General features: G+C 57.9%; 52 protein-coding genes, 1 tRNA gene and 1 riboswitch (1 of these 54 only partly in view). Of the genes, 29 read left to right on the top strand and 24 right to left on the bottom strand.

The window, feature by feature from the left end:
- The 7 genes from atzF to ACQR3R_RS13685 all read right to left on the bottom strand — a co-directional run.
- On the bottom strand, positions 1-755 hold the 5' end (the start) of the coding sequence (atzF, locus tag ACQR3R_RS13715) for an allophanate hydrolase (protein WP_428272839.1). 1,024 nt of this gene lie to the left of the window's left edge; only the first 755 of its 1,779 coding nucleotides appear in the window; it begins with the start codon at positions 753-755; its stop codon lies off the left edge, out of view.
- A 25-nt stretch (positions 756-780) separates the two neighbouring features.
- Positions 781-4,425, bottom strand: a complete 3,645-nt coding sequence (gene uca / locus ACQR3R_RS13710; RefSeq protein WP_428272838.1) for an urea carboxylase — start codon at positions 4,423-4,425, stop codon at positions 781-783.
- Positions 4,426-4,750: 325 nt separating this feature from the next.
- Entirely contained in the window at positions 4,751-5,404 is a 654-nt protein-coding gene (locus ACQR3R_RS13705; protein WP_428272837.1) for an urea amidolyase associated protein UAAP2, read from the bottom strand.
- Positions 5,405-5,414: 10 nt separating this feature from the next.
- Positions 5,415-6,140 carry an urea amidolyase associated protein UAAP1 gene (locus tag ACQR3R_RS13700; protein WP_428272836.1) on the bottom strand — a complete coding sequence of 242 codons (726 nt, stop codon included), beginning with the start codon at positions 6,138-6,140 and terminating at the stop codon, positions 5,415-5,417.
- Positions 6,141-6,152: 12 nt separating this feature from the next.
- Positions 6,153-6,941 carry an ATP-binding cassette domain-containing protein gene (locus ACQR3R_RS13695; RefSeq protein ID WP_428272835.1) on the bottom strand — a complete coding sequence of 263 codons (789 nt, stop codon included), beginning with the start codon at positions 6,939-6,941 and terminating at the stop codon, positions 6,153-6,155.
- Entirely contained in the window at positions 6,938-7,753 is an 816-nt protein-coding gene (locus ACQR3R_RS13690) for an ABC transporter permease subunit (RefSeq protein ID WP_428272834.1), read from the bottom strand. The genes ACQR3R_RS13695 and ACQR3R_RS13690 overlap by 4 nt, the downstream gene beginning before the upstream one ends.
- Before the next feature lie 16 nt (positions 7,754-7,769).
- Positions 7,770-8,837: a putative urea ABC transporter substrate-binding protein gene (locus tag ACQR3R_RS13685; RefSeq protein ID WP_428272833.1), complete on the bottom strand. Its 1,068-nt coding sequence runs from the start codon at positions 8,835-8,837 to the stop codon at positions 7,770-7,772.
- A 61-nt stretch (positions 8,838-8,898) separates the two neighbouring features.
- Positions 8,899-8,999: riboswitch (guanidine-I (ykkC/yxkD leader) on the bottom strand.
- Positions 9,000-9,282: 283 nt separating this feature from the next.
- Between ACQR3R_RS13685 and ACQR3R_RS13680 the strand changes: the two genes are divergently transcribed.
- Both ACQR3R_RS13680 and ACQR3R_RS13675 read left to right on the top strand, forming a co-directional pair.
- Positions 9,283-9,570, top strand: coding sequence for a hypothetical protein (locus ACQR3R_RS13680; protein WP_428272832.1), 288 nt, complete (start codon positions 9,283-9,285; stop codon positions 9,568-9,570).
- A 211-nt stretch (positions 9,571-9,781) separates the two neighbouring features.
- The gene (locus tag ACQR3R_RS13675) at positions 9,782-10,243 is read left to right on the top strand and encodes a hypothetical protein (protein WP_428272831.1); all 462 of its coding nucleotides are present in this window, start codon (positions 9,782-9,784) and stop codon (positions 10,241-10,243) included.
- Between the two features lie 64 nt (positions 10,244-10,307).
- Here ACQR3R_RS13675 and ACQR3R_RS13670 read toward each other — a convergent pair whose 3' ends face one another.
- Positions 10,308-11,420 (bottom strand): 3-hydroxyisobutyryl-CoA hydrolase, encoded by a 1,113-nt coding sequence (locus ACQR3R_RS13670; protein WP_428272830.1) that lies wholly within the window; start codon positions 11,418-11,420, stop codon positions 10,308-10,310.
- 132 nt (positions 11,421-11,552) lie between these two features.
- Here ACQR3R_RS13670 and ung point away from each other — a divergent pair, with 132 nt between their 5' ends.
- A complete protein-coding gene (gene ung, locus ACQR3R_RS13665; protein WP_428272829.1) occupies positions 11,553-12,245 on the top strand; it encodes a uracil-DNA glycosylase in 693 nt (230 codons plus the stop codon).
- Positions 12,246-12,338: 93 nt separating this feature from the next.
- Here ung and ACQR3R_RS13660 read toward each other — a convergent pair whose 3' ends face one another.
- From ACQR3R_RS13660 to ACQR3R_RS13640, 5 genes are read right to left on the bottom strand one after another with little or no spacing between them, the layout of a single operon-like run.
- Positions 12,339-13,370 carry an AbrB family transcriptional regulator gene (locus ACQR3R_RS13660; protein ID WP_428272828.1) on the bottom strand — a complete coding sequence of 344 codons (1,032 nt, stop codon included), beginning with the start codon at positions 13,368-13,370 and terminating at the stop codon, positions 12,339-12,341.
- The gene (locus ACQR3R_RS13655) at positions 13,363-14,877 is read right to left on the bottom strand and encodes a tripartite tricarboxylate transporter permease (RefSeq protein WP_428272827.1); all 1,515 of its coding nucleotides are present in this window, start codon (positions 14,875-14,877) and stop codon (positions 13,363-13,365) included. The genes ACQR3R_RS13660 and ACQR3R_RS13655 overlap by 8 nt, the downstream gene beginning before the upstream one ends.
- Before the next feature lies 1 nt (position 14,878).
- The gene (locus ACQR3R_RS13650) at positions 14,879-15,337 is read right to left on the bottom strand and encodes a tripartite tricarboxylate transporter TctB family protein (RefSeq protein WP_428272826.1); all 459 of its coding nucleotides are present in this window, start codon (positions 15,335-15,337) and stop codon (positions 14,879-14,881) included.
- A 60-nt stretch (positions 15,338-15,397) separates the two neighbouring features.
- Positions 15,398-16,375, bottom strand: a complete 978-nt coding sequence (locus ACQR3R_RS13645; RefSeq protein WP_428272825.1) for a tripartite tricarboxylate transporter substrate-binding protein — start codon at positions 16,373-16,375, stop codon at positions 15,398-15,400.
- 39 nt (positions 16,376-16,414) lie between these two features.
- Positions 16,415-17,707 (bottom strand): OprD family outer membrane porin, encoded by a 1,293-nt coding sequence (locus tag ACQR3R_RS13640; protein WP_428272824.1) that lies wholly within the window; start codon positions 17,705-17,707, stop codon positions 16,415-16,417.
- Between the two features lie 238 nt (positions 17,708-17,945).
- Between ACQR3R_RS13640 and ACQR3R_RS13635 the strand changes: the two genes are divergently transcribed.
- Together ACQR3R_RS13635 and ACQR3R_RS13630 are read left to right on the top strand one after the other, a co-directional pair.
- On the top strand, positions 17,946-18,617 hold the full coding sequence (locus ACQR3R_RS13635; RefSeq protein WP_428272823.1) for a response regulator: 672 nt from the start codon (positions 17,946-17,948) through the stop codon (positions 18,615-18,617).
- A complete protein-coding gene (locus ACQR3R_RS13630; protein WP_428272822.1) occupies positions 18,610-19,998 on the top strand; it encodes a sensor histidine kinase N-terminal domain-containing protein in 1,389 nt (462 codons plus the stop codon). The genes ACQR3R_RS13635 and ACQR3R_RS13630 overlap by 8 nt, the downstream gene beginning before the upstream one ends.
- 9 nt (positions 19,999-20,007) lie before the next feature.
- Here the strand turns inward: ACQR3R_RS13630 and ACQR3R_RS13625 are convergent, their stop codons facing one another.
- Both ACQR3R_RS13625 and ACQR3R_RS13620 read right to left on the bottom strand, forming a co-directional pair.
- Positions 20,008-20,829, bottom strand: a complete 822-nt coding sequence (locus ACQR3R_RS13625) for an HDOD domain-containing protein (protein ID WP_428272821.1) — start codon at positions 20,827-20,829, stop codon at positions 20,008-20,010.
- Between the two features lie 35 nt (positions 20,830-20,864).
- Positions 20,865-21,806 carry a CAF17-like 4Fe-4S cluster assembly/insertion protein YgfZ gene (locus ACQR3R_RS13620; protein WP_428272820.1) on the bottom strand — a complete coding sequence of 314 codons (942 nt, stop codon included), beginning with the start codon at positions 21,804-21,806 and terminating at the stop codon, positions 20,865-20,867.
- A gap of 149 nt (positions 21,807-21,955) precedes the next feature.
- Here ACQR3R_RS13620 and ACQR3R_RS13615 point away from each other — a divergent pair, with 149 nt between their 5' ends.
- The gene (locus tag ACQR3R_RS13615) at positions 21,956-22,210 is read left to right on the top strand and encodes an FAD assembly factor SdhE (RefSeq protein ID WP_007944081.1); all 255 of its coding nucleotides are present in this window, start codon (positions 21,956-21,958) and stop codon (positions 22,208-22,210) included.
- Complete coding sequence (locus ACQR3R_RS13610) at positions 22,194-22,646, top strand: protein YgfX (RefSeq protein WP_428272819.1); 453 nt, start codon at positions 22,194-22,196, stop codon at positions 22,644-22,646. The genes ACQR3R_RS13615 and ACQR3R_RS13610 overlap by 17 nt, the downstream gene beginning before the upstream one ends.
- Here ACQR3R_RS13610 and nadB read toward each other — a convergent pair.
- Complete coding sequence (gene nadB, locus ACQR3R_RS13605) at positions 22,615-24,231, bottom strand: L-aspartate oxidase (RefSeq protein WP_428272818.1); 1,617 nt, start codon at positions 24,229-24,231, stop codon at positions 22,615-22,617. The two genes, ACQR3R_RS13610 and nadB, sit on opposite strands and share 32 nt — an antisense overlap.
- A gap of 560 nt (positions 24,232-24,791) precedes the next feature.
- Here nadB and rpoE point away from each other — a divergent pair.
- The 4 genes from rpoE (at position 24,792) to ACQR3R_RS13585 (ending at position 28,562) form a co-directional block, all read left to right on the top strand.
- Positions 24,792-25,373, top strand: a complete 582-nt coding sequence (gene rpoE, locus ACQR3R_RS13600; protein ID WP_003172477.1) for an RNA polymerase sigma factor RpoE/AlgU — start codon at positions 24,792-24,794, stop codon at positions 25,371-25,373.
- A gap of 30 nt (positions 25,374-25,403) precedes the next feature.
- Entirely contained in the window at positions 25,404-25,991 is a 588-nt protein-coding gene (locus tag ACQR3R_RS13595) for an anti sigma-E factor RseA C-terminal domain-containing protein (protein ID WP_428272817.1), read from the top strand.
- A gap of 8 nt (positions 25,992-25,999) precedes the next feature.
- Positions 26,000-26,956: a MucB/RseB C-terminal domain-containing protein gene (locus tag ACQR3R_RS13590; RefSeq protein WP_428272816.1), complete on the top strand. Its 957-nt coding sequence runs from the start codon at positions 26,000-26,002 to the stop codon at positions 26,954-26,956.
- A gap of 181 nt (positions 26,957-27,137) precedes the next feature.
- Positions 27,138-28,562 (top strand): Do family serine endopeptidase, encoded by a 1,425-nt coding sequence (locus ACQR3R_RS13585; protein ID WP_428272815.1) that lies wholly within the window; start codon positions 27,138-27,140, stop codon positions 28,560-28,562.
- A 67-nt stretch (positions 28,563-28,629) separates the two neighbouring features.
- Here the strand turns inward: ACQR3R_RS13585 and ACQR3R_RS13580 are convergent, their stop codons facing one another.
- Positions 28,630-30,063 (bottom strand): M48 family metalloprotease, encoded by a 1,434-nt coding sequence (locus ACQR3R_RS13580; protein ID WP_428272814.1) that lies wholly within the window; start codon positions 30,061-30,063, stop codon positions 28,630-28,632.
- Positions 30,064-30,161: 98 nt separating this feature from the next.
- Between ACQR3R_RS13580 and ACQR3R_RS13575 the strand changes: the two genes are divergently transcribed.
- Positions 30,162-30,401 (top strand): sulfurtransferase TusA family protein, encoded by a 240-nt coding sequence (locus tag ACQR3R_RS13575; protein WP_428272813.1) that lies wholly within the window; start codon positions 30,162-30,164, stop codon positions 30,399-30,401.
- 31 nt (positions 30,402-30,432) lie between these two features.
- On the top strand, positions 30,433-31,503 hold the full coding sequence (locus tag ACQR3R_RS13570; protein ID WP_428272812.1) for an AI-2E family transporter: 1,071 nt from the start codon (positions 30,433-30,435) through the stop codon (positions 31,501-31,503).
- Positions 31,504-31,646: 143 nt separating this feature from the next.
- Here the strand turns inward: ACQR3R_RS13570 and ACQR3R_RS13565 are convergent, their stop codons facing one another.
- Positions 31,647-32,120 (bottom strand): redoxin domain-containing protein, encoded by a 474-nt coding sequence (locus tag ACQR3R_RS13565; protein WP_428272811.1) that lies wholly within the window; start codon positions 32,118-32,120, stop codon positions 31,647-31,649.
- A gap of 10 nt (positions 32,121-32,130) precedes the next feature.
- On the bottom strand, positions 32,131-32,691 hold the full coding sequence (locus tag ACQR3R_RS13560) for an ACT domain-containing protein (protein WP_428272810.1): 561 nt from the start codon (positions 32,689-32,691) through the stop codon (positions 32,131-32,133).
- Between the two features lie 327 nt (positions 32,692-33,018).
- On the opposite strand from ACQR3R_RS13560, the gene dapA reads away from it, so the two are divergent.
- From dapA to ACQR3R_RS13535, 5 genes are all read left to right on the top strand, one after another.
- Positions 33,019-33,897: a 4-hydroxy-tetrahydrodipicolinate synthase gene (gene dapA, locus ACQR3R_RS13555; RefSeq protein WP_428272809.1), complete on the top strand. Its 879-nt coding sequence runs from the start codon at positions 33,019-33,021 to the stop codon at positions 33,895-33,897.
- 17 nt (positions 33,898-33,914) lie between these two features.
- Positions 33,915-35,030, top strand: coding sequence for an NlpB/DapX family lipoprotein (gene bamC, locus ACQR3R_RS13550; RefSeq protein WP_428272808.1), 1,116 nt, complete (start codon positions 33,915-33,917; stop codon positions 35,028-35,030).
- 4 nt (positions 35,031-35,034) lie between these two features.
- Positions 35,035-35,793, top strand: coding sequence for an MBL fold metallo-hydrolase (locus ACQR3R_RS13545; RefSeq protein ID WP_428272807.1), 759 nt, complete (start codon positions 35,035-35,037; stop codon positions 35,791-35,793).
- 28 nt (positions 35,794-35,821) lie between these two features.
- Positions 35,822-36,535, top strand: coding sequence for a phosphoribosylaminoimidazolesuccinocarboxamide synthase (gene purC / locus ACQR3R_RS13540; RefSeq protein ID WP_427636696.1), 714 nt, complete (start codon positions 35,822-35,824; stop codon positions 36,533-36,535).
- 83 nt (positions 36,536-36,618) lie between these two features.
- A tRNA-Ser gene (locus ACQR3R_RS13535) sits at positions 36,619-36,708 on the top strand.
- Between the two features lie 96 nt (positions 36,709-36,804).
- On the opposite strand, the gene ACQR3R_RS13530 is transcribed toward ACQR3R_RS13535, so the two are convergent.
- Entirely contained in the window at positions 36,805-37,407 is a 603-nt protein-coding gene (locus ACQR3R_RS13530) for a LuxR C-terminal-related transcriptional regulator (RefSeq protein ID WP_428272806.1), read from the bottom strand.
- Between the two features lie 115 nt (positions 37,408-37,522).
- Here ACQR3R_RS13530 and ACQR3R_RS13525 point away from each other — a divergent pair, with 115 nt between their 5' ends.
- Positions 37,523-39,151 carry an ATP-binding protein gene (locus ACQR3R_RS13525; protein ID WP_428272805.1) on the top strand — a complete coding sequence of 543 codons (1,629 nt, stop codon included), beginning with the start codon at positions 37,523-37,525 and terminating at the stop codon, positions 39,149-39,151.
- Between the two features lie 38 nt (positions 39,152-39,189).
- Here ACQR3R_RS13525 and ACQR3R_RS13520 read toward each other — a convergent pair whose 3' ends face one another.
- Both ACQR3R_RS13520 and ACQR3R_RS13515 read right to left on the bottom strand, forming a co-directional pair.
- On the bottom strand, positions 39,190-39,624 hold the full coding sequence (locus ACQR3R_RS13520; protein WP_428272804.1) for a hypothetical protein: 435 nt from the start codon (positions 39,622-39,624) through the stop codon (positions 39,190-39,192).
- 93 nt (positions 39,625-39,717) lie between these two features.
- A complete protein-coding gene (locus tag ACQR3R_RS13515) occupies positions 39,718-40,278 on the bottom strand; it encodes a hypothetical protein (RefSeq protein WP_428272803.1) in 561 nt (186 codons plus the stop codon).
- A gap of 278 nt (positions 40,279-40,556) precedes the next feature.
- On the opposite strand from ACQR3R_RS13515, the gene ACQR3R_RS13510 reads away from it, so the two are divergent.
- Positions 40,557-40,922 (top strand): hypothetical protein, encoded by a 366-nt coding sequence (locus tag ACQR3R_RS13510; protein WP_428272802.1) that lies wholly within the window; start codon positions 40,557-40,559, stop codon positions 40,920-40,922.
- Positions 40,923-41,025: 103 nt separating this feature from the next.
- Here the strand turns inward: ACQR3R_RS13510 and ACQR3R_RS13505 are convergent, their stop codons facing one another.
- Positions 41,026-41,643, bottom strand: coding sequence for a cupin domain-containing protein (locus ACQR3R_RS13505; RefSeq protein WP_428272801.1), 618 nt, complete (start codon positions 41,641-41,643; stop codon positions 41,026-41,028).
- A 49-nt stretch (positions 41,644-41,692) separates the two neighbouring features.
- A complete protein-coding gene (locus ACQR3R_RS13500) occupies positions 41,693-43,654 on the bottom strand; it encodes an oxidoreductase (RefSeq protein WP_428272800.1) in 1,962 nt (653 codons plus the stop codon).
- 211 nt (positions 43,655-43,865) lie between these two features.
- On the opposite strand from ACQR3R_RS13500, the gene ACQR3R_RS13495 reads away from it, so the two are divergent.
- From ACQR3R_RS13495 to ACQR3R_RS13455, 9 genes are all read left to right on the top strand, one after another.
- Complete coding sequence (locus ACQR3R_RS13495) at positions 43,866-44,915, top strand: extracellular solute-binding protein (RefSeq protein WP_428272799.1); 1,050 nt, start codon at positions 43,866-43,868, stop codon at positions 44,913-44,915.
- 82 nt (positions 44,916-44,997) lie between these two features.
- The gene (locus ACQR3R_RS13490; protein WP_428273425.1) at positions 44,998-45,783 is read left to right on the top strand and encodes a class II aldolase/adducin family protein; all 786 of its coding nucleotides are present in this window, start codon (positions 44,998-45,000) and stop codon (positions 45,781-45,783) included.
- A gap of 1,139 nt (positions 45,784-46,922) precedes the next feature.
- The gene (locus ACQR3R_RS13485; RefSeq protein WP_428272798.1) at positions 46,923-48,203 is read left to right on the top strand and encodes an OprD family outer membrane porin; all 1,281 of its coding nucleotides are present in this window, start codon (positions 46,923-46,925) and stop codon (positions 48,201-48,203) included.
- A 27-nt stretch (positions 48,204-48,230) separates the two neighbouring features.
- A complete protein-coding gene (locus tag ACQR3R_RS13480) occupies positions 48,231-49,538 on the top strand; it encodes a Xaa-Pro dipeptidase (protein WP_428272797.1) in 1,308 nt (435 codons plus the stop codon).
- Between the two features lie 112 nt (positions 49,539-49,650).
- Positions 49,651-50,298 (top strand): TetR family transcriptional regulator C-terminal domain-containing protein, encoded by a 648-nt coding sequence (locus ACQR3R_RS13475; RefSeq protein ID WP_428272796.1) that lies wholly within the window; start codon positions 49,651-49,653, stop codon positions 50,296-50,298.
- Between the two features lie 91 nt (positions 50,299-50,389).
- Complete coding sequence (locus ACQR3R_RS13470; protein WP_428272795.1) at positions 50,390-51,106, top strand: response regulator; 717 nt, start codon at positions 50,390-50,392, stop codon at positions 51,104-51,106.
- 5 nt (positions 51,107-51,111) lie between these two features.
- Positions 51,112-51,882 carry a transporter substrate-binding domain-containing protein gene (locus ACQR3R_RS13465; protein ID WP_428272794.1) on the top strand — a complete coding sequence of 257 codons (771 nt, stop codon included), beginning with the start codon at positions 51,112-51,114 and terminating at the stop codon, positions 51,880-51,882.
- Positions 51,879-54,140, top strand: a complete 2,262-nt coding sequence (locus tag ACQR3R_RS13460; RefSeq protein ID WP_428272793.1) for an ATP-binding protein — start codon at positions 51,879-51,881, stop codon at positions 54,138-54,140. Before ACQR3R_RS13465 ends, ACQR3R_RS13460 begins: the two co-directional genes overlap by 4 nt.
- A gap of 207 nt (positions 54,141-54,347) precedes the next feature.
- Positions 54,348-55,760, top strand: a complete 1,413-nt coding sequence (locus tag ACQR3R_RS13455) for an amino acid permease (RefSeq protein ID WP_428272792.1) — start codon at positions 54,348-54,350, stop codon at positions 55,758-55,760.
- Positions 55,761-55,925: the final 165 nt, after the last annotated feature.

The following is a 55,925-nucleotide window of genomic DNA, read 5'->3' as shown; positions in this document are numbered from 1 at the left end:
CGAGGTGCGCCAAATGCCGAGCCGTCATTCCACAGCGGGTTGCTGCGGCTGTACTCGTCCCGAGGATCAAGCTGCGCGGTCAGCGCCAAGAGCTGGCTGGCTTCCCGAGCGGTCGCCGTGAAGGTGGTGACGCAATCGAGTGTGCGGCAGGCCGGTACGACGCCAGCGGTGGAGATCAATCCTTTACTGGCTTTCAGGCCGACCAGATTGTTCAGTGCAGCCGGTACGCGTCCCGAGCCTGCCGTGTCGGTGCCCAGGGAAAAGCTCGCGACACCAAGTGCCACGGCCAGCGAAGAACCGGCGCTGGAGCCGCCCGATGGATACTCCGGCAACACGCTATTGGGGCACGCGCCGTAGGGTGATCGACTGCCATTGAGGCCGGTAGCGAACTGGTCGAGATTGGTCTTGCCCAACGGGATCGCCCCCAGCGCCAGCAACTGCTCGACGATGGTCGCCGAGCGTTCTGGCACATAGGCAAATGCCGGGCACGCCGCGGTGGTGGGAATGCCTGCCAAATCGATGTTGTCCTTGATCGCGAACGGCACGCCGAACAGCGGGAGGCTATCGATATTTTGCTCATCGAGGGCGGCCAAATAGGGTTCCAGTTCTTCGACACTGAGCAAGTGAATGAACAGGTGATAGTCCGGGTTCAGCGCTGCGGCTTTATCGCGCAGCGCCAGCAGCAGTTGCCGAGGTGTCAGGCTGCCTTCGCGATAGGCACTGCGCAGAGCGTCGAGTTGCAGGTTGATGTTCATGGCGTTAATCCTTTTTCAAATGGTTTCAGTCGAGTTCCAGCACCACGACGCGCTGTCCGGCGCGTACCGCCGAACCCGGTTGCACACGAATCTCGCGCACCACGCCGGCCATCGGCGCCAGCAGCGGAATTTCCATCTTCATCGACTCCAGAATCACCAGCGCATCGCCAGCGGCAACCCGGTTACCGACCTGCACCTGAACCTGCCAGAGGTTGCCGGCAATGTGGCTGTCGACACTCATTTCACCGCTGGCGAGCGGTGCGTCTTCGGCTACTTCCGGGACCTGATCTTCGCTGTCGAAATGCGCCTGGCCGCTGGCATTCCAGCGCTCGCGTTCAGCGTTGAAGGCGCTTTTTTGCTGATCGCGAAAGGCCGTGATGGTCTCGGCTTCCTTCGCCAGGAACGCCTGGTAATCCGCGAGGTTCAGTTGGCTGTGCTCGATGTTCAGATCAAAGCGTCCGAGCGGAAAGTCGCGGCGGATGCGCAGCAGTTCCTCGGCGCTCACCGGGTAAAAACGTATCTGATCAAAGAAGCGCAACAACCACGGTTTGCCATCGAACGCTGCCACTTCGCGATAGCGATTCCACATCTGCAACGTGCGCCCAACGAACTGATAACCGCCGGGACCTTCCATGCCATAGACGCACATGTAAGCGCCACCGATGCCCACCGAGTTTTCGGCGGTCCAAGTGCGGGCGGGGTTGTATTTGGTGGTCACCAGCCGATGCCGTGGGTCGAGCGGGGTGGCGACCGGAGCACCCAGGTAGACGTCGCCCAGCCCCATCACCAGGTAGCTGGCGTCGAACACCGTGCGTTGTACTTCATCGAGGTTTGGCAGGTCGTTGATGCGCCGAATGAACTCCAAGTTGCTCGGGCACCACGGTGCATCCTTGCGCACCGTGGTCATGTATTTTTCGATTGCCAACTGACACGCCGGGTCATCCCAGGACAAGGGCAGATGGACGATGCGCGAGGGCACCTCAAGATTTTTGGCGGCGCACACGGCGTCCCATTCACCGGCGACGATACCCAGCAGATCAGCCAGTGGCAGTTGCTCGGGTTGGTAGTGCACCTGCAGCGAGCGGATGCCGGGTGTCAGGTCGATCACACCGAACAGGTGTTTATTTTCCAGCGCCTGCATCAAGGCGTGAGCACGAAAGCGCAAAACCAGATCAAGTTCCGGTGCGCCGATTTCCAGCAGCAGGTGAGTGTCCCCCGACAACCTTGCAACCAGCCGGGTATCGTCCTGACCCAACTCCAAAACAACAGGCGACACAAGCCCCTGCAGGAGCGGGCTTGCTCGTGAAGGCGTGGTTTCAGTCGGTATTGATGTGCCTGACAAACCGCTTTCGCGAGCAAGCTCGCTCCCGCATTGATCCCATTTCAGGGCAAGGTGTCGGGCGGTTTCAACGGACACCGGCGAGAACTGCACCTTATCCCCAGCCTTGAGTTGCCCGAGTTGCCAAAGGTCGGCTTCGATCACCGTCACCGGGCACACAAAGCCGCCGAGGCTTGGGCCATCCGGGCCGAGGATAACCGGCATGTCCCCGGTGAAATCCACCGCGCCAATCGCGTACGGATTGTCATGAATATTGGATGGATGCAGGCCGGCTTCACCGCCGTCGGCGCGTACCCATTCCGGCTTCGGCCCGATCAACCGCACGCCGGTACGGCTGGAATTGAAATGCACTTCCCAATGGGTGTCGAAGAAGGTGCCGATGTAGTTTTCGGTGAAGTATTCCGGTGCGCCATGTGGACCGTAGATCACTCGAATGTGCCGCACGCCAGGCAACGGGGTGACCTGGTTTTCCGCTAGCTGAGCGCCGCTGTTGCGATCGGTCAGTGCCGGTACATGCAACACGTCGCCGCTACGCAATGCGCGGCCGCCATGGCCGCCGAACTGGCCGAGGGTGAAGGTACTTTTGCTGCCCAGGTAATCCGGCACTTGCACACCGCCGCGCAGACTCAGGTAGCTGCGAGCCCCTGCACCGGCAATGGTGCCCAGGCTTAGCGTGGCCCCGGCGCGAATCAGCAGCGCCGTGTTCATCGGGACCGCATCACCGTTGAGCAGCAGCGGAATCACTGCACCGGTGACCGCGACCACAGCCTCGCAATTGAAGCGCAGCAGCGGTCCGCTCATGGTGATTTCCAGCGCAGCGGCGCCTTCTTCGTTACCGAGCAGGCGATTGCCCAAGCGCAGTGCTCGACTGTCCATCGGCCCCGACGGCGGCACACCCACGGCCCAATAGCCGAGGCGCCCAGGGTAGTCCTGCACACTGGTTTGAGTGCCTGCGCTGAGCACCTCGAAGGTGTTCGCTTGATAAACTAGACCTTCCAGGCAACGCGTCCATGGCTGGCCATTGGCGAATGGCGCATCGAGCAACATCTGGCGCAGGTAATCGCGGTTGGTTTCTACGCCGTACAGCAGGCTTTCGCCCAATGCCTGATGCAGGTCGGTGCGTGCTTCTTCACGGGTGGGCGCCCAACTGATGACCTTGGCAATCATCGGGTCGAAGTACGGTGGTATCTCACAACCGGCCTCGACCCAGGTGTCGATGCGCAATTTTTTGCCATCGGCAGCCGGGAAATTCACCGCCGTCAGCAAACCAGGGCTTGGCTGGAAATCACGGCCCGGGTCTTCGGCATATAGCCGTGCCTGGATCGCATGGCCGCAGGCGTGCAAACCTTGGCTCAACTCGCCAAGCGGTGGCAGATCACCGGCCGCCAGTTGCACCATCCAACGCACCAGATCGACACCCCAGACCTGTTCGGTAACGCCGTGCTCCACCTGCAAACGGGTGTTTACTTCCAGAAAGTAGAAGCGCTGATCTTCGCTGTCGAAGACAAACTCTACGGTTCCGGCGCTGCGGTAATTGACGGCTTTCGCCAGTTTGATGGCCGCTGCACATAGCGCGTCGGCCATGCCTTCTGGCAGGTTCGGTGCAGGGGTTTCTTCGAGAACTTTCTGGTTGCGCCGTTGCACCGAGCAATCGCGCACGCCGAGTGCAATCACATCACCCAAGCCGTCGCCGAACACCTGCACTTCCAGGTGACGGGCACGCTGGATGTACTTCTCGATGAACACGCCGGCATCACTGAAATTGTTCTGGCCGAGGCGTTTTACGGCGTCGAACGATTCACTCAACTCGGCAGCGTTGCGGCATACGCGCATGCCGATGCCGCCACCGCCAGCCGTGCTCTTGAGCATCACCGGGTAGCCGACCTGTTCACCCGCCAGCAACGCTGCCTGGAGGCTGTCGAGCAGTTCTGTCCCTTCGAGCATTGGCACGCCGTGTTGCTTGGCCAAGGCACGCGCGGTGTGTTTGATACCAAACACGCGCAATTGCTCTGGGGTCGGGCCGATGAAGGCAATGTCGGCCGCTTCGCAGGCTTCGGCAAACGCGGCGTTTTCTGAAAGGAAGCCGTAGCCAGGATGGATCGCCGTGGCGCCAGTACTTTTAGCGATAGCGAGGATTTTATCCACCGCCAGATAGGTGCCGCCCGCGGCTCCCTCACCGAGGCTGCAGGCTTCATCGGCTTGCAGAATGTGCAGGCTCGCGGCATCAGCTTCGCTGTACACGGCGACGCCTTTTACCTTTAGCTCACGCAGGGTTCGCAGGATGCGGCAGGCGATGGCACCCCGGTTGGCAATCAGGACTTTCTCGAACATGGCATAACCCCCGGAAGCTGATAGCGCATCAGCCTCGACCTGGGATGCGGGCCGTCCCGCAGTTTTTCGAAGTGCATCCGGGCCGTCCCGGATGAAAAAAACTCACGCTTTTTGTGGCGAGGGAGCTTGCTCTCGATCGGCTGCGAAGCAGTCGAAACCCGTCGCTGCGGTGGATCAACTACAGCCGCGTTGCCGGGTTCAGGGCCGCTTCACGACCCATCGCGAGCAGGCTCCCACAGGGTTCAGAGGTGTTTTGGAGGTTTGAGGCACTGCCCGGAACGCGCCTGGCACAGGGCGAACAACCATTTGCGCAGTCGCGCCAGTTTCAGTTCCATACCAATAGCTCCGCAGGCGTTGGGTTGTAGGCGTTGCAGGGATTGTTCAGTTGCGGGCAGTTGGAAATCAGCACGATCACGTCCATTTCGGCCCGCAAGTCGACGTGCTTGCCGGGGGCCGAGATGCCGTCGGCGAAGGTCAGCCCGCCGTCCGCCGTCACCGGCACGTTCATGAAGAAATTGATGTTCGGTCCGATGTCGCTTTTGCCCAGCCGCCCGTCGTGGACGCAGGCGCGCAAGTAGTTGTCGCGGCAACTGTGCATGTAGCGCTTCTCCAACGCGTAGCGCACGGTGTTGCTCTCTTGCGCACAGGCACCGCCGAGCGTGTCGTGACGCCCACAGGTGTCGGCGACGATGGTCAGCATCGGCTTGCCGAGGTTGGAATAGAGCACGCTGCCGGTACCGAGGTAGACGCTGTTCTGGCGACGCAACGTGCGTTGCACGTCGTAGCGCTCCTTGGGATTGGCGACGCTGTAGAACAGAGTGTCGACCGCTTGATTGCCCTCCAGGTCAAGAATACGCAGGGTCTGGCCAGCCTTGACCTCCATCAGCCACGGTTCACCGGCCGGAATGGTGGCACGGTAGACCGCCGTTTCTGGCTGCCTGCTGGTGTTGACTGCGGCGGGTGCGATTGCGAGTGACATGGCAGTTTCCTCAGGCAAACAAACGGTCGGTATTGATGAAGCCACGCTCGTTTTCCGGGCGTGAAGTACGGCAGTGTTCGGCGACGCTGGCGTCGGCGTTCATCCAGCTGAGCTTCAATGGTTTGGGGGCATAGGTTGGCGATGGGTCCATCGGGTGTTGCAGCGCGGTGAGCACCACCAAGGTGTCCATCGGTGCGTAGAGTTCGATGTAGTCACCGGCGTTTGAGTTGCCTTCGACGAAGTGAAAATGCCCGGCCTCATCGACGTTCACGCGGCTGAACAGGTTGAGCGTCATCAGCAGGTCCGAGAGGCCCAAACCCCATTTCCCCAGCTCCACCAACAAGTTGTCGGTGCCATTGCGGAAGAAGCCGTTGCGCAATTCCTGATAGCGGCCGGTGCCGTATTTTTCGGCAACCTCTTCGGCGCAAAGTACGCCGCCGAGGCTATCGCTCCAGCCGCAGGTGTCGGCAGTTATAGCGGCCAATACCCGGCCCATGTCCGAATACAGGCAGTGGCCCGTGGTGAGCTTGGCGGTGTGTTGGCACTTAAGGCTGTCGGGCAGGTTCAGGCGTTCGGTTTTTTCATTGGCGTTGAGCAGTGTCAGGCTAACGTTGGCGCCGCCGCGCAGGTCGGTCAGGCGCAGCAACTGGCCGCGTTTCAGGACGAACGAGCGATGCCCGCCGCCGGGCAATGTTTCTTCGGCGAAGGGCGGGAACAGTTGAGTCGAATCAGTCATTTCAAAATTCCTCTAAGCGATACGAAGCGTGCCTGCCAGCGGTGCCGGCAGGGCGTCGACGGCGGCGCGCTGAACGCGGCGGTCGCTGTTCAAAGGGATGTCGTAAGTGATGCGTGCGCCATAGGCGCCGGGTGCATGCGGGTCTGTGCGAACCTTGTCGAACACCAGCAGGCGCGTGCCGAGGCTGAAGCCTTCGCTCAGGTCATGAGTGACCATGAACACGGTCAGTCGAGTTTCGCGCCACAGTTCCAGCAGCAAGCCGTGCATGTCTTTGCGAATGCCCGGGTCGAGTGCGCCGAACGGTTCGTCGAGTAGCAGCACGCGGGGCTTCATGATCAGTGCCTGGGCAATTGCCAGCCGTTGCTGCATGCCACCGGACAGCTGCGCCGGGTACTTGTCCAGCGAGTGGCTCAGGCCGACTTTGTGCAACAGGTTTGAGGCGAGTTCGCGGGCCTCTTTTTTCGAATTGCCGAACAAGCGCCCCAACAGTGGCGAGCGAGGCAGTTCCAAGCCGAGCGCAACGTTGTCCAGCACGCTCAGGTGCGGGAACACCGAGTAGCGCTGGAATACCACACCACGGCTTGAGTCCGGTTCACCGGCCAACGCTTGGCCATCGAGCAGAATCTCGCCGCGACTGGCGCGCTCCTGGCCGAGCAACAGCCGCAGGAAGGTTGATTTTCCGCACCCGGAAGCACCGACCAAGGTGCAGAACTCACCTTCGTTGACGTTCAGGTTCAGCCCTTCGAGCACCACTTGATCGCCATATTGCTGCCAGACGTTTTTGACGGTGATGAAACTCATGCGCGGGCTCCTTCATACCAGGGGAACGCGCGTTGGGTCAGGCGTTTCAGGCCCCAATCCATTAGCCAGGCGAGCAGGGTGATCCACACCACGTACGGCAAAATCACGTCCATTGCCAAGTAACGACGCACCAGGAAAATCCGGTAGCCGAGGCCGTCAGTCGAGGCGATGGCTTCAGCGGCAATCAGGAACAACCACGCAGAACCGAGCATCAGCCGCAGCGAAATCAGCAAGCGTGGCAGCAGTTGCGGTAGCACCACGCGCAGCATCAATGTCCAGGTGGAGGCGCCGAGTGTTTGCGCCTTGATCAACAACTCGACGGGAATTTCCCGGGCGCGCTGCTCCAGATCACGCGCCAGGCACGGAGTGATACCGATCACGATCAGCATCACTTTAGACAATTCCCCCAGCCCGAAAACGATGAATAGAATCGGCAGGATCGCCAGCGGCGGTACCATCGACAGCACCGTCAGCAGCGGTGACAACGGCGCGCCGAACAGCGGCAAGGTGCCGGCCGCGATGCCCAGGCACAGCCCGGCCAGCGCGCTGATACCGAGGCCGATAGCCAGGCGTTGCAGGCTGGCGGCAGTGTCTTGCCACAGCACGTACTCGCCGGTGCGGGTGTCCGCCACGAAGGCCAGGCGTTTCACCGCATCGGTCATCTGCACCGCGCTCGGCAACAGTTTGTCGTTGGGGTTGTTTGTCAGCCGCTCGGCCGAGCCCATGAAATAGGCGAACAGCACCAGGGCAAATGGCAGGATCACCAGCAACAGGCGACTCGGGCGATCCGGGTGGCGATTGATCAGGCGCATGGCCAGGTCCTCTTGATTACAGCTTGGCGTCGGCGGCCATCTGCACGTAACTCGGGTCGAAGCGCAGCTTGAGGTTGGTTTTGTCGCCGCTGGTCACGCCGTTGGCGAACGCCATGCCCACCGCGCTGGTGTCCTTGGCGCCTTCACCGAGCAAACCGTGCTGGAACGAGAACTCGGCCACTTTGCGCATGGTGTCCGGCAGTTGCTTGCTGGTGGAAAAAGCCAGGGCTTCCTGCGGGGTGGCGAACAATTTGGTGGTGTCGAGTTGCGACTGGAAGCCAGCCAGATCAGTCCCGGAAGCTTTGGCCATGTGTTCTAAAGCGGCTTTGCTGGCAGCGTTTTTCGCGTTTATCAACTCGACCACTTCGAACCAGGCGCCGGTCAACGCTTTGCCTAGGGCCGGGTTGTCTTTGAGGGTGGCGCTGTTGACGACCATCATGTCCATGATTTCGCCGGGGATCTGGCTGGAGTTGAAGACTTCGGTCACGCCAGGCTTGGCCTTGATGTCCGAGAGCATCGGGTTCCAAGTGGTTACGGCTTTGACTTGATCGGTGTTGAAAGCAGCGGATATGTCGGCATCGGACGTGTTCACCACTTTCAGGTCTTTCTCGGTCAGGTCCACCGAGTCCAGCGCGCGGGCCAGCAAGTAGTGCGACACCGACAGTTCCACCAGGTTGACGTCCATGCCTTTCAGGTCGGTGACTTTCTTGCCTTCGCCCTTGAGTACGATGCCGTCGTTGCCGTTGGAAAAGTCGCTGACGATCAGCGCGGTGCTGTCAACGCCACCGGCTGCCGGAATAGTCAGCGCGTCCATGTTGGTCATGGTGCAACCGTCGAATTGGCCAGCGGTGTATTGGTTGATGGATTCGACGTAATCGTTGAGCTGTACCACATCGATTTTGATGCCGTACTTTTTCGCCCATTTGTCGACGATGCCTTGGCTGCACGCATATTCCCAAGGCATCCAACCGGCGTAGATAGTCCAGCAGACGCTGAAGTGGTCTTTTTGCGCTGCCTGGGACGAGAAACTCACGAAAGCTGCGAAAGCAGCAGCGAGCAGGGCGGGTAAACGAAGCTGGGACATGGGTGGTTCTCCAGTTGATCATGGGCGGACAGGAAGGCAACGGCACCGTAAACGGTGGCTTGTCTCCCGGGCTTTTGTCCCGCCGTGTAACCTCAACTGGAGGTCGCCAACTCTCGGACCAGTCACTCGTATCAGCGAGTCGGAACCCTAGTCAGCCATTGCAAATTGTGGTGCCGCGAACCTGTGTTGACTCCTGCACAGGTTTGCTAAAGCGAGAGACGTGCCAAGTTGGCTTGAGCCTTCTAGCGTGGGCGATTGCGTATTTTTCGCGCTCGGTCAGAACCTTGGCGATGCCTGTTGATGGTGCGTGCCTGCACCGAAATGGGACGTGCCGGCCGCTGATCTGAAGGTTGGCGTGCTATCGCACTTGATCGGAATTTTACAGTCAAAGCATAGGTAAGCCGGCCTGTGCCGACTGCCGCCGTTGGTCTTCCAGGAGGCCGCCATGTTCCTTCGAAAAACGCTTGTACGATGCCTGCTTAGTGCATCGATCGGTTTGGGGTTGTCTGCTTGCTATTACTACCCGGCGCCCGCCGCGGTTTATACCTCTCCTTACTACTCACCCGGCTATTACTCGCCTTATTACTACGGTGGTTATTACTCGCCCTGGTATTTTGGCGGCTACTACGGGCCTCGTTATTACGGCCCTCGTTACTACGGCGGTTATCACGCCTATTACAACGGTGGTTATGGCGGCCGGTATTACCGTGGCGGGTATCACGGCCACCATTAACAGGTGCATGAAAGCGGCGGCGCATCTGCAACTGGGTGCGCCGCTTTTTTATGGGATTGATGAAAAACCTTTCATCGGGCAGATGTTTCAACTTGTTGCAGCGGCGCACCAGATTCCGAAATCGAGGTCTTATCTTTCGACAGCCACTCAATAATTGACTGTTGCCTGCCAGCGTCGCTGGTGTGGCTCACTCGCGGTCCAGGAGGCCGCCATGCTCTGTCGAAAACAGCTCCGCCAAATTCTTCTGCTTGCTGTATTGGGATTATCCCTGGGCGCTTGCGTGCCCTATTCCGATGGAGGAGCCAGTTACTACAGTTCTGAGGTCTATACCTCGCCGGCGCCTGCCTATTACGCCGGCGGCGCACGCTACTACTCAGGTGGCGGCGGTTATTATTCGCCGCCGGCGCGTTACTACGCACCACCAGCGCGGTACTACCAGCCTACTCCGCGCTACTACCCGCAGCCGCGCATTTATCAATCGGCCCCGCGTTATTACCAACCGGCGCCTCGAGCCGATTACAGGGCTTATCAAAACCATGGCTGGGACGGCCGTAACCGTGGCAACTGGAACAACGACAATCGCGGTGGCAGTGGCGGCCACAATAATAATTACGGTGGGCGCGGCGATCATAACGGGCGGGGCGATCATGGTGATCGGGGCGGTCGCCGCTAACGTTTTACTAAAAACCGGTCATAAAAAAGCGGCGCATGAAGCGCCGCTTTTTTATGCCTGAAATTCAATACTCCGGCAAATCCGCCAATGGATGCCGACCTTCCCACACCTTATGAAAATGCGCTTCAACCACTGCGTCCGGCACATTGTTGATGTCGGGCCAATGCCAGTGCGGCTTCTGATCCTTGTCGATCAACCGCGCCCGCACACCTTCGCTGAACTCCGGGTGACGGCAGCAGTTAAGGCTGAGCGTGTATTCCATCTGGAACACTTGCGCCAATGACAAATGCCTGGCGCGAGCGATTTGCTCCCAGACCAAGTGAGCAGTCAACGGTGAGCCTGCGATCATGGTTTTGGCGGCGCGACTGAGCAGTGAGTCAGTGCTGTGATCTAACTGGCTGATGGCCTTCCAGGCGCAACGCACGTCACTCACATCCAGCAACTCGTCGATTTGCTGGCGTCGTGGCAACCATTGAGCGTCGGGCATTTGCGCAATGGCCTCGCGCTGCAAGGCTTTGAGCAAGCTGTTGAGCTGCATCGGTGTTTGTTCTTGCCAGTTCAACTGCAGCAAGCCTTGAATCAACTCATCTTGCTGATCATCCAGCAGGAAGCGGTCGGCGAGGTCCAGGTCTATGGCATCACGGCCGTTCATGTGCGCACCGGTCAGCCCCAGAAACAAGCCGAGCTTGCCGGGCAGGCGCGAGAGGAACCAACTGGCGCCGACGTCCGGGTACAAACCGATGCTGATTTCCGGCATCGCCAATCGACTGCTCGGCGTGACAATCCGGATACTCGCCCCTTGCAGCAGGCCCATGCCGCCGCCGAGTACGTAACCATGGCCCCAGCAGATCAACGGTTTCGGGTAAGTGTGCAGGTTGAAGTCGAGGTGATATTCCGCCGCAAAAAACTGTGCTGCCAAGGGAGGGACTTCGCCGGGATGCGCGCGACAGGCTTCTACAAGGCTGCGTACCTCGCCACCGGCGCAGAACGCTTTGGCACCGTTGCCACGCAGCAGCACGCAGACAATTTGTGGGTCGTTGGCCCAGGCGTCCAGTTGATCGCGCAGGGCGTTGATCATCGGCAAGGACAGGGCATTAAGCGACTTTTCGGCATCCAGGCTGGCGATGCCCAAGCGTGCACCGTCGGTGCCGGTCAGTTCTTCGAAGTGCAAATTCATCGTGACCTCGATCGTGAAATTGAGCGTTCAGTATGATCGCAGTGTAGGAAAGTGCCGGATCTGCGTCAGATCAATTGACAAGCATGCCTAGCTTTCCTAGGGTTCGCCCCATTGTTTTTACCGGATGTAACCATGACTGCTGACGACCGTATCAAACTCGAACCGAGCTGGAAGGAAGCACTACGTGCCGAGTTCGACCAGCCTTACATGACAGAGTTGCGCAATTTCCTGCAACAGGAACGCGCTGCGGGCAAGGAGATCTATCCGCCGGGACCGATGATTTTCAACGCGCTCAATTCCACGCCGCTGGACCAGGTCAAGGTCGTCATCCTTGGTCAGGATCCTTATCACGGCCCGGGCCAGGCGCATGGCTTGTGCTTCTCGGTACAACCGGGCGTGCCGACACCGCCGTCGCTGGTGAACATCTATAAAGAGTTGAAACGCGACCTGAACATCGATATTCCAAGCCACGGCTGCCTGCAGAGCTGGGCAGATCAGGGCGTGCTGATGATCAACACCACCATGACGGTTGAGCGCGCCAATGCCAATGCGCACAAGGACAAGGGCTGGCAGTTTTTCACGGACCGGATCATTGAAGTGGTCAGCCAGCATCAGCCGCATCTGGTGTTCATGCTGTGGGGCGCGCATGCCCAGAGCAAGCAGAAACTGATCGATGCAACCAAACATCTGGTGTTGACGTCGGTGCATCCGTCGCCATTGTCCGCTTATCGAGGTTTTCTAGGCTGCGGGCATTTCAGCCGCACCAACAAGTTTCTTGAGCAAAATGGTGAAACGCCGATCGAGTGGCGATTGCCGCCGGTTTGAAAAGCATCGCCAGCAGGCAGGCTCCCACCTCGGTTTTGCGGTGTCACAAAACCTATGGGAGCCAGCCTGCTGGCGATGGATTCAACTCGGTCTTTACTCTGGACTACGGTCCCAATACTTGAACAGCGGCTCCGCCAGAAACAATACAAACAACAGCCGCATCACCTGCATCGCCGTGACCAGTGGCACCGATAATTGCAGGGTTTCTGCCGTCAGGCTCATCTCTGCAATCCCACCGGGCATCATGCCCAGTGTCAGCGACCGCAAATCAAGATGTGTCAGCGCACTCAAGCCCAATGCGGCAGCGGTTGCGATCAGCATGGTCAGCACGGTGCCGATCAACGTACGGCCCATGAAGGACGGCGCACGCCGAAAGAATTGCCGATTGAAGTGACAGCCCAAACCGCTGCCGATCAGCCATTGACCAATCTGACTGCCACCGTTCGGCAAACCGATGTGCAGATCCCAACCGATGCTGACCGCGGCGCTTATCAGCAAGGGACCGAAAAGCCATGGGTTGGGTTGACGAAGGCGCTCCCAAAGCCAGGCCACCAAAGCGCCCGCCGGGAATAACAAGGCCAGCAACCACCCATTGACGGCGGTTGGATGCGCGATGGGCGCGCCGTCGCCCAGTAAATATTTGAAGGCTGCCGGTACGCAAAGCACCACCACCAGCACCCGTAAACTCTGCCCTGCGGCTACGCGACTGAGCACCGCGCCGTTGCGAGCGCCGAGGTTGACCATTTCACCGGAGCCGCCGGGCATGCTGGAAAAAAATGCGGTGGCTCGGTCTTCACCGGTACGGCGCATCAACCACACGCCGACTATTGCGGAGAGGCTGGTGACCAACGCGCCGAAGAAGATCAGGCCGAAGTGGCTCAGCACCTGCTCCATCACCACGGGGGTGAAGTGCAAGCCGATGCCAATACCGACGATCCACTGGCCGCACTTGCGGCCGCCAGGGATTTCCGCCAATTGCCAGGGTGTGAGGCAGCGCACCAGGATGATCGCCAGCAACGAGCCGACCATCCATGGCAGCGGCCAGCCGATCTGGCTGGCGAGGTAACCGCCCAGCAGACCGACCAGCGGGGTTCCCCACCAGGTTTTGAAGGGCCTATCAGACATCGGCGATAGCACGCCGGGCGACCGAACGCTTGCGCCAGATCCGCAGGATAGGCATCAGCAGCATGATCGCGGTCAGTACCCATACGCCGAAGGTGATCGGGCTGGACCAGAGGATTTCCAGTGCACCATTGGAAATCGACAGCGCGCGGCGCAGGTTTTGCTCCATCAAGCCTCCGAGAATGAACCCGAGCAGTACCGGCGACAACGGGAAGTCCAGCTTGCGCAGGATGTAGCCGAAGATACCAATGCCGATCATCAGGAACAGGTCGAAAGTGGTGGCGTGCACCGCGTAGACACCAATCCCGGTGATGATGGCGATCACCGGCACCAACGCCCAGTTAGGCACGGCCAGGATGCGGGTGAAGATGCGGATCATCGGGATGTTGAGGATCACCAGCATGACGTTGGCAATGAACAACGAGGCGATCAGTCCCCAAACGATGTCGGGTTGCTGCTGGAACAGCAGTGGGCCCGGCGTAATGTTGTACAGCGACAACGCGCCGATCATCACCGCCGTGGTGCCCGAACCCGGAACGCCGAGTGTCAGCATGGGAACCAGTGCGCCACACGCTGCGCCGCCAATCGCGGTTTCTGGTGCTGCGAGACCACGCATGTCGCCTTGGCCGAAAGTACCCTTGGCGCCAGCGATACGCTTCTCGGTCATGTAGGCCACGGCACTGGCCAGCGTCGCGCCGGCACCCGGCAACACGCCCATGATGAAGCCCAGCACACCGCAACGCACGTTCACGGCGAACACCGCCGATGCTTCCTTGAAGTTGAACATCATGCGGCCGGTGGCTTTCACCGCTTCCTGGCCGCGGTGGGTTTTTTCCAGCAACAGCAGGATTTCGCTGATCGAGAACAGCCCCAACACCAGCACGACAAATTGGATGCCGTCAGTCAGGTGGATGTTGTCCCCGGTGAATCGGTAAACGCCACTGTTGGCGTCGATCCCAACCGTGGAAAGGAACAGACCGATCAGTGCGGCGATAAACGTCTTCAGCGGACGGTCACCCGCCATGCCGCCCAGGCAGACAATCGCGAAGACCATCAGCACGAAGTACTCCGCCGGTCCGAAAGCAATTGCCCACTTCGCCAGCAGCGGGGCGAACAGCACCATGCCGCAAGTCGCGATGAAAGCACCGATGAACGAACTCCACGCGGACAGCGACAGCGCTACACCCGCCAGGCCTTTGCGCGCCATCGGATAACCGTCGAGAGTGGTCATGACGGTGGACGCTTCACCTGGAATGTTCAGCAGGATCGAGCTGATCCGGCCGCCGTATTCGCAACCCAGGTACACGGCTGCCAACAGGATCAATGCCGATTCCGGCGGCAAACCGAGCGCGAACGCGATCGGTATCAACAATGCCACGCCGTTGATGGGGCCCAGGCCCGGCAACAATCCGACCACGGTGCCGATCAGGGTGCCGCAGAGCGCGGTCACCAGGTTGTAAGGGGTCAGCGCGACGCCGAAACCCTGACCCAAATAGCCAAGCGTATCCATATCAGTTCTCCAGAACGTCGAGCAGGCCCAGCGGCAGTGGCACGTCCATCACCTTGTCGAACAGCAGGTAGAGGCCAATGCTCATCAGCGTGGTGACAATGATGCTGGGCACCCAGCGTCCGCCGTACAGGCGTGCCATCGGGATACCGATCAAGATGCTGCTGAGGATGAAACCAAGCGGCTCGAACATGCCGGCAAACATCAGCAACAGCACGATGCAGGCGCCAATTTTGCTCAGGGTTTCACGGTCGAGTTGCGGCTCGTCTTCGCTGTGCACAATCGGCGTGGGGCGAAACAGCATGTAAAGCAGCCCCAGTCCCATCAGCCCGATCATCAACAAAGGGAAGGCCCGAGGCCCGACCGGTTCATAAGAAAAAGCGGCCTGATACGGCCAGGCCATCAGCGCCAGGCCGACACAGGCCAGCAACAGCACCGAAGCAAAAATGCGTTGTAAGAGCATGACAAACTCCTGGGCGGCGCCCTTGATGCGCAGGGACGCCACCGTGAGAACAGCGGCGGTTTACTGAATCAAGCCGAACTCTTTGGCCAGCACTTTGTAATCGGCCACCTGTTTTTTGACGTAGGTGTCCAGTTCCGGGCCGGTCATGGCGAACGGAAACAGTTCACGCTGATCACGAAGTTTGGCGAAGTCTTGCGACGCCAGCAGTTTGTCAAAGGCGTCTTTCCACCAGGCGTAGTCTTCATCGCTGACCTTTGGCCCGAGATAGAAGCCGCGAACCACTGGCCAGACGATGTCGTAGCCTTGCTCCTTGGCGGTTGGAATGTCTTTCATCTCTGGCTCGTCCAGACGCTTTTCGGAGAACACCGCCAGCAAGCGCATATCACCACTTTGAATGTGTGGCATGGAGTCGGAGATGTCCGTGCTGCCGACCTGGATGTGACCGCCGAGCAGGGCCGTGGCGATCTCGCCGCCGCCTTCAAGGGCTACGTAACGCAGGTCGCGCGGGTTGATCCCGGCTGCCTTGGCAATCAACGCGGTTTGCATCCAGTCCTGGCTGCCAACGGTGCCGCCGGAACCAATCACCACTTTGCTCGGGTCTTTTTTCAACGCCTGAACCAGATCGTCCAGGGTTTTGTACGGTGAATCACTTTTCACTGCGATGGCACCGTAACTGGTGCCGACGGCTGCGAGCCAGCGGACGTTGGTTTCATCGAAACGGCCAAACTTGCCTTGAGCCAGGTTCAGCAGCGAACCGCTGGACCAAGCGACCAGTGTGCCGGCGTCTGCCGGGCGCTGAGCGACGACCGCGTTATACGCCACCGCGCCGACACCGCCGGGCATGTAGGTGACGCGCATCGGCTTGCTCAGCAGTTTTTCGTTCACCAATGCGCTTTGCACCAGTTTACAAGTCAGGTCAAAACCGCCACCGGGTGAGGCCGGGGCAATGCATTCCGGGCGTCTTGGCTCGGCCATCAGTTGGCCGGCGAACATGAGGCAGCTGGCGGCGAGAGCAACTTTACGCAGTGATAAGTTCATCTATGTCTCCTTAGGAATTGTTGTTATGGACGTATTGAATTACCAAAGGGCAACGCTATAGCTCACCAGCAGACGCACTTCATCGGCATCGCGAGCAGAGTAGTTGGAACGGTAGGTGGCGTTACGCAGGCGTACGGCGACGTCTTTCAGGGCGCCGCTTTGTACTACGTATTTGATCTCGGTGTTGCGCTCCCATTCCTTGCCTTCGTCGCCATTCTTGAGCTTGATGTTATCGCCGCTCAGGTAGCGGCTCATGAAGCTCAGGCCCGGCACGCCGAGTTTGGCGAAATCAAAGTCGTAGCGTGCTTGCCAGGAGCGTTCTTCGGCGCCGGCAAAGTCGTTGATCTGCACGAAGTTGACGAGATATGGATCGCTGCCGTCGACATAGGGGAAAGCGCTGTCGCCAGACATGTGCTGATAACCGGCGCTGAATTTATGGCCGCTGATGGCGTAGCTCACCAAACCGTTCAGGGATTTGTTGTCGATCTTGCCGCCACGGGCCGCACCTTGGTCATCACTGATGGCCAGACGCAGGTCCGTGCCCACAGTACCAGGGCCAAATTTTTGCGAAGCCACCATGCCCAGGAAGTGCTGGTTGTAGACCTCGTCGAGTTGCGCGAAGTGATAGCTGCCGGTGATTTTGTCGGTGAACTTGTAGTCCAGGCCGCCAAAGTCGAAGTGCTTGCCAGCGGCAGTGCCGGCGAAGCGGCTGTTCTTGTTATTGAGGGCGATGTCCTCAAAATCCGTGCTGTCGCGGTCCTTGGCTTTTTCCAGGCGACCACCGGTGAAGGTCAGGTTCTTTATTTCCTTGGAGGTCAGCAAGCCACCTTCAAACGTCTGCGGCAGGATGCGTCCGTCGTTGGGCTTGAGGATCGGCAGCTCCGGAATCAGGCTGCCGATTTTCAGTTCGGTTGCAGAGATTTTTACTTTACCGGTCAGGCCCAGTTTGGAGTACTCATTCGCGGCGCGGCCGTCGTCGTGCGTCGGCAGCAGACCGGTGCCAGTGCGGTCCGGGCTTGAATCGAGCTTGACCCCCAACATGCCTAGCGCATCGACACCGAAGCCGACGGTGCCGTCGGTGTAACCCGATTGCAGATTGAGCATGAACCCCTGGGCCCATTCGTCACGCTTGGATTGCTGGGCGCTGGTACCGTCGCGGAAGTCGCGGTTGAAGTACATGTTGCGGGTGTCGAGGGTTGCCGTACTGTCTTCAAAAAAAGCAGCCTGGCTTAACGGCGAAAACCCTGCGAGAGCGGCTGCACTGGCAAGGGCGGTGTGACTGAGGCGGGAAAAGCGAGCAGGCGGGCAAGCCTGAGGCTGCGTAGACAGCATCGTGATACTCCGTTTTATTGTTCTTATTTGGCGAAAACGCATCGAGGCGTTTTTCGTATTCGCTAAGGTTGTTAGCAACGGCGTGTCGAAACGGTCCGTAGACCGGACTCTAACCGTCCAACCTTTCGCTAACCTTTCAGAAGGCTTTTCACGGTTTTCGGGCTTCACAGCGGCGGATGCGGCTGTAAACTCCGCGCCAAAGAATGGCGTCGACCATCCCTTAACGAGGTAAAAACCCATGCGAGTTCTGCTCGTCGAAGATCATCTGCAGCTGGCCGAAAGCGTCGCCCAGGCGCTCAAGAGCACCGGGCTGACGGTGGACGTGCTGCACGATGGCGTCGCCGCTGACCTGGCATTGAGCAGCGAGGAATACGCCGTCGTCATTCTGGATGTGGGGCTGCCGCGCATGGATGGCTTTGAAGTACTGGCACGCCTGCGTGCGCGCGGCAAGAACCTGCCGGTGCTGATGCTGACTGCGCGCAGCGACGTCAAGGACCGGGTGCATGGGCTGAACCTGGGCGCCGACGATTACCTGGCTAAACCCTTCGAGCTGACCGAACTCGAAGCCCGGGTCAAAGCGTTGTTGCGCCGCAGTGTACTGGGCGGCGAACGCCAGCAACGCTGCGGCGTTTTGGCGTATGACCTGGATACACGGCGCTTCACGCTGGGTGAAGAGTTATTGACCCTGACCTCGCGCGAACAAGCGGTGCTCGAAGCGTTGATCGCTCGTCCCGGCCGGGTGATGAGCAAAGAGCAACTGGCTTCCCAAGTGTTCGGTCTGGACGAAGAGGCCAGTCCCGACGCTATCGAAATCTATGTGCACCGCTTGCGCAAAAAACTTGATGGCCATCCTGTGGCCATTGTGACCTTCCGTGGCCTCGGCTATTTGCTGGAAAGCCGTGATGCATAAGCCCAGCAGCCTGCGCTGGCGGTTGCTGTGGAACCTCGCGTTATTGTTGGTGGTGTTGATGTTGGCCAGTGGCTTGAGTGCTTACTGGAACGGGCGCGAGGCCGCCGACACCGCATACGACCGGACCTTGCTGGCCTCGGCGCGGACCATCGCAGCCGGCCTCTCCCAACGCGATGGCGGCCTCAGTGCCGACGTTCCTTACGTAGCCCTCGATACGTTCGCCTATGACAGTGCAGGGCGCATCTATTACCAGGTCAACGACATTCATCAGAAGTTGATTTCCGGTTACGAAAATCTGCCAGGACCGCCGCCCGGCACGCCTCGCACCGACGATTATCCGGCGCTGGCGCGTTTTTACAACGCGGTATACCTAGGGCAGAACGTTCGGGTTGTCAGCCTGCTCAAACCGGTGATCGAGCCGAACATGAACGGCATGGCGGAAATCCGTGTTGCCGAAACTGACGAGGCTCGGGTGCGCATGGCGCGCAGCCTGATGGCGGATACCTTGCTGCGTTTGGGCATGTTGGCGATCGGTGCATTGTTGTTGGTGTGGTTTGCGGTCAGTGCGGCATTGCGTCCACTGGAACGCCTGCGCAATGCCGTGGAAGAACGTCAATCAGACGACCTGCGGCCGTTGCCGCTGGTAGAAGTGCAGCACGAATTAGGGCCTCTGGTTCGGGCGCTGAATCACTTTACCGAGCGATTACGCGGGCAGTTCGAGCGCCAGGCGCAGTTTATTGCCGATGCCGCTCACGAGTTGCGCACACCCTTGGCGGCGCTTAAAGCACGGCTCGAACTGGGCATGCGCTCAAGCGAGCCCGATATCTGGCGCAGTACGCTTGAAACGGCTGCCCAAGGCACGGATCGCTTGACTCACCTGGCCAATCAGCTGTTATCGCTGGCGAGGGTTGAAAACGGCGCACGGGCAATTGCCGAGGGCGGTGCACAACTGCTGGACCTCAGCCAGTTGGCCCGGGAATTGGGCATGGCCATGGCGCCGCTGGCCCACGCGCGCGGTGTGGCGTTAGCGCTTGAAGCGGACGAACCGGTGTGGTTACGCGGTGAGCCAACGCTGTTGAATGAGCTGCTGAGCAATCTTGTGGACAACGCGCTGGCTCATACACCGTCGGGCGGCAATGTGATCCTGCGTGTGACAGCGCCGGGCGTGCTGGAAGTCGAGGATGATGGCCCAGGCATTCCGCATGAAGAGCGAGATCGGGTGTTCGAACGTTTTTACCGGCGTAATCAGCAAGTGGCCGGTTCGGGTTTGGGCTTGGCGATTGTCGGCGAGATTTGCCGGGCGCACTTGGCACAGATCAGCCTGCACGACGGTGAGCAGGCCGGATTGATGGTGCGGGTGAGCTTTATTACCGGAGATTGAGCCAGGTTCTCAGTAGAACATCGACCGCGATTCCTCAAGGTCCCTGCACAGCGATTCATTCTGCGGGTCGATACCCAGTTTTTTAAACGCTGGAACACTGAGCGGGTCGATCCGGGCAATAGGATGGTCCGTGCCTTTGTGGCAATACAGGCTGGCTACCTGGATCAGGTCGACATAATCGACCCGTTTCGAATCGCGTTTGAAATCCAGATACAAGCCTGGCAATTGCACCAGCATTTCTGGAAAGTCCCAAACCCTGAGCAGTTTGTCGCCGATCAGGGGATGAATCTGGTCGATCACGTGATTCAGGCTGACCGGGTCCGACAGTAGCTCATAGTGATCTTCGGCATAGGTCAGGATCGGCAGTACGCCAATTTGATGCACCAGCCCGCCAAGGGCCGCCTGATCGGGCTTGAGCTGGGTATGCCGGCGGCACAGCGCGTAGCTGACACCGGCAATTTCAAGACTCTTGCGCCAGACTTCACGCATCTTGTGTTCCACCACCTCGGAACGGGCATGGAAAATCTGCTCCATCACCAGGCCGATCGCCAGGTTACTGCTGTAGTTGACGCCTAAACGGGTGATCGCCGTGTGCAGGTCAGTGACTTCCTGAGTCGCTCGCAGCAGCGGGCTATTGACCACTTTGATCAGGCGCGCCGACAACGCGGTATCGCGGCCAATCACTTTGCTCAGGTTGCTGACACTGATTTCCGGGTCTTCGGCGGCTTTGCGAATTTGCAGGGCCACTTCCGGTAACGTCGGCAGAACCAAGTCATCGTTATCGATGGCCTCAACCAAATCCCGTCGGACCTTTTCCGCCATCTCGATCATTTCGTTTCTCTAGGGTGCTGCAAAAAGTACGGCAATCAACGCTGGATTTCGCGATCGCGATCCAGTGGGTAAGGCAGTTCGAACAGTTGCAGGGCCGGGCCATCCACTGTGCTCAGGTGGATGTCGCCTGCATCTGCAGCTTCGGCTTGCAGCACGGCCAGGAGTTCAATTTTGTTCTGTGCAGAGGCGGCAAGCACCACTTCGCCGATGGCGCTGGCGTGCGTCGGGGAAAACAGTTGCGTGCCAGGTTCGGGCAGTTCAGCAGCCTCCATTTGCAAGTGATACAAACGGCGCTTGAGTTTGCCCAGGTACTGCATCCGCGCGACGATTTCCTGGCCGGTGTAGCAGCCTTTCTTGAAACTTACACCGCCAACGGCTTGCAGGTTGAGCATCTGCGGTATGAACAGCTCGCGGGTGCCTGGCATGACCTGGCCGATCCCTGCGCGGATCTGGCCCAGCAACCACTGGTTCAGCTCGCCTTCCGGCAGTTGTGCAGCCAGTTTGGCTTTGATGACATCAGCTTGATCTGCTGGGGCCCAGAGTTCGGCGCGATCTGGCGAAACGCGGATGGCGATCAGGTCGTCACTGCGCACAACGCTATCGGTTTCTGCCGGCAGCTCGAGCCCCAGGCTGGCCAGTGCAGCATTACCCTGCTCGATGCCGAAGCGCACCCAGGCAGCACTCTCGTCGGTCAGCTTTGACTTGGAGAACACCGCGTATTTTTTCAGGTCTGCCAGTTGCGGCTCCAGCAACTCGCTGGCCATGGCCATCAGCACGCCGTCACCTTGCAGCAGAATGCGGAAGCTCGACTGCATCCGGCCTTTTTGTGTGCAGCGAGCACCGAGGCTGGCCTGAGTATCGCTCAGGTAATTAAGGTTGCAGGTCAATTGGCCCTGCAGGAATTTGCTGGCATCCGCGCCGCGTACCGCGAGAACGCCTTCGTGAGATAGGGTGCAGAAAAATGCAGAATCGGCCATGGGACATCGCAGGGTAAAAAGTCTGGCTGACATCATAAGGTGGCGCCCTTGAAATGGGTAGTTCACAAAGGGATGGCGTTGCCCGACCAAAGCCGACTGTTCGATGGGGCGCGTGGCTGTATACTTGCCGCCTATTTGAGGAGCGCTCCATGGTCGAAGATGTTGAACTGAATCGCCTCTACTGGCACAGCCGCCGCGGCATGCTTGAGCTTGACGTGTTGCTGGTACCGTTTGTTAAAGAGGTTTACCCGCACCTTAACGATGTCGACCGCGATTGCTACCGCAAACTGCTCGAGTGCGAAGATCAGGACATGTTCGGCTGGTTCATGGAACGCGCCGAATCGGAAGACCCAGAGCTTCAACGCATGGTTCGCATGATTCTGGATCGTGTCCAGCCCAAGTAATTCGTTCGAATGCCGCTGGCATGCCTCACGGCAATTGCTGGCGGTGTACCTTCTGGCGCAGTTTTTCGCGCTAGGCTCGCTGTTTCTTCTCTCCCTACCCCTCTGGGCCAATGCGCTCGGGATTTCGCTGTGCCTGATTCATGGCGCATGGGCGCTGCCACGGCAAATTCTGCTGACGCACCCGCAGGCATTCAGCGGCTTGCGTCGCGATATCGATGGCTGGCAGTTATGGAGTCAGGCAAAAGGTTGGCAAGCGGTGCAGCTTCGGCCGGATAGCCTGGCACTGCCGTTGATCGTCGTGCTGCGGTTTCGTCTGTGTGGCGAGCGCAGGACCCGTGCGGTGTGCGTGCCGCGAGACGCGCAGGCGGCGGATCTGCACCGACGCCTGCGGGTTCGTCTCAAGTTCAGTCGACGTAGGTGGGCGGCACCAGAATAGTGTCCAGCGCAACCGGCAACATGTTCGGGTAATCGAGCGTGTAGTGCAGGCCTCGACTTTCCTTGCGCTCCATGGCGCAGCGGATCATCAATTCGGCAACTTGCGCCAGGTTACGTAACTCGATCAAGTCCCGGCTGACCTTGTAGTTACTGTAGAACTCATCAATTTCGTCCAGCAACAGGCGAACGCGATGCTGAGCACGCTGCAAGCGCTTGTTGGTGCGCACGATGCCGACGTAGTCCCACATGAATCGGCGCAGCTCATCCCAGTTGTGCGCGATGATCACGTCCTCGTCGGAATCGGTGACCTGGCTCGCATCCCAGGCGGGCAGGGCAGTCGGGATCGATACCAGAGGCAACTGCCGAAGAATGTCCTCAGCGGCCGAACGTGCATACACGAAGCACTCAAGAAGCGAATTACTGGCCATGCGATTGGCACCGTGCAGGCCAGTGAAACTGGTTTCGCCGATTGCATAAAGCCCCGGCACATCGGTGTGGCCGTGCTGATCGACCATTACCCCGCCGCAGGTGTAATGCGCTGCCGGTACCACGGGTATCGGTTGTTTGGTGATATCGATGGAGAATTCGAGGCAGCGCTCATACATCGTCGGAAAGTGCGTCTTGATGAACGCTTCCGGTTTGTGGCTGATGTCCAGATAAACGCAATCGATACCCAGCCGCTTCATCTCATGGTCGATGGCGCGCGCCACGATGTCCCTCGGCGCCAGCTCGGCGCGCGGATCGAAGCGCTGCATGAAACGTTCGCCGTTGGGCAGTTTCAGGTGAGCACCTTCGCCGCGCAAAGCCTCGGTGATCAAAAAGCTCTTGGCTTGCGGGTGATAAAGGCAGGTGGGATGGAATTGATTGAATTCCAGATTCGCCACCCTGCACCCCGAGCGCCAGGCCATGGCAATGCCGTCACCGCAGGCACCGTCAGGGTTGCTGGTGTACAGGTAAACCTTGGCGGCACCGCCCGAGGCCAGAATCACGAAACGAGCGGCGTAGGTATCGACTTCCCCTGTGCCGCGATTGAGCACGTAGGCGCCCAGGCAGCGATCACCCTCTAGACCGAGACGCTTTTCAGTGATCAGGTCGACCGCAACGCGCTGCTCCAGCAATTCGATGTTGGGCCGCTGCTGCGCTTGATCGAGCAAGGTTTTGAAAATCGCTGCGCCTGTGGCATCGGCCGCGTGGATGATGCGCCGATGGCTGTGGCCGCCTTCGCGGGTCAGGTGAAATTCAAATCCGCCGTCTTCGGTGCCGGATTGTTCATCCCGGGTAAAGGGTACGCCTTGATCGATCAGCCACCGAATTGCCTCCTTGCTGTGCTCCACCGTAAACCGTACGGCGTCTTCATGGCACAGCCCGGCGCCAGCATTAAGCGTGTCGTCGACATGGGATTCAACGGTGTCGGTGTCATCAAGAACGGCCGCGACGCCACCTTGAGCCCAAAATGTCGAGCCGTTGGCGAGGCTGCCTTTGCTCAATACGGCTATGCGCAAGTGACCGGGCAAGGTCAGCGCAAGGCTTAAACCGGCAGCACCGCTGCCAATGACCAGAACATCGTGTTGAAACTGTTGGCTCATTTCAGGATTCCGCTCAATGCGACCCGGATCGGGGTAGGCGCAAGACTCCTGGGATCGGCGAGTCGAAGCAGCCACACAGCCCACTAGTATATAGAGAGGGGGAGCGGCACAATACCCGAGCCTACATGGCATTGTGAAACTACTGTGAAGGAAAAAACCGGACGCTTCGTCGGATGGATTTTTTGGTGTTTCGGCGATAAGGCGACTGTATCGTGGATTTAACAGTCCTTTTGTGCCCACGGTTGCACATTGTCGGTTTCGCGCAGCTATAAATATTTGGAACTTTTGCCAATGGCTCGAGTTCAATACACCGTTGCCCGAATCAAGGGACAGTATCGGCTTCAAGGTGGGATCTGCAGTTGGATTCTTGCCGGCGAATCCGATGACAAGATTATTCGCGCAGCCGGGTTAGCCCGCGCTGCGCTTTTCGTGCGTGCCAAATCAGAGCCCGCAGGAAACTTGCCTGGAGGGGGAGAACTTTTGCGAAAAGCCCGAGTCTATGTTTGCAAGTCTGGTCGTTTAGTTATGCAAGCCTCCTCCGAGCTTATCGAGGAGTGTTCATGCTAACCCAGGAAGAGGATCAGCAGCTGGTCGAGCGCGTTCAACGCGGCGACAAGCGAGCGTTCGATCTGCTAGTGCTGAAATACCAGCACAAAATTCTCGGGTTGATCGTGCGTTTTGTGCACGACACCCATGAAGCCCAGGATGTTGCGCAAGAAGCTTTTATCAAGGCTTACCGTGCACTTGGAAACTTTCGCGGAGACAGTGCGTTTTATACGTGGCTTTACCGCATCGCCATTAATACGGCGAAAAATTATCTGGTTTCACGCGGCCGCCGGCCGCCGGATAGCGATGTTAGTTCCGAGGATGCAGAGTTCTACGATGGCGATCATGGCCTCAAGGATCTCGAGTCGCCAGAACGCGCGTTGCTGCGGGATGAGATCGAAGGCACCGTCCATCGAACCATTCAGCAACTTCCAGAAGATTTGCGTACGGCTTTAACTTTACGTGAATTTGATGGTCTGAGTTACGAGGACATTGCCAGTGTTATGCAATGTCCGGTGGGTACCGTGCGCTCCCGGATTTTCCGCGCTCGGGAAGCCATCGACAAAGCCCTGCAGCCGTTGTTGCAGGAAAACTGAGACAGCGGCGATAGCCAAGAGAGGAACGCCATGAGTCGTGAAGCCCTGCAGGAATCGCTGTCCGCAGTGATGGATAACGAAGCGGACGAATTGGAATTGCGTCGGGTATTAAATGCCTTTGACGATGTCGAAACCCGTGAAACCTGGGCTCGTTATCAAATCGCTCGGGCAGTCATGCACAAAGATCTGCTGCTTCCTCGTTTGGATATTGCAGCAGCAGTTTCGGCAGCCTTGGCTGACGAAGCGGTGCCGGCCAAAGCATCTCGTGGTCCTTGGCGTAGCCTGGGTCGCCTCGCAGTTGCAGCCTCGGTTACCGTAGCCGTACTGGCGGGTGTTCGTCTTTACAATCAGGACGAAATCGCCGGTGTTGAGTTGGCTCAGCAGTCGAACCAGCCTGTTTTGGCTGTGCCACAGGTGAAAGGTCCGGCCGTATTGGCAGGCTACAATGAGAGTTCGGAAGCCACAGGCCCTATGGCCAATGGCGTACTGCAAGGTCAGCCGGGCTGGCACGATCAGCGTCTGCCAAGCTACTTGCGCCAACATGCTCAACAAGCTGCACTGAAAGGTACTGAAAGCGCTCTGCCTTACGCACGTGCAGCAAGCCTGGAAAACCGTTAAGGAGGATCATGCGCGCCATACCTCTACTTACGCTTCTGCTCGGTGGCTGGTTTGTTGTTCCAGCCCACGCCGATGAAGCCCAGGACTGGTTGACCCGCCTGGGCCAAGCCGAGCAACAGCAAAGCTTCTACGGTACTTTTGTCTACGAGCGTAACGGTAGTTTTTCTACCCACAACATCTGGCATCGCGTCCAGGATGGCAAGGTCCGCGAGCGTTTGCTTCAGCTCGACGGCTCGGCTCAGGAAGTCGTGCGCATTGATGGGCATACTCAATGCGTTAGCGGCACCCTGATTGCAGGACTTGGGGATTCCCCAAATTCCGCCGCCCGTGCACTCGATCCACAAAAGCTAAAGAATTGGTACGATCTTGCCGTTATTGGCAAGTCGCGCGTTGCCGGGCGTGCTGCAGTGATTGTTTCACTCACGCCCCGCGATCAACATCGTTATGGTTTTGAACTGCACCTGGATAAAGAAACCGGCCTGCCGCTTAAGTCATTGCTGCTAAATGACAAGGGACAGTTGTTGGAGCGGTTCCAGTTTACGCAACTCGATACCACCGACGTGCCATCTGACAAAGACCTGCAGCCCGGCAGCGATTGCAAGGCTGTAACGCTCGACAGTGACAAGGCCTCGGCTGCCAAAGTTACGCAAGCGTGGCATTCGGACTGGCTGCCGCCGGGTTTCGAGCTCACCAGCAGCACCGCCCGTAAAGATCCCGAGACCAAAACCCAGGTTAACAGCCTTATGTACGACGATGGCTTGGCCCGTTTTTCGGTTTTTCTCGAGCCTTTGAACGGTGCTACGGTGACCGATACTCGTACCCAGCTTGGGCCTACTGTTGCGGTTTCCCGTCGTTTGACTACCCCTCAGGGTGAAGTTATGGTGACTGTAGTGGGCGAAATTCCGATTGGTACCGCCGAACGGATTGCGCTTTCAATGCGCACCGACGCCACTGCGTCCAAGTAGTGAGCTGATATCGAAATGTTTGGTGAGCATTTCAGTTTGCAAATATCCCAAAAATTTTTTATAGGTCAGAGCCCCTCGGCTCTGGCCTTGTTTGTTGTTCCCGGAACAAAAATACCGGCGTATTGTTCCCGGTGTTCCTTGGTCCATATCGCTTAACCATGCTCGTCGTAACGGGAGCCGTATGTCGATACCACGCTTGAAGTCTTATCTCTCCATTTTTGCCACCGTGCTGGTGCTCGGTCAGGCGGTCGCTGTACAAGCGGCTGAATTACCTGACTTCACGCAACTGGTCGAACAGGCCTCGCCGGCCGTGGTGAACATCAGTACTACACAAAAACTTCCGGACCGCAAAGTGTCCAGCCAGATGCCCGACCTTGAAGGTTTGCCGCCTGCACTTCGCGAATTTTTCGAACGTGGCATGCCGCCAGGGCAGCGATCACCGCGCGGTGACCGCCAGCAAGCCCAGTCGTTGGGCTCGGGGTTTATCATCTCGCCTGATGGCTACATCCTGACCAACAACCATGTGATCGCCGACGCCGACGAAATTCTGGTTCGCCTCGCCGATCGCAGTGAATTGAAAGCCAAGCTGATCGGCACCGACCCGCGCTCCGACGTGGCGCTGCTGAAGATCGAAGGCAAGGACCTGCCAGTATTGAAGCTGGGCAAATCCCAGGACTTGAAAGCGGGCCAATGGGTTGTCGCCATCGGCTCGCCATTTGGCTTTGATCACACGGTGACCCAAGGCATCGTCAGCGCCATCGGTCGCAGCCTGCCAAATGAAAACTACGTGCCATTCATCCAGACCGACGTGCCAATCAACCCGGGTAACTCCGGTGGTCCGCTGTTTAACCTGGCGGGCGAAGTCGTGGGTATCAACTCGCAGATCTACACCCGCTCCGGTGGCTTCATGGGCGTGTCGTTTGCGATCCCGATCGATGTGGCCATGGACGTTTCCAATCAGCTGAAAAGCGGCGGTAAAGTAAGTCGCGGCTGGCTGGGTGTGGTCATTCAGGAAGTGAACAAGGATCTGGCCGAGTCGTTTGGTCTGGAAAAACCGGCCGGTGCGCTGGTTGCCCAGATCCAGGACGATGGCCCGGCTGCCAAGGGTGGCCTGCAAGTGGGCGACGTGATCCTGAGCATGAACGGTCAGCCGATCATCATGTCCGCGGATTTGCCGCATCTGGTCGGCGCACTGAAAGAGGGTGCGAAAGCCAATCTTGAAGTGATTCGCGACGGCAAGCGCAAGAATGTCGAGTTGACTGTTGGCGCCATTCCTGACGAAGGCAAAGAGCTGGATGCATCGCCTAAATCGGGTGTTGAAACCAGCAGCAATCGTCTGGGCGTTGCCGTTACCGACCTGACCGCAGAGCAGAAGAAAACCCTGGACCTCAAGGGTGGTGTGGTTATCAAGGAAGTGCAGGACGGTCCTGCTTCATTGATCGGCTTGCAGCCAAATGATGTGATCACTCACCTCAATAACCAAGCCATTGGCGACCGCAAGGAATTTGCTGAAATAGCCAAGGCGTTGCCGAAGAACCGTTCGGTGTCGATGCGGGTTCTGCGTCAGGGGCGCGCGAGCTTCATCACCTTCAAACTGGCTGAATAAACCGGTTGTTGGCTGAATAAAAAACCGCCTCGAAAGAGGCGGTTTTTTTGTGCCTGGCAGAAAAGCTTCAGCCCATCATGTCCTTGACCATGCGCTCCTGGTCCATCAACTCACGTTGCCGTGCATCGATACGTGACGACAGCGGGAAGTTGCCGCTTGCTTTACGTTTGGCAAAATCCAGTTGCTGAATGGCCTGACGGTAGTCGCCAATCAGCGCGAAGTACTCCGCCCGTGCCTGATGCAGGCCAATGATGTTGCCGGACAGTCCGCGAGTCTCTGCCACCATGTACCACACGTCTGGATCGTCCGGACGACTTTTGAGCAGGTTTTCCAAGGCCTTCTCGGCATCGGCCGCACGGTTTTGCTTGAGCAGCAAATCCACGCGCACCTGATTCAGCGGGTAATTGCCAGGATACTGGGTCAGCATCCGATCCACGCGTGTCTGGGCATCTGGCAGACGATTATTGGTAATGTCCAGGTCGACCTGGGCAAGGTTGTAAATGATTTCATTCGGCGACTTGGCCAACAGTAACTTGAGGTTCTCACGCGCCTCATTTAGCTGGCCGCCCTTGATCTGGGCAATGGCCAAGCCGTAGCGGGCAACGTCGTTTTTCGGGTTCTCATCCAGCTGTGCGCGAAAACGTTTGGCGCCCAGGCCCGGAGTTTCTTCGTAGATCAATTGCACGCGGGCGCGAATCAGTTGATAGCGCATGGTGTCTTCGATGCCGCCCGGTTTGGCCTGTTCTGCACGGTTGCGGGTGTCGGCGATACGCGATTCGGTGACCGGGTGAGTCAGCAGGAACTCTGGAGGCTTGGCGTCAAATCGGTATTGGCGCATCAACCGCTCGAACATCGTTGGCATCGAGCGTGGGTCGTATCCGGCCTTTTCCAGGTTGAGAATACCAATGCGGTCAGCTTCTTCTTCGTTTTGGCGCGAGAAGCGTCGTTGTTCCTGAATCGCCGCTGCTTGAGTACCAGCAATGGCTGCGATCCCTGCATCACCGCCACCGGCCGCTGCAATCACGATACCGGCCAGCAGAGCGGCCATCATCGGTACTTGCATGCGTTGTTGAGCTTCGACACCTCGGGCGAAGTGGCGTTGTGACAAGTGAGCCAGTTCGTGAGCCAGTACCGAGGCGTATTCGCCTTCGGTCTGAGCGTTGAGAAACAAGCCACCATTGACCCCGACAATCCCGCCCGGCGCTGCGAAGGCGTTGAGCTGCGGGCTGTTGATCAGGATGAACTCAAGTCGCCGGTCGTTGACCTGGCTGGTTTCCACCAATTTATAAACACTGGTTTCCACGTAGTCCTTTAACTGCGGATCATTAAGCTGCGAGACCTGACTGCGCAACAGCGCGAGCCACGCACGGCCCAACTGGTATTCCTGCTGCGGCGAGACGATGGCAGAACTGGCGTCGCCGAGTGACGGCAAGTCGTCAGCGAAGCCTGGTGAGGCGAGCAGGCAAGCGAGCGTCAGCAGGGTAGGGCGCAAAAAAGTCATGCACAAAGCCTTAGTCGACAAAGACCTTACTGTAGCCGGACACTTCGCTTCGGACCAGATATTCTAAGCCACTCGATTGCATGATCCGGAGTGAAGCAATGACCAACGCTGTAGAACATGACTTCGAACTGGACGCTACTGGTCTGAGCTGCCCGCTGCCACTGCTCAAAGCCAAACTCAAACTCAACGACATGACCAGCGGCAACGTGCTCAAGGTGATTGCCACAGACGCGGGCTCTCAGCGTGACTTTCGCACCTTTGCCCGGTTGGCCGGTCATACGCTGCTGCTTGAAGAAGATGAGGCGGGCGTTTACCGCTACTGGCTGAAAAAAGCCTGAAACCTGCTGCGTTTGTTTTTAAGGATTATTGATGTTCAAGGTGTTACGCGACTGGATTCAGCGCTACTTCTCCGATGAAGAAGCCGTGGTGCTGGCGGTGCTGTTGTTTCTGGCATTTACCGCGGTACTGACACTGGGCGGCATGCTGGCACCGGTTCTGGCCGGGATGGTGCTGGCGTATCTCATGCAAGGCCTGGTGGTCACCCTAGAGCGCCTGCGGGTGCCTGGCGGGGTTGCGGTGGGGTTGGTGTTCGCCTTGTTCATGGGCGTTTTGCTGGTGTTCATGGTCGTGGTCGTGCCGTTGCTTTGGCATCAGTTGATCACGTTGTTCAATGAGTTGCCCGGCATGCTTGCCAAGTGGCAATCGCTGCTGCTCTTACTGCCCGAGCGTTACCCGCATCTGGTGTCCGATGAGCAGGTGCTGCAGGCCATCGAAGTGGCGCGAGGCGAGATTGGCAAGTTCGGCCAGTGGGCACTGACTTTTTCGTTATCGAGTTTGCCACTGCTGGTCAACATCATGATCTATCTGGTGTTGGTGCCGATCCTGGTGTTCTTCTTTCTCAAGGACCGCGAAATGATCGGGCAGTGGGTGCGCGGTTACCTGCCCCGTGAGCGCGCGCTGATTACGCGAGTGGCGCAGGAAATGAACCGCCAGATTGCCAATTACATTCGCGGCAAGGTTATCGAAATCTTCATTTGTGGCGGCGTGACCTACATTGCCTTCGTCGCCCTGGGGCTTAACTACGCAGCATTGTTGGCGTTGTTGGTGGGCGTTTCGGTGGTGGTGCCGTATGTCGGAGCGGTGGTGGTGACCGTTCCCGTGCTCTTGATTGCACTGTTCCAGTGGGGCTGGAGCGATCAGTTCATTTACCTGATGGCGGTTTACGGGATCATTCAGACGCTGGATGGCAACGTGCTGGTGCCGTTGCTGTTCTCGGAGGCGGTGAACCTGCACCCGGTGGCAATTATCTGCGCGGTGTTGTTGTTTGGCGGGTTATGGGGCTTTTGGGGCGTGTTCTTTGCGATTCCGCTGGCGACCCTGTTCAAGGCTGTACTGGATGCCTGGCCGCGTAAAGAACCGGTGGTGGCGCCACTGCTCTAATCTGTCAGTCGTGATGCTTCAGTGAGGCTGAAAGCTTCATCGAGAGCAGGCCCGCTCCCACATTGACCGTATCAGACAAGCCGACTCGGTCAACGGTGGGAGCGAGCCTGCTCGCGGTAGCGTCCAGACAGGCACCGAAGAAATCAGCCCTTGTTCAGTGCCTGAGCCGCCGCCAGCACAGCATCCACATGCCCTGGCACTTTCACGCCACGCCATTCCTGACGCAGCACGCCGTCCTTGTCGATCAGGAACGTACTGCGATCAACACCCATGTATTCCTTGCCATACAGTTTTTTCAGCTTGATCACATCAAACAGTTGGCAAAGCGCTTCTTCCTTGTCGCTGATCAGTTCGAAGTTGAATGCTTGCTTGGCCTTGAAGTTCTCATGGGATTTAAGGCTGTCGCGCGATACACCAAAAACTTCAGTGTTCGCGGCCTGGAAGGCTTCCAGCTGATCGCGAAAACCCTGGCCCTGAGTGGTACAGCCCGGCGTGCTGTCCTTGGGATAGAAGTAGATCACCACTTGCTTGCCTTTAAGGGCCGAGAGGCTGACGGTCTGCCCGCTGGTGGCGGGTGCTTCGAAATCGGCAACCGGTTGGTCGATAGCAACGGCCATGAAAGCTTCCTTACATTGGGTTCTGTGGGCGCCACGGCTCGATCAGGGCATCCAGGTTCAACGCATCGGCGAAGTCCAGGAACTGATCGCGCAACCAGCTGATTTGTACGCCAGCCGGCAAGGTCACGGTAAACGTGGCATTGAGCATGGTGCCGCCGGTTTGCGGAGCCTGATAAGTGTCGCAGGTCAGGTTTTCCAGCTCGACGTTGTGGTCCATGAAAAACTGGCACAGCTCATTGATGATGTCCGAACGGTAAGCCGAGCTGACATAAGCAACATAAGGCAAAGCCTGAGGACGATTTTCCAGGGCTGCACTGCGCACGACATTAACCGTGAACGCGTGTTTTTTGGCGAGGCCAGGCAGGCTGCCTTCAAGGCGAGCCAGGGCGTCCCAGCTACCGGAGATCTCCAGGATCAACGCACTGCACTCGCCATGACGCGTCAAGCGAGAGGTGACCACGGCGCAGCGGTTGTCATGGCTGGCACGGCACAGGACGTTAGTCAGCTCCATGGGGTTGGCGCCGAGGGCACTGATAACAAGGAATTGTTCGCGAACTGTGGGGGTGGACATGCAGCATTCCTAAAGCGATGAGCGGTCGATACTTCTACGGGCTTTTTTTACCGGGGGCGAGCCTGCGGATGCGAATTCAGAAAACCCGGCCGAAGGTTGCAACGTGCTCCATCAAGGCTGGAGCGAGGGGCGGCAACGCTGGATCGGGGCTTGTGATGCCGAAAAAGGAGGCTGGAACCCGGCGTACGAGCGTGTCCGTACCGATCAAAGTCTGAAGGGTAGCGAAAAGCAGCGCCAAGGGGAATGGCGGCAGCGCAGTACTTCGCTTGTACAAGCATCTTGGCGCCAGTACCATTACCGCTCTCTTTTTCCGGCAGGAGCGGTTGCATGATTGCGGGCAGTATGGTGGCACTGGTCACACCCATGGATGCACAGGGTCGTCTCGACTGGGACAGCCTGAGCAAACTGGTGGACTTTCACCTGCAAAACGGCACCCACGCCATCGTGGCGGTCGGTACTACAGGTGAATCGGCCACTCTGGACGTCAACGAGCACATTGAAGTGATTCGTTACGTGGTCAAGCAAGTTGCAGGGCGCATTCCGGTGATCGCCGGTACCGGCGCCAACTCGACTCGCGAGGCCATCGAGCTGACTACCAATGCGAAGACTGCCGGCGCCGATGCCTGCTTGCTGGTCACGCCTTACTACAACAAGCCGACCCAGGAAGGTTTGTATCAGCACTTCAAGGCCATTGCCGAAGCTGTCGATATCCCGCAGATCCTCTATAACGTGCCTGGCCGTACAGCGTGCGACATGCTGGCCGATACCGTTATCCGCCTGTCGACCGTAAAAAACATCATCGGTATCAAGGAAGCCACCGGCGACCTGAGCCGTGCCAAAGCGATCATCGACGGTGTCAGCGATGATTTCCTGGTGATCTCCGGCGACGACGCCACCGCAGTCGAGCTGATCCTGCTTGGCGGCAAGGGCAACATCTCGGTTACCGCCAACGTGGCCCCGCGTGACATGAGCGACCTGTGCAACGCCGCTCTCAAGGGTGACGCCGCGACTGCCCGCGCGATCCACGAAAAGCTCATGCCGCTCAATAAAACCCTGTTTATCGAATCCAACCCTATCCCCGTGAAATGGGCGCTGCATGAAATGGGCTTGATGCCGGACGGTATCCGTCTGCCGCTCACCTGGCTCAGCACTGCCTGTCACGAACCGCTGCGGCAGGCCATGCGCCAGTCCGGCGTCCTGGTTTAATTGAGGAAGCATTACGCATGAAGCGATTGGCCGGACTTTCCGCACTTGCCTTGATTATCTCCAGCACCAGTGGCTGCGGATGGGTTTGGGGCCCGGAAGGTTATTTCCGTGACCGTGGTAGCGATTACCTGGAAGCGCAACAAACCGCACCGATGCAACTGCCACCCGATGTACACACCGCCAAGCGTCTTGATCCGCTGTTGCCGATTCCGCGCAACGTGGCCGATGACACCGCCAAAGGCGAGTACGTTGTACCTCGTCCGCAGCCGTTGTCCGCCATCGCTGACGCCAGCGCCTACACGCTTCAAAAGAGCGGCGACGCCAGCTGGATCATGGGCCAGAACCCGCCGGCCGAAGTCTGGCCAGTGGCTGTTCAGTTCTTCCAGGACAACGGTTTCCGCCTGGACGAACAGCGTCCGCAAACCGGTGAGTTCACGACGACGTGGCAACACGCCGACGAATTGTCCGCAGCAATGGGCAAGCGCCTGAGCGCCGCCGGCATCAGTGCCGACAGTGAAACCCGCGTTCGGGTGCGTATCGAACCGGGCGTGCAGCGCAACACCAGTGAAGTCTACGTCGTGAGTGCCCAGCGTCCTGCCGGCAGCACGTCCGATGTCGAGTTCACCAACCGTTCGGTCAACACTGGCCTGGATGCGGCACTGGTCGACGACATGCTCGCGAGCATGAGCCGCATTTCCGAGAAGGGCGGTTCGGTTTCGATGCTGGCCTCGCGTGATGCCGATACGCCTAGCCGTGTCAGCCTGACTGAAGACGGCAGCGGCAACCCGGTTCTGAGCGTGGGTCCTGACCTGGATCGTGCCTGGTCGAGTGTTGGTCGTGCCCTGGAGCAGGGCCAATGGCGCGTTGAAGACATCAACCGCAGCCTGGGCCTCTACTACATCAACCTGTCTGAAAAAGCCGAGAAGAAAGACGAGAAGCCTGGCTTCTTCAGCAGCCTGTTCGGCAGCGCGCCGACCAAGGAAGAAGTTGAAGCCCGTGCCGAGCGTTATCAGGTTCGCCTGAGCAAGGTGGGTGAAAACGTCCAGGTCACCGTCGAGAAAAACATCAACACCGTCGCGCCTGCTGAAGTGGCGCGCAAAGTGTTGAGCGTGATTCAGGACAACCTGGGCTGATCACATGCGTTTTGCCGTTCTCGGCAGCGGTAGCCAAGGGAACGGCACGCTGATAGCCAGCGATGACACCTACGTGCTGGTGGATTGCGGTTTCTCCCTGCGGGAAACCGAAAAACGCTTGCTGCGATTGGGGATACACCCTTCGCAGTTGAGCGCGATACTCGTGACCCACGAACATGCCGACCACGTGCATGGCGTGGGTTTGCTGTCTCGGCGTTACAATCTGCCTGTCTACCTGAGTCGCGGCACCCTGCGCGGGATGCGCAAACCGATTGAACCCGCCGGCCTTCTGGCGGGCGGCGAGCAGTTGCAGATCGGCGCTCTGAGCATCGGCGTCATTGCCGTGGCCCACGATGCACAGGAACCGACGCAATATGTATTCAGCGATGGTGAGCGGCGCTTCGGCCTGCTGACCGACCTGGGCTCTTATTGCAATACCGTGCTGGACGGCTATCGGGACCTCGATGCATTGATGATCGAGTCCAATCATTGCCGAGACATGCTGGCTCGCGGTCACTACCCCTACTTTCTCAAGCAGCGGGTGGGCGGTGAGCTGGGGCATTTGAACAACCACCAGGCGGCATTCCTGGTGTCTGAGTTGGGCTGGCAAGGCCTGCAACATCTGGTCCTGGCCCATCTGAGCAGCAAGAACAACCTGCCGCAGCTGGCCCGGCAATGTTTTGTCGACACCCTAGGGTGCGATCCGGACTGGCTGCAACTGGCCGATCAAGATTCAGGGCTCGACTGGCGATACATCGCCTAGCCCACCTACTTAGCAAGCGGAGCCCATCATGGAAAAACGTGAAGAACTCTACCGCGGCAAAGCCAAATCGGTTTTCAAGACCGATGACGCTGACCGCTTGATCCTGCTGTTTCGCAACGACACCTCGGCGTTCGACGGCAAGCGTATCGAGCAGCTCGACCGCAAAGGCATGGTGAACAACAAGTTCAACGCCTTCATCATGCAAAAACTCGAAGCTGCCGGCGTGCCGACCCAATTCGACAAGTTGCTGGGCGACAACGAATGCCTGGTAAAAAAACTCGACATGATCCCCGTTGAATGCGTCGTGCGTAACTACGCCGCAGGCAGCCTGGTCAAGCGTCTGGGCGTAGAAGAGGGCATCAAGCTCAACCCGTACACCTTCGAGCTGTTCCTGAAGGACGACGCCAAGGGCGACCCGTTCATCAACGAATCCCACGTTGTAGCTTTCGGTTGGGGCACTGCCGAGCAACTGGTTCGCATGAAAGAACTGTCGCTGAAGGTCAACGAAGTCCTGAGCAAACTGTTCGACGACGCAGGCTTGCTGCTGGTCGACTTCAAACTCGAGTTCGGCGTGTTCAGCGACGGCTCCATCGTCCTGGGCGATGAATTCAGCCCGGACGGCTGCCGTCTGTGGGACAAGGCTACCGGCAAGAAAATGGACAAGGACCGCTTCCGTCAGGGCCTCGGTGACGTGATCGAAGCTTACGAAGAAGTCGCCAATCGTCTGGGCGTACCGCTTTAATCGACGCAAGCATCTGATAGCACGGAAAAATTTCGCTTAGGGGGTTCGCTTCCGGCAAAAGTGTTGTTATGATGCGCGCCGTTGGAGAGATGCCAGAGTGGCCGAATGGGACGGATTCGAAATCCGTTGTACCTTCACCGGTACCTAGGGTTCGAATCCCTATCTCTCCGCCATTACATAGAAAAAGCCCCGTAGCTGAGAAGTAACGGGGCTTTTTCGTTTCTGACGGTTTGATTATTGCGTAATCAGAACAATGGATGAGGCGCCGCCTAACTCACCCGCGAATACTTCACTGCCGCCGCTGCTCGTGACGAAACGTTCAAGGTGCGCAACAGCGATGACACATGAATTCGCACGGTAAAAGGCGAGATATCCAGTTCGCGGGCGATTTCCTTATTGGTCTTGCCTTGCGCAATCAGGCGCAGTACGTCTTGTTGGCGGGCGGTCAGTGCGTTGGTTTCGAGGGGTAGCAGGCCCGAGGGGGCAAACTTGACCAGCACTTCGCCTTCGCGGATGGCCAGCAGTGCCTGGCCGATTTCGTCCGGGGCGATGTTTTTGCCGATAAACCCGTCCACACCCAGCGTCATGACTTGCTCGATCAACGCCGGGTCATCGACCATCGAAACCACGATCAACGTAGTCCGCCGTAACTGCTGACGCAGTTCACTAAGCTGGCTCATGCAGGTCAGGCCCGGGAAGCGCAGGTCCAGAATCAGCGTGTCGACTTCTTCGCCGGTCTGGATCAACGCTTGCACGGTGTCGAGATCGCCAGCCTGTTCCAGCGTTGCTTCGGGCAGCAACCGCTGCACTGTGCGCGACATGCCTTCGCGAAACATCGGGTGATCGTCGGCGATGATGATCCTGCATGCCACGGTGTGCTCCTTCCATGAGTCTGGCGTTTGTCCGGCATGTTACTTTAGCACCGCGCCGGGTGGCTACTTGAGGCGCGTGATGGATCTGTAGACGACCCAACAAGGATGTTTCCCCATGACGTTCGAGAAAAATACCGAACTCGCTCAGGCCAATTTGCGCATCATCGTGGCCGTGTGCGCCATTATCTACATCGGCGCATTGGGCCTGCTGCCCGGACAGCAGGTGGACACTTACCTGCCGGTTATCCTTTATATCTGCGTGTTCTTGCTGGCCTCGGTTGCCTTTCGTCAGGTCATTGCCCGTTGGCCCGGGCATTACCCGGCGCGGCGCATCCTGGGGATGATTCACGACTACACCGGCACCTCATTTGGCCTAGTGGTCGGTGGCGAAGCGGCATTGCCGCTGTACGCGGTGATGGTCTGGGTCAACCTGGGCAATGGCATGCGTTATGGCTCGCGCTATCTGGCGATTGCTACCGGGCTGGCGTTGTTGGCGCTACTGATTGTCTATCGCCTGACGCCGTTGTGGCAGGCGCAACCGTTCATGGTGCTGATGCTGATGATCACCAGCACGGTGATTCCGGTCTATGCCCATTTGCTGCTGGAACGCACGCGTAAGGCGTCGGAGGAGGCCGTCGCGGCCAATCTCGAAAAATCGCGTTTCCTGGCCCAGGCCAGCCATGATTTACGGCAACCGATCCACTCCATTGGCCTGTTCACCGCGTGTTTGCGCGAAGCACACCTGGGGGATGAAGAGCGGCGTTTGGTGGACAGCATCGACCGTTCATTGCTCAACGTGTCGCAATTGTTCCGCTCGATACTCGATCTCTACACCCTGGACAATGGCCGTGTGCTGCCAAAGCTGCAGGCGCTGAATCTCGGCGACTTTCTGACTGACCTTGTGCGCCAGAATGTCGAGGCCGCGCGTTGGGCCGGTGTGCAATTGCGTTTGAGGCCTTGTTCCCAGTGGGTACTCGCGGATCCGGCGCTCCTCACTACCATGGTTCAAAACGTACTCTCGAACTGTTTCAAGTACGGTGCCCAGCGGCCGGTTTTGATCGGCGTGCGCAGGCGGGGTACCGGGCTCGCCATCATGGTTCACGATCAGGGGCGAGGGATCGAGCAGGAGCATTTACCGAAAGTCTTCGAAGAGTTTTATCGAGTTCGTCAGGTACGGGACAAGGATGTCGAGGGCGTGGGGCTGGGACTCTCCATCGTCAGGCGCCTGGGGCAGCTAATGGATATGGACGTGGCTATACGCTCGCGTGTGGGGCGCGGCACATCCGTTTGCCTGTATGGCTTGCCGCTGGCGATGCCGCCGAAACACGCCAATCTTCGCGAAGACGTGCATCAGGTCGGTTTGCTGAGTGGATTGAAAGTGTGCCTGGTAGAGGATGATCACAACGTGCTGCTGGCCACTCAGGCTTTGCTGGAACGTTGGGGATGCGCGGTGCAAGCCGAATTGACTGGCCGGGACCTGGTCAGCGATTGTGATGTGATCGTTGCTGACTATGATTTGGGCAACCACGCCACCGGCATCGAGTGTATAGATCAGTTGCGGCAACAGCGCGGTTGGGCAGTGCCGGCGCTGATACTCACCGGGCATGACGTTGAGACGATCCAGTCGGAGTTACGCGACCATCAGGTCGCTATCCTCTCCAAACCTGTGCACCCATCCGAGTTGCGCGCCACGTTGCGAGACCTCAGCCAGAAACAGTCAAATGTCCGCATACCTGTTGCATGAAGAGCATCAGCTGGCTCACCGGCCGCTGTAGGGAATGTTTAGAATCCTGGCGGAATGTACCCCGGTACATAAGGAACGTTTGTGCACTTGCCGTGTAGAATTCGGCCATCTTCGATTCTGAACAGTACTATTTTTTTAGTCTTATCGACGGTGGCCTCGATTTTACAATCGGAGCTGTGGGCCACGGTTTGATAGTACTCGGTGTAAACCATCCCGTTGCCCGTAGGGGTCATTGATGTCCCAGCGGCCTCGGTGTTGGTCCAGCTGGACGATTTATACCAGGTGAGCACAGCCAGGTTTTCTCCATTCGCACCGACTTGTTTTTTCATCGTGTCGGGCTTGCCAAATAGATCCAGTGCTTCCTGAAGGTCTCGTCCTTCCCAACGGGACTGTGCAATGGTTGAGCAACCATTAATCAATAAAGTGCTGGGAATAATGAATGTTAATAATAGAAAACGAATCCATGTGTTCATTATAAGTTCTTCTATGAAGTATAAGGCGGTAAAAATTTAAACAGCCAGAACGTGAAAGTAGGGTTTGCGTGCCGATCGATGTGAGCAGCTTTGCTATTGTTTGTTGCCCAATATGTTATCCAGATCATCCATCATCTTGCTGTTCTCCTGAACCGGTGCCAATTTGAAGAACATTTGTTGGGACACATTGATCATCTGCATGTAGTCCATCTTGCCCATCGCGACAGAGTCCTTGTTGCCCGGTTTGCAGACGAACTCGAACGAACGCTGGACCCAAAGCTCCTTTGGCTCCTGCCATTTATCGTTCACTTTAAGGTGCCGCAAGGTGTAGCCGATGCGCTCTACAGACTGGCCATTCAGAAAGCGTACTTTGCGCGTCGGGCATTGGACTTCAAGGTTGTATGCGTCGATCATCGGCTTGCCCGGCTCTTCATAGACCAAGGTCACGGCCACCAATTGTGCGCCTTTGGTTTTGGGCGAGGGCAGCACAGAGGTGCGGTCAGCGACGTACATGATGTTTTTGTGCGCAATGCCGTTACCGTAGATGATCCACCAATCGCCGATGGGATTTGGCTCTTCTGCCAGCGCCGAAGTGGACGCCGTTACGACAGCCAAAGCGGCAAAAAAATTATTAAACTTGAACAGCGATGACATGGTATTGCTCCATTTTTATGCTTTGTTTTAAAACTCGAGGCATGTTTGTTTTCCTCGACGTTGCAACTTTTTTATGCTCGAGTGTTTATCTGGGTTTCAGATCAAACTGAAAGTTTAATGTGTGGCGAGCGCAGGGGGAATTAGGGCAAGTGTGCTAGTGGCTAATTGATGGTGTTGTAAGGTGGGCTAGTACATGTGTGCTATTGAGGGCGGTCGATGCGCCTGTTTAAACTTGAGTAAGTCTCAAAGGTCGAGACCGTGCCTTCAAGGAAAAGCTCATGAAAAAGTGCGTCACGCTTGCTTTACTCGTTTCTGCCTCTGTGTTGCTACACGGTTGCTCCGCCCTGGACTACACATCTGGTACGCCGGTTTCTTCACAGCAACTTGCTCAGTTTCAGAAAGGCAAGACTACCCAGCAACAGGTGATTGGCGCCATTGGCCAACCCGCCAACAAGTCTGAGGTGAGCGGAAAGGAAATATGGACCTATCCCTACACCAAGATCGCGGCGCTGCCTTTCGCGCCTAATGTCAACGAGAGCACCGTGTTTGAATGGTCATCCAAAGGCGTGCTAATGGACGTCTACAAAAGCGGTGCAGCAAAAGGTCAGTCGGGTAACGCGCTACTGGATGCCGCCGGGATGTAACGGACAGGCGTTGTGCAAGAATCCCCCAGTGAGAAAAAGCCCCTTGGTTGGAAAACCAGGGGGCTTTTTCGTTTCTGATGCAAGCGTGCTATTCGGATCGTTCTCAAAACGTCGGAGGGGTTATCACCCAAATGATCACGGCATCCACATCACCAGGGTTCCCGTAGCGATGGGGTTCCTGGCTGGAAAAGCTGAAACTGTCGCCTTCAGCCAACAGAAAATGCCGCTCTCCCACCCACAACTCAAAACTGCCTGATAGCAGGAACCCCGCCTCTTCACCTTCGTGGCTGTAGCTTTGCTGACTGTAAGTGCCCGGCGGAAATCGCGAGTGCAGCATTTCCAACTGTCGATTGGGTTGCGGTGTGAGCAGGTGATCGACGATGCCATCTTCGTAATGCACGCTCATTCGGCTGTTTTTACGCACAACGATGCCGTCATCTTCGGGCGCGGTTTGCGCTTCGCTGGCGAAGAACCACTGGATGGTCACGCCGAGGCTTCGGGCGATATTGAACAGGGCGGGAATAGAGGGATACGCCAGGTTGCGTTCCAGCTGGCTGATGTACCCGGCCGTCAGCTCGCTCAACTGCGCCAGTTCCGTCAGGGTCATGCCTCGACGTTTGCGCAGGCCACGAATCCGTGTGCCGAGAAAATGCGGCTCTGCCGTAGCGCTTTCTTGCGTAGGCGCGCTGTTGGCAGGCGGCATCGTGCTGCTGTTGCTCATCGCGTGCTCCAAACCGGGGTTTGTAAAAACCCCGGAGTATAAAACAGCCTCAAAGCTCCCAGGCGACTTTAAGCCCTTCGTATATAGCTTCTTCGGCGGTGCGTGGCGCCAAGCAATCGCCGATGCGCCGGAACTCGACCAACCCTTGCAACTCGGCGCCCAGGCTATCGACTGGCTGATGACCCTGACAGAGCACCAATGTATCGATGTTTTCGAAGAGCATCGGCTCGCCGCTGGCAGTGTGTTGCAGGTAGACGGTGTTGTCGTCGCAACCATACAGGCGGGCGTATGGAGTGATCGGGATGCCGAGTTTGTGCAGCTCACCGGCCAATTGATCGCGTACGTACAGCGGCAGGTTCTCGCCGCAATGCGTGCCGTTGACCGCCAGTTGTACCTGATGCCCGGCACGTACCAGGCGTTCGGCGATGCCGGGGCCAATCCAGTCGCAGCGCCAGTCGACGACGACCACCGAACGGCCGATGTGCACTTCATCGCGCAGCACCTGCCATGCGTCCACCACCTGCAGTTCACCGCCGCGCTCGAATGCCGGCCAGTAAGGCTCTGCGCCGGTGGCGACTATCACCAAGTCTGGCCGTTCACGTTCCACCAGCGCGCGGTCGACGCGGGTATTGCGCACCACGCGCACGCCGGCCAGTTCCATTTCGCGTTGCAGGTTGGTGCTGGCACCGCCGAATTCACTGCGTCGTGGTAGCAATTGTGCGAGCAAAACCTGGCCGCCGAGTTGCGCGCTCGCCTCGTAAAGAGTCACTTCATGTCCGCGCTGGGCGGCCACTGCGGCGGCTTTCATTCCAGCCGGGCCGCCGCCCGCGATCATGATCCGCTTACGCTGCCCGGTCTGTTGTCGCTGGCCGAAAATCAACTCACGACCGGTTTCCGGGTGCTGGATGCAGGATATCGGCAGGCCTTTGTGGAAGTGGCCAATGCACGCCTGATTGCAGGCGATGCAGGCTCGGACGTCCTCGACATGCCCGGTGTCGGTTTTATTGGGCATTTGCGGATCGCAGATCAACGCGCGAGTCATGCCGCACACGTCGGCCTGGCCGCGCGACAGAATCAGCTCGGCCTCTTGTGGCTGGTTGATGCGCCCGGTGACGAACAACGGGATCGACAAACTGGCCTTGAAGGTACCGGCCTCCTTGGCCAGATAAGCTGCTTCGATCGCCATCGGCGGCACGATATGCACCGCGCCGCCCAGTGAGGCCGAGGTTCCGGCGACGATATGCACGTAATCCAGCATCGGCTGCAGGAGCTGCACGGCAGCCAGCGATTCATCTTCGGTCAGCCCTTCGGGGTCGCGTTCATCAGCGGAGATACGCAAGCCGATAATGAAATGCTCATCGGTGCTGGCACGTATGGCGCCGATCACTTCGCGCAGGAAACGCAGGCGTTGTTCCAGCTCACCGTTGTAGTCATCGGTGCGACGGTTGACCCTGGGATTGATGAACTGCGCCGGTAGATAACCATGGCTGGCAACCACTTCCACGCCGTCGATGCCGGCCTGATACAGACGCCTTGCCGCCGCGCCGTAACCCGCCACGATCTCATCGATCATTGCCTGGTCAAGGGCGCGAGGCATCACCCGAAAGCGTTCGTTGGGAACCGCGGAGGGCGAGTAGGCAACCGCCAGCAAGCCATCGCTGGACTCCATGATTTCGCGGCCCGGGTGGAAAATTTGCGACAGCACGACGGTGCCGTGCGCATGGCAGCTGTCGGCAAGTTTTCGGTAACCCTCGATGCAGGCATCCTCAGTCGCCATCAGCACGTGCGAGGTGTAGCGCGCACTGTCATGCACGCCGGCCACTTGCAGCACGATCAGGCCGACGCCGCCCTCAGCTCGCGCCTTGTGATAGGCGATCAGTTGTTCGTTGACCAGATTGTCGGTCGGCATCGAGGTGTCGTGCCCACTGGACATGATGCGGTTTTTCAGGCGTTTGCCACGCAGCTGCAAAGGTTCGAACAGGTGCGAAAAAGCGGCGGGCGAGGACGACATGGTGGAAATACTCCAGGCAGGCTGAAGCCGAAAGGCCGGTTTCGGCGTTATTGTTTTGCCTATAGAAATTTACCAGCAGTAAAAAATCAACTTGTTTTTTTACTGCTGGTTGCAGTAATTTCATTTTGCGCCCGCATCAGGGCGAACCTCACAACAATAAAAAGGGCCACGTCGGCGTTCAGTCGAGCGGCACCTGCAAGAGGAACCACCGATGAAATCGAATACGCTCAAGCACGGTTTTTATCCCTTGGTATTGACCTTGGCCATGGGCCTTGGAAGTGCCCAGGCAGCACCGGATATGGTGGTGGTCGGTTATGGCGGCGCCGGGCAAAAAGCACAGGATGTGGCCTTTTTCCAACCCTTCAGCGTCGCGGACCACAGCAAGCTCATCCAAAGCGAATACAACGGTGAGATGGCCCGAATCAAAGTGATGGTCGACACCGGCAACGCTGATTGGGACGTTGTGCAAATCGAAGGTCCGGACCTGATGCGCGGTTGTGACGAAGGGATGTACGAAAAACTCGACTGGAAAAAACTCGGCGGCGCGGACCAATTGATTCCCGATGCCGCGCAGGCGTGTGGTTCGGCGGCGCTGGTGTGGAGCGTTGCGATTGCTTACGACACGCAAAAACTCGCTCAAGCACCCACATCGTGGGCTGACTTCTGGGACGTCAAGAAAATCCCTGGTAAGCGCGGGCTGCGTAAACGCGCGGTGTACAACCTGGAGTTCGCCTTGCTGGCTGACGGGGTGAAAGTCGAGGATGTTTACTCGGTGTTAAGCACGCCCCAAGGCGTGGACCGCGCTTTCGCCAAACTGACTGAGCTCAAGCCTTACATCCAGTGGTGGGAGGCCGGCGCTCAACCTGCTCAGTGGCTGACGGCCGGCGACGTGGTGATGACGTCCACCTACAGCGGACGCGTCGCCTCTGCAGCGCAAAGTGGCAGCCACTTGGGGCTGGTATGGCCGGGCAGCCTGTACGGTATGGATTACTGGGCGATCATCAAAGGCTCCAAGCATGTCGATCAGGCCAAGCGCTTTATCGCCTTCGCCAATCAGCCGGACGCTCAAGTGAAGTACGTCGAGCAAATCCCTTATGGCCCGACCAACACCGTGGCCGCCGCGAAACTCGACAGCAAACTTGCGCAATGGGTGCCTACCTCACCGCAGAATCTCAAGGGTGCACTGTCGATGAACGTCGAATTCTGGGTGGATCACGGCGAAGAGCTGGAAGAGCGCTTCAACGCCTGGGCCAGCAAGTAGTCTTGATCGGCTGGACGCTGCACAGCGTCCAGCCTTACTGTTTGCTCAGTCGATCAGCCTGGAGATCTAAACCATGAACGAGATTGCTAACCCGACTGGCGCTGAGTCTCGGCGCAGCGTCACCGAACAACGGTTGCGTGAAGAGTTGGCGGCTTGCTACCGATTGATCGCGCACTTTCGCATGACCGATCTGATTTTTACCCATATCTCGGTGCGTTTGCCGGGGCCGGAACATCACTTTCTGATCAACCCGTATGGGCTGATGTTCGAGGAAATCACCGCCTCCAACCTGGTGAAAATCGGCCTGGACGGACACGCCGTGGAGGCGTCGCCATACCCGGTGAACCCGGCAGGTTTTGTGATTCACAGCGCCATTCACGGGGCGCGCGAAGATGCGCAATGCGTGCTGCACACGCACACCCGGTCCGGTTGCGCGGTGGCTGCATTGAAGTGTGGTTTGCTGCCGGTGAACCAGATCTCCATGGAGTTTTATGGGCGTGTTGCTTATCACGACTACGAAGGCGTGGCGCTGGACTTGAGCGAGCAACAGCGGCTGGTGCAGGACATCGGTGATAAACCGGTGTTGATGTTGCGCAACCACGGTTTGCTGACCGTGGGCGAAACCGTGAGCCAAGCCTTTCTGCGCATGTATTACCTGGAAAAAGCTTGCGAAATCCAGTTGGCGGCGCAGGCTGCCGGCGAACTGGTATTGCCATCGGCCGAGGTGTGCGAATACACCGAACGCCAGTTCAATGACCCGGGCCGACCACTGGAAGAAGGCGAGTTGAATGACCCGGACGCAATGCAATTGGCCTGGAATGCGTTGTTGCGACTGCTGGACCGCGTAGCGCCGGGTTATCGAGATTGATCCCGATCCTTTGCTGAACGCACCGCCGCCATCGCAGGCAAGCCAGCTCCCACAGTAGATCTCTGTTGCTCACAGACTCTGTGCCTTGCCAGATCCCACAGTGGATTTTTGCTGCTCACAAAACCTGTGCCTTGCTCAGATCCCTGTAGGAGCTGGCTTGCCTGCGAAGGGCACACCTCGGTCTGCCAGAAGTCCTTGTTGAATGGGCGGGCCTCATCGCTAGCAGGCTAGCTCCTACAGTAGATCTTTGTTGCTCCCAAACTCTGTGCCTTGCCCAAATCCAATGTGGGAGCTGGCCTGCCAGCGATGGCCACACTTCGGTCTCTCAGGAATTCTTGTTTGATGGGCGGGCCTCATCGCTAGCAGGCTAGCTCCCACAATAGATCTCTGTTGCTCACAAAACCTGAGCCTTGCTCAGATCCAATGTAGGAGCTGGCTTGCCTGCGAAGGGCACACCTCGGTCTGCCAGGAATCCTTGTTGAATAGGCGGGCCTCATCGCTAGCAGGCTAGCTCCCACAGTGGATTTTTGTTGCTCACAAAACCTGTGCCTTGCCCAGATCCAATGTAGGAGCTGGCCTGCCTGCGAAGGGCACACCTCGGTCTCTCAGGAATTCTTGTTAAATGGGCGGGCCTCATCGCTAGCAGGCTAGCTCCCACAATAGATCTCTGTTGCTCACAAACTCTGTGTCTTGCCCAAATCCAATGTGGGAGCTGGCCTGCCAGCGATGGCTACACCTCGGTCTGTCAGGAATTCTTGTTGAATGGGCGGGCCTGATCGCTAGCAGGCTAGCTCCCACAGTGGATTTTTGTTGCTCCCAAACCCTGTGCCTTGCCCAGATCTCAAAATAGATCTCTGTTGCTCACAAACCCTGTGCCTTGCCCAGATCTCAAAATAGATCTCTGTTGCTCACAAACCCTGTGTCTTGCCCAAATCCAATGTGGGAGCTGGCCTGCCAGCGATGGGGGCTTCCCGTCATGACATTCAGATGTATCAGTGAAGTTACAGTCTGTTACTTGACTTACAAATGTTCGCCAACTCTATACATTTCAATGCTGTAATTTAGCGACAAGGTCTGGCTAACATTGGGAGGTACAGGCGTTATATAAAACAATAATAAGTAAAGTCCTGAGGCCTCCAATGAAAAAGCGTTCCCTGTTGGGTATGTTCGTCTTCTCGATGTCTGCAAGTTCCCTTGAAGCCCACGCTGATGAAACTTCCGGTGATTTTATCGAAGACGGGACCGCTACGGTAACTGCCAGGAATATCTACTTTAATCGCAAATCATTATCGGATTATCCCGATGCTCGAGGTTGGGGGCAGGGATTTTTAATGGATTATAAGTCGGGGTTTTCTCAAGGTGTTGTCGGGTTCGGCATCGATGCCAGTATCGATACTGCTTATAAGCTGGATGGTGGGCGCGGAACTGTCGGCACGGGGCTCTTTCCGGCAGATGGGGAAGGTGAAAGAACCGAATCATCAACGTTGAACACCGCTGTTAAAATGAAATGGTCGAACACCGTTATCAAATACGGTGATCTACGGCCGTACAATCCGGTAGTGGCGACACCGGACTCACGCCTGATGCCGATGACCGTCCGGGGAATCCAGTTTTTAAGCAGTGACATTGATAAGGTCAGTGTCGATGCGGGGCACTTTTTCTCGTCCAAGGGTTATGCCAGCACCGATCATGACGGTGATTTTGTGGCCGGTTATGCAGGCGTCAAGGGCGGCGATGTCGATTATGCCGGCCTGACCTATCAACCGGTGGACCAGGCCATTTTTGGCGCGTATGCCTCGCGTGCAGAGGATTTGTGGCGCCAGTACTACATCAACGCGAACTACACCTTTGCCCTGTCTGCCGATAAAGCGCTGAACGTTGATTTCAACGTGTATCGGTCACTGGATGAAGGCCAGGCGCGCGCGGGTTCAATTAACGTAACGGCCTGGTCACTTGCCAGTGCCTATACCGAGGGTGCGCATACTTACACATTGTCTTATCAGAAAATTCATGGCAGCGAACCTTTCGACTACCTGGCGTCGTCGGACGGCACCTTTATGGACTCGATATACCTGGCCAACTCCTCGCAGTACGGAGACTTCAACGGCCCTGGCGAACAGTCAGTAGGGCTGGGTTATCAATACGATTTTGGAAGTACGGGTTTCTCTCGAACAACGTTGGGATTTCGTTATGTGTATGGCTTTGACATTGACAGCAAACAGATCGATCCAGAGGGCTTATATGCGTACTTTGCCAACGCTGACAGGCAAATAGAACGAGACCTGGATCTTAAAACAGTTTTTGAAAGTGGCACGTTCAAGAATTTGTCCGTCTTGGTGCGTTACGCCGATCACACGTTCTCTGGTGACAGCGCCCGGCAGTTCCGGTTGATAACTGAATACCCGCTTAATATTTTTTAATGCACGTAAAACAATAAGAGGACTGACATGAAAAGTATTCCGCTCAAGTACGCAGCGCTCACCTTGGCCATCTCGCTGGTTACAGTTTCTGCACAAGCAGACACCTTTTATGTACACGCAGGACGCTTGGTTGATGTCGAAAAGGGCAAGGTATTAAGCGATCAACGCATCAAGATTGAGGACGAACGCATTGTGGCGGTTGAAGCATGGAGCCCGCCGCCCGCCGACAGCAAGGTCATTGATTGGTCGTCCAAAACCGTGTTGCCGGGCCTTATTGATATGCACACTCATATCGCTGATTGGGACATGACCAACAACGTGGCTGAGCCGCTGCTGCACTCTCCGCAAGATGTGGCGCTGATGGGCGCCAAGCATGCTTATCAGACGTTGCGGGCGGGTTTTACCACCGTGCACGACTTGGGCACCTACCGTGCTTTTACCGATGTCGCGTTGCGTGATGCCATCAACGCTAACCGGGTGTTGGGGCCACGGATGAACGTGGTGGGTGCTTACATAACAGTGGCCGGTGGCGGCGGCGAAGTCACAGGATTCGCCCCTGGAATAAAGATTCCGCAGGACATGCAAGTCGGCGTCTACACCGATGCCAATGACGCGAAACTCAAGACGCGCTACATGTTCCAGCACGGCGTGGACACCATCAAGATGATCGGCACAGGCGCCGTACTGGCCGAAGGCACTGAACCCGGTCAAATGGAAATGACCGAAGAGGAAATGCGCGCCGTCGTGCAGGAGGCCAAGATTCACAAGAGCTATGCCACCGTCCATGCGCATGGCGCAGAAGGCATCAAGGCCGCTATCCGCGCAGGCGCCAAATCGATTGAACACGCTTCGTTGCTTGATGATGAAGGCATCAAAATGGCGAAAGACAACGGCACCTATCTGGTGATGGATGTTTATAACGGTGACTACATCGACGAAGTGGGGCACAAGGAAAACTGGCCGGAGGGTTACTTGCGCAAGAACGCTGAAACCACGGATGCCCAGCGTCAGGCATTTCGCAAAGCGGTCAAGGCCGGGGTGAAAATCGCCTATGGCACCGACGCGGGTGTCTACCCTATCGGCACCAATGCCAAGCAATTCGCCTACATGGTCAAGTTCGGGATGACGCCGATGCAGGCGATTCAGTCCGCCACCGTGGTGGCGGCTGACCTGCTGAATTGGCAAGCGGATGTCGGCGCCGTCAGTGCTGGGCGATTCGCCGACATGATCGCGGTCGACGGTGATCCCCTTGCAGACATCTCGATTCTTGAAAAAACACCGGTGGTCATGAAGGGCGGGGCGCTGATTTCTCCTGATGTACTGCCAAATATGTAACCAGAGCAAATAGCGGCGGGTTCTGGAGTAAACGAGGGTTGTTGCTGTACAGTCGTTCAGCTCGTGAACGATGTGTTCCGGGCTCAACCCTCGTCTCCAGGAGCGTCGCCCCATGACACAGGAAGTCCGGTTCTCCCGAATGGCCCCGGAGTTGCGTAAAACCAATCTCATCGAGGCCACGCTCGTGTGCCTCAAGCGCCACGGCTTCCAGGGCGCATCCATTCGCAAGATATCTGCCGAGGCTGGCGTCTCGGTCGGTTTGATCAGCCATCACTATTCCGGCAAGGACGAACTCGTCGCCGAGGCCTACCTCGCCGTGACCGGCCGGGTCATGGGCCTGCTGCGCGCCGCCATGGACCAAGCCGCACCCAACGCCCGCGAGCGTCTGTCGGCCTTCTTCCGTGGCTCGTTTTCCGCCGAATTGCTTGATCCGCAACTGCTTGATGCCTGGTTGGCGTTTTGGGGCGCGGTGAAGACAGCCGAAGCGATCAACCTCGCGCACGAACATTCCTACAGCGAGTACCGCAGCATCTTGCGCAAGGTGTTGAGCGAGTTGGCGCAGGAAGAGGGTTGGGAGAATTTCGATGCCGAACTCGCCGCCATTGGCCTCAGCGCACTGCTCGATGGTTTGTGGCTGGAGTCAGGTCTGAATCCCGGGACATTTACCCCGGAACAGGGCATGCAGATCTGCGAGGCGTGGGTCGACGGTTTGCAGGCCGGAGGGCACCAGCGATTCTTATTGCCGACGACCATCTGTTGATCGATCGTTCAGTAATGGCTACTCTCAGCCGCCAGTGCAGGAAAAACTCTAATAAGAAACACGCCTTCGGGCACACGCAGGACACCATGCGATGACTCCTCGGGTACTGATCGTCGATGACGATCCGCTGATTCGCGAACTGCTGCAAGCTTACTTGAGCCAGGAAGGCTACACCGTGCATTGCGCTGCCACGGCGGAGCTGGCCGACACTTTTCTGGCAAGCAACACGGTCGATCTGGTGATGCTGGATATCCGTTTGCCTGGCAAGGACGGCCTGACCCTGACTCGGGAATTGCGGGTGCGCTCGGAAGTCGGAATCATTTTGATCACCGGGCGCAACGACGAAATCGATCGTATCGTGGGCCTTGAGTGCGGCGCCGATGATTACGTGATCAAGCCCCTTAACCCTCGGGAACTGGTGTCCCGAGCAAAAAACCTCATCCGCCGGGTTCGCCATGCCCATACACCGCAACCGGTCGCAGGCATCGCCCGGCCAGTCAAACAGTTCGCCGCGTGGGCACTGGACACCGATCGCCGACGGTTGATTGATCACTCTGGTTGCGAAACCCTGCTGACTCACGGCGAGTACCAATTGCTCAACGTGTTCCTGCGCAACAGTGGTCACACCTTGAGTCGCGATCAGTTAATGGACCAGATTCGCAATCGCGAATGGGTGCCCAACGATCGCTCCATCGACGTGCTCGTAGGGCGCCTGCGCCGCAAACTTCACGACGACCCGGCCGAGCCCCAACTGATCATCACCATCCACGGCGCCGGTTACCTGTTTACCGCCAGCGTGGCGGCCTGAACGGCATGCTGCGGTGGGTTGGTTTGCTGTTGTTGCTGTCGTCTGCCAGCGCCATGGCAGCGGAAAAAATTCGATATTGCGACTATCCGATTTATCCGCCTATTTCCTGGAGCGACGGCAAACAGGTGCGCGGCGTAGCCCCCAGCGTTGTGAAAAACCTCTTCGGGCGACTGGGCTACGAGGTCGAAGTCGTCGAATTGGACAACTGGAATCGTTGCGTATTGGACGCTGCTGAAGGGCGTGTCGATGTGGTGCTGGCCTACCAGACGACCGAACGTGAGCACAGCCTGGTTTTTTCGACGCCGGTGTTGCGCGAAGAAGTGGCGGTGTTCGTCAATCGCCAGCATCCGGTCAACATCGAGCGCTTGCAGGACTTGGCCAATTACCGGGGAGGGATGTTGTTCGGTGAAAGTTACGGCGTGGATTTCGACCGTTTCGTGGCCGAGCATCACAACTTCGAACGGGTCTCTGACTGCCGTCAAAATTTCGGAAAACTGATTCGCGGGCGCATTGATTTTATCGTTTCCGAGCGGCGCACCGGGCAGATGCGTGTCGAGACATTGCCTGGGGCGCAAGACATCGTCGCACTGCCCGAATCCTTTGGTGTGGACTATTTGCGCATAGCGGTATCGCGCCGTTCGCCAGTGGCCAGCCGCATGCCGGAGGTAAATGCCCAATTGACGCGCATGGTGGATTCGGGGGAAGTGGACAAGTTGCTGCACGAAAGTGAAGTCACCTACCGCGATATGATCAAACTGCTGCCGGACGCGCAATGATTCGCCTCTATCCCGATGGATTATTGCGGCGTTTATTGCTGTTCATTCTGCTGTTCAGCCTGTGTTTTACCGTCCTGGCGAGCGGTGTGCAGTTGTATTTCGAATACCGTCGCGAGATGCGTGAAATCGACTCGCGCATGGAGCTGATCAGTGCCGGTTATCTGGCCAGCCTGGAGCGCAACCTGTGGGATTTGAATCAGCAACAATTGAATGTGCAATTGCGCGGTCTGGTGGATTTCTCCGACGTGGCGCGTGTGCGCCTGACCGGTCCCGACCTCGACCTGCTGCAAGGCACTCCCGACCCGGTCGGGCCGTTGCGTATCGAGCGTTTCGAGTTGAACTATCAACCGCCCTCCGGACCTGTACGGCATCTGGGGCAGTTGGAGGTCAGTACCGATCTGGGCGCGGTGTATCGGCGGCTGTACGCCACCGGATTGACCAGCCTGTTGTGGATGAGCGTTTTTCTCTGCGGTTTGGCAGTGGCGTTGTCGGGGTTGTTCTATCGGCTGGTGACACGGCATCTACTGGTGATGGCCGAGTTTGCGCGGCGCATCGCCGCGGGTGACTGGAATGAACCGTTGCACCTCGACAAGCACCGCAGCGCTGGCGAGGATGAAATCGACACGGTCGCGCATGCGCTCGACGACATGCGCCGGGCGATTCTCAGCGATATCGATCGTCGGGAAACAGATCGGCTGGCCCTGCAGGACAATCGTGATGAACTGCTGAGATTGGTCGAGCGTCGCACCGCCAGCCTGAGGCGCGCCAAAGAAGAAGCCGAAGCGGCTAACCTTGCCAAGTCACGGTTTCTGGCGACCATGAGCCATGAATTGCGCACCCCGCTGAATGGCATCCTCGGCATGGCCGAATTGCTGCGCGGTGCGAGTCTGGACGAGCGCGACCTTAAACGCCTGGACGCGTTGTACAAGGCCGGCGAAGGCCTGCTGTCGATTCTGAACGAAGTGCTGTATTTCGCTCGACTGGAAGAGGGCGAAAGCCACCCGGAACCCGTCGACTTCTCGCTTCGGCTATTGCTTGATGAGGTGCTGACGCTGCTGGAACCTCGGGCATTGAGCAACGATACAACCTTGCATTGCAGAGTCGATCCGCGCGTGGCGCAACGACACAACGGCGCCGAACAATTTCTGCGCCAGGTGCTCAGCAACTTGCTGGCCAACGCGATCAAGTTCACCGAAGGCGGGCAAGTGGAAGTCGATGTCGCGCTGCTGCCCCCAGTGCCCGAACACACCGGGCAGCGGCTGCGTGTGAGTGTTATCGACAATGGCATTGGCATCGCCCCGCACATGCAGCAGAAGATCTTTGAACGCTTCACCCAGGCCAGCGAAGAGGTGGCGCAACGCTTTGGCGGCACCGGTTTGGGACTGGCGATCAGTAAGCATTTAGTGGAGCAACTGGGCGGGCAGATCGGCCTGGACAGTGAAGAGGGGCAGGGCAGTCGTTTCTGGTTCGAGCTGAGGTTGCAACCGGCCAGCGGCATGGTTGGCACGGCATTGAGCAGTACTGCGGTCCAGGCATTGAGCATTCTGGTGGTCGAGGATGTGGCGTTGAATCGTGAGGTGGTCAGTGGTTTGTTGCAGCGCGACGGGCATCAGGTATGGCTGGCTGAAGACGGCGAGCAAGCGCTGGTTCAATGCGCGTCGCAGGCATTCGATTTGATCCTGTTGGACGTGCATCTGCCCGGCATTAGCGGTGTGGAGTTGTGCACCCAGATCCGCAGTCATCCTGGGCCAAACCGTCATAGTCGCCTTCTTGCCCTGACCGCTAGCGTCCAGCCAGCGTTGGTGCGCGGGTATCTGGATGCCGGCATGGACGGGATTCTCGCCAAACCGCTGAAGCTTGAAAATCTGCGACAGGCGTTGGCCGGACAATCGCCACCGTCCACTGCGCAACACACGGACGAGGCCATGGACTGGCCGCTGTTGCAGACCCATCGCACATTGCTCGGCGAGCAAAAACTGCAAGGGTTGCTGGAAGTCTTGCGTGACTCGATCACCCAGCATCGCAAAGCACTCACAGAGGCGATCGATGCTTGCGATTGCACTGAAGTCGCGCACTTGGCGCATCGCTTGGCGGGCAGCAGCGATTCGCTGGGCTTTCGTGCATTGGCCACCGTATTGCGGGCGTTGGAGGAGGCTGCGCTGGTGAGTGATGAAGCGGCGGTGCAGGCCATGGCGTTACATCTTCAAGCGCAATTGCAGGCTTCTCAGCAGACGTTGCACGGCCTGATACGAGCCTGACGTACAAGTTTGTTACGACTTTTTACATCTTTGATCCTTGCGTACAACACGACCTTACATGGCTTTCCAATAATCGACGCAACCGCCCTGGCGCGGCCTTCGAAGCTTGTTGGAGACAATAATAATGAACTGCCGTAAAGCTGATCTTTCCTGCGCAATGACCCGCTGTCATTCGCCGTGCACCTCGCAGCGTATTGAGGTGCGAGCATGAGTAAACCCATCGAACGTGAAGGCATCCACCTCACCCGCGCCCTGAAAAGCCGTCACATTTTCATGCTGTCGCTGGGCGGCGTCATCGGTACAGGGCTGTTCATGGGCTCTGGCGTGACCATCAATCAGGGCGGCCCGGTGGGCGCGATTCTGGCTTATCTGGTGGCCGGTTTCCTGATGTACCTGGTGATGGTGTGCCTGGGCGAATTGTCGGTCCAGATGCCGGTTTCCGGCTCGTTCCAGACCCACGCCACCAAATTCATCGGCCCGGCCACCGGGTTCATGATCGGTTGGGTGTACTGGATGAGCTGGGCAACTACCGTGGGCCTGGAGTTCACGGCGGCGGGCATGTTGATGGAGCGCTGGTTCCCGTCGATTCCAATCTGGTATTGGTCTGCCCTGTTCGTGGTGGTGTTGTTCGGCTTGAACGCGCTGGCAACCCGTGCGTTCGGTGAGGCGGAATACTGGTTCTCGGGGATCAAGGTGGCGGCGATTCTGGGCTTCATCGTGGTCGGCGTGCTGGTGATCTTCGGCGCGATCCCGCTGACCAGCGGCGCACCGGCACCGATGGCGACCAACCTGATTGGCGACTCCCTGTTCCCCAACGGCTTGTCGGCCGTGTTCGCGGTGATGATGACCGTGGTCTACGCCTTCCAGGGCTGCGAGATCATGGGCGTGGCCGCCGGGGAAACCGATCAACCGGAAAAAAGCATCCCGCGTGCGGTGCGCAACGTGGTGTTTCGCGTGTTGATTTTTTACGTGTTGGCGATTGTGGTGCTGTCGGCCATCGTGCCGTGGCAACAGGCAGGGCTGATGCAAAGTCCGTTTGTGCAGGTGTTCGACATGGTCGGCATTCCTTACGCCGCCGACCTGATGAATTTTGTCATCCTCACCGCGATTCTGTCGGTCGGTAACTCAGGCCTGTATGCCGCGACGCGCATTCTTTGGGCAATGTCGAAAACCGGCATGGCACCCAAAGCCTTGTCGCCGCTGAGCAAACGCGGCGTACCCTTGCGGGCGCTGAGCATCACCCTGTGCTTTGCATTGGTGTCGCTGATGACCAGTTTCGTGGCGGCGGATACGTTGTTCATGGTGTTGATGGCCGTCAGCGGCATGTCAGGCACGGTGACCTGGATCGTGATAGCCCTGGCGCAATACAAATTCCGCAAGGCCTACCTGCGTGATGGCGGCAAACTGAGTGATCTGAAGTACCGTGCCCCATGGTTTCCGCTGTTGCCACTGACATGCATCGTGTTGTGCTGCTCGTTGTTTGTGTTCCTGGCGCTGGATGAAACACAAAGGCCTTCGCTGTACTGGGGCTTTGGATTCATCGCGGTGTGCTATGCGGCTTACTTCCTGATCTATCGCAAGCGCGAAGCGGCGTTGTCGCCAAGTTTGCCTTCGCTATAACCCCCCGGCTGACTCTGTGGGAGCCTGGCCTACCAGCGATGACGATTCCGAAGACGCCATCACCGGCAAGCCGGTTTCCTACAGATCCGTGTGACGCCCAAAATCCCACGGCGTAACGCAACCCCTGTAGGAGACTGGCTTGCCAGCGATGGCGATTCCCAGAAC

This window comes from Gordonia sp. IEGM753, from assembly GCF_050321825.1.
GTDB lineage: Bacteria > Pseudomonadota > Gammaproteobacteria > Pseudomonadales > Pseudomonadaceae > Aquipseudomonas.
Note: the sequence above shows the minus strand (reverse complement) of the source record. Positions and strands in the feature narration are given on the sequence as shown.

What these genes read in the sequence shown, in the direction of transcription:
- uca (WP_428272838.1), bottom strand. Translation starts at nt 4,425, where the DNA reads ATGTTCGAGAAAGTCCTGATTGCCAACCGGGGTGCCATCGCCTGCCGC.
- ACQR3R_RS13705 (WP_428272837.1), bottom strand. Translation starts at nt 5,404, where the DNA reads ATGTCACTCGCAATCGCACCCGCCGCAGTCAACACCAGCAGGCAGCCA.
- ACQR3R_RS13700 (WP_428272836.1), bottom strand. Translation starts at nt 6,140, where the DNA reads ATGACTGATTCGACTCAACTGTTCCCGCCCTTCGCCGAAGAAACATTG.
- ACQR3R_RS13695 (WP_428272835.1), bottom strand. Translation starts at nt 6,941, where the DNA reads ATGAGTTTCATCACCGTCAAAAACGTCTGGCAGCAATATGGCGATCAA.
- ACQR3R_RS13690 (WP_428272834.1), bottom strand. Translation starts at nt 7,753, where the DNA reads ATGCGCCTGATCAATCGCCACCCGGATCGCCCGAGTCGCCTGTTGCTG.
- ACQR3R_RS13685 (WP_428272833.1), bottom strand. Translation starts at nt 8,837, where the DNA reads ATGTCCCAGCTTCGTTTACCCGCCCTGCTCGCTGCTGCTTTCGCAGCT.
- ACQR3R_RS13680 (WP_428272832.1), top strand. Translation starts at nt 9,283, where the DNA reads ATGTTCCTTCGAAAAACGCTTGTACGATGCCTGCTTAGTGCATCGATC.
- ACQR3R_RS13675 (WP_428272831.1), top strand. Translation starts at nt 9,782, where the DNA reads ATGCTCTGTCGAAAACAGCTCCGCCAAATTCTTCTGCTTGCTGTATTG.
- ACQR3R_RS13670 (WP_428272830.1), bottom strand. Translation starts at nt 11,420, where the DNA reads ATGAATTTGCACTTCGAAGAACTGACCGGCACCGACGGTGCACGCTTG.
- ung (WP_428272829.1), top strand. Translation starts at nt 11,553, where the DNA reads ATGACTGCTGACGACCGTATCAAACTCGAACCGAGCTGGAAGGAAGCA.
- ACQR3R_RS13660 (WP_428272828.1), bottom strand. Translation starts at nt 13,370, where the DNA reads ATGTCTGATAGGCCCTTCAAAACCTGGTGGGGAACCCCGCTGGTCGGT.
- ACQR3R_RS13655 (WP_428272827.1), bottom strand. Translation starts at nt 14,877, where the DNA reads ATGGATACGCTTGGCTATTTGGGTCAGGGTTTCGGCGTCGCGCTGACC.
- ACQR3R_RS13650 (WP_428272826.1), bottom strand. Translation starts at nt 15,337, where the DNA reads ATGCTCTTACAACGCATTTTTGCTTCGGTGCTGTTGCTGGCCTGTGTC.
- ACQR3R_RS13645 (WP_428272825.1), bottom strand. Translation starts at nt 16,375, where the DNA reads ATGAACTTATCACTGCGTAAAGTTGCTCTCGCCGCCAGCTGCCTCATG.
- ACQR3R_RS13640 (WP_428272824.1), bottom strand. Translation starts at nt 17,707, where the DNA reads ATGCTGTCTACGCAGCCTCAGGCTTGCCCGCCTGCTCGCTTTTCCCGC.
- ACQR3R_RS13635 (WP_428272823.1), top strand. Translation starts at nt 17,946, where the DNA reads ATGCGAGTTCTGCTCGTCGAAGATCATCTGCAGCTGGCCGAAAGCGTC.
- ACQR3R_RS13630 (WP_428272822.1), top strand. Translation starts at nt 18,610, where the DNA reads ATGCATAAGCCCAGCAGCCTGCGCTGGCGGTTGCTGTGGAACCTCGCG.
- ACQR3R_RS13625 (WP_428272821.1), bottom strand. Translation starts at nt 20,829, where the DNA reads ATGATCGAGATGGCGGAAAAGGTCCGACGGGATTTGGTTGAGGCCATC.
- ACQR3R_RS13620 (WP_428272820.1), bottom strand. Translation starts at nt 21,806, where the DNA reads ATGGCCGATTCTGCATTTTTCTGCACCCTATCTCACGAAGGCGTTCTC.
- ACQR3R_RS13615 (WP_007944081.1), top strand. Translation starts at nt 21,956, where the DNA reads ATGGTCGAAGATGTTGAACTGAATCGCCTCTACTGGCACAGCCGCCGC.
- nadB (WP_428272818.1), bottom strand. Translation starts at nt 24,231, where the DNA reads ATGAGCCAACAGTTTCAACACGATGTTCTGGTCATTGGCAGCGGTGCT.
- rpoE (WP_003172477.1), top strand. Translation starts at nt 24,792, where the DNA reads ATGCTAACCCAGGAAGAGGATCAGCAGCTGGTCGAGCGCGTTCAACGC.
- ACQR3R_RS13595 (WP_428272817.1), top strand. Translation starts at nt 25,404, where the DNA reads ATGAGTCGTGAAGCCCTGCAGGAATCGCTGTCCGCAGTGATGGATAAC.
- ACQR3R_RS13590 (WP_428272816.1), top strand. Translation starts at nt 26,000, where the DNA reads ATGCGCGCCATACCTCTACTTACGCTTCTGCTCGGTGGCTGGTTTGTT.
- ACQR3R_RS13585 (WP_428272815.1), top strand. Translation starts at nt 27,138, where the DNA reads ATGTCGATACCACGCTTGAAGTCTTATCTCTCCATTTTTGCCACCGTG.
- ACQR3R_RS13580 (WP_428272814.1), bottom strand. Translation starts at nt 30,063, where the DNA reads ATGACTTTTTTGCGCCCTACCCTGCTGACGCTCGCTTGCCTGCTCGCC.
- ACQR3R_RS13575 (WP_428272813.1), top strand. Translation starts at nt 30,162, where the DNA reads ATGACCAACGCTGTAGAACATGACTTCGAACTGGACGCTACTGGTCTG.
- ACQR3R_RS13570 (WP_428272812.1), top strand. Translation starts at nt 30,433, where the DNA reads ATGTTCAAGGTGTTACGCGACTGGATTCAGCGCTACTTCTCCGATGAA.
- ACQR3R_RS13565 (WP_428272811.1), bottom strand. Translation starts at nt 32,120, where the DNA reads ATGGCCGTTGCTATCGACCAACCGGTTGCCGATTTCGAAGCACCCGCC.
- ACQR3R_RS13560 (WP_428272810.1), bottom strand. Translation starts at nt 32,691, where the DNA reads ATGTCCACCCCCACAGTTCGCGAACAATTCCTTGTTATCAGTGCCCTC.
- dapA (WP_428272809.1), top strand. Translation starts at nt 33,019, where the DNA reads ATGATTGCGGGCAGTATGGTGGCACTGGTCACACCCATGGATGCACAG.
- bamC (WP_428272808.1), top strand. Translation starts at nt 33,915, where the DNA reads ATGAAGCGATTGGCCGGACTTTCCGCACTTGCCTTGATTATCTCCAGC.
- ACQR3R_RS13545 (WP_428272807.1), top strand. Translation starts at nt 35,035, where the DNA reads ATGCGTTTTGCCGTTCTCGGCAGCGGTAGCCAAGGGAACGGCACGCTG.
- purC (WP_427636696.1), top strand. Translation starts at nt 35,822, where the DNA reads ATGGAAAAACGTGAAGAACTCTACCGCGGCAAAGCCAAATCGGTTTTC.
- ACQR3R_RS13525 (WP_428272805.1), top strand. Translation starts at nt 37,523, where the DNA reads ATGACGTTCGAGAAAAATACCGAACTCGCTCAGGCCAATTTGCGCATC.
- ACQR3R_RS13520 (WP_428272804.1), bottom strand. Translation starts at nt 39,624, where the DNA reads ATGAACACATGGATTCGTTTTCTATTATTAACATTCATTATTCCCAGC.
- ACQR3R_RS13515 (WP_428272803.1), bottom strand. Translation starts at nt 40,278, where the DNA reads ATGTCATCGCTGTTCAAGTTTAATAATTTTTTTGCCGCTTTGGCTGTC.
- ACQR3R_RS13510 (WP_428272802.1), top strand. Translation starts at nt 40,557, where the DNA reads ATGAAAAAGTGCGTCACGCTTGCTTTACTCGTTTCTGCCTCTGTGTTG.
- ACQR3R_RS13505 (WP_428272801.1), bottom strand. Translation starts at nt 41,643, where the DNA reads ATGAGCAACAGCAGCACGATGCCGCCTGCCAACAGCGCGCCTACGCAA.
- ACQR3R_RS13500 (WP_428272800.1), bottom strand. Translation starts at nt 43,654, where the DNA reads ATGTCGTCCTCGCCCGCCGCTTTTTCGCACCTGTTCGAACCTTTGCAG.
- ACQR3R_RS13495 (WP_428272799.1), top strand. Translation starts at nt 43,866, where the DNA reads ATGAAATCGAATACGCTCAAGCACGGTTTTTATCCCTTGGTATTGACC.
- ACQR3R_RS13485 (WP_428272798.1), top strand. Translation starts at nt 46,923, where the DNA reads ATGAAAAAGCGTTCCCTGTTGGGTATGTTCGTCTTCTCGATGTCTGCA.
- ACQR3R_RS13480 (WP_428272797.1), top strand. Translation starts at nt 48,231, where the DNA reads ATGAAAAGTATTCCGCTCAAGTACGCAGCGCTCACCTTGGCCATCTCG.
- ACQR3R_RS13475 (WP_428272796.1), top strand. Translation starts at nt 49,651, where the DNA reads ATGACACAGGAAGTCCGGTTCTCCCGAATGGCCCCGGAGTTGCGTAAA.
- ACQR3R_RS13470 (WP_428272795.1), top strand. Translation starts at nt 50,390, where the DNA reads ATGACTCCTCGGGTACTGATCGTCGATGACGATCCGCTGATTCGCGAA.
- ACQR3R_RS13465 (WP_428272794.1), top strand. Translation starts at nt 51,112, where the DNA reads ATGCTGCGGTGGGTTGGTTTGCTGTTGTTGCTGTCGTCTGCCAGCGCC.
- ACQR3R_RS13460 (WP_428272793.1), top strand. Translation starts at nt 51,879, where the DNA reads ATGATTCGCCTCTATCCCGATGGATTATTGCGGCGTTTATTGCTGTTC.
- ACQR3R_RS13455 (WP_428272792.1), top strand. Translation starts at nt 54,348, where the DNA reads ATGAGTAAACCCATCGAACGTGAAGGCATCCACCTCACCCGCGCCCTG.